General features: G+C 70.1%; 59 protein-coding genes (1 of these 59 running past the window's edge). 37 read left to right on the top strand and 22 right to left on the bottom strand.

From position 1 onward, the window contains the following. Window positions 1–427, top strand: partial view of a DUF488 domain-containing protein gene (locus MET9862_RS12775; protein WP_142583335.1) — the 3' portion only. It extends 17 nt beyond the left edge of the window; the window shows 427 of its 444 coding nt (coding positions 18–444); its start codon lies off the left edge, out of view; the stop codon is at window positions 425–427. 78 nt (window positions 428–505) lie between these two features. On the opposite strand, the gene MET9862_RS12770 is transcribed toward MET9862_RS12775, so the two are convergent. The 5 genes from MET9862_RS12770 to MET9862_RS12750 form a co-directional block, all read right to left on the bottom strand. After that, on the bottom strand, window positions 506–955 hold the full coding sequence (locus tag MET9862_RS12770) for a DUF6894 family protein (RefSeq protein WP_142583334.1): 450 nt from the start codon (window positions 953–955) through the stop codon (window positions 506–508). Between the two features lie 104 nt (window positions 956–1,059). Then, window positions 1,060–1,284, bottom strand: coding sequence for a hypothetical protein (locus MET9862_RS12765; RefSeq protein ID WP_244612696.1), 225 nt, complete (start codon window positions 1,282–1,284; stop codon window positions 1,060–1,062). 134 nt (window positions 1,285–1,418) lie between these two features. After that, window positions 1,419–1,628, bottom strand: coding sequence for a hypothetical protein (locus MET9862_RS12760; RefSeq protein ID WP_142583333.1), 210 nt, complete (start codon window positions 1,626–1,628; stop codon window positions 1,419–1,421). Window positions 1,629–1,639: 11 nt separating this feature from the next. Next, entirely contained in the window at window positions 1,640–2,284 is a 645-nt protein-coding gene (locus MET9862_RS12755; RefSeq protein WP_438616612.1) for an acyl-homoserine-lactone synthase, read from the bottom strand. Between the two features lie 147 nt (window positions 2,285–2,431). Then, window positions 2,432–3,163 carry an autoinducer binding domain-containing protein gene (locus MET9862_RS12750; protein ID WP_142583332.1) on the bottom strand — a complete coding sequence of 244 codons (732 nt, stop codon included), beginning with the start codon at window positions 3,161–3,163 and terminating at the stop codon, window positions 2,432–2,434. 130 nt (window positions 3,164–3,293) lie between these two features. Here MET9862_RS12750 and MET9862_RS12745 point away from each other — a divergent pair, with 130 nt between their 5' ends. The 3 genes from MET9862_RS12745 (at window position 3,294) to MET9862_RS29340 (ending at window position 4,573) form a co-directional block, all read left to right on the top strand. Next, window positions 3,294–3,560: a hypothetical protein gene (locus MET9862_RS12745; RefSeq protein WP_142583331.1), complete on the top strand. Its 267-nt coding sequence runs from the start codon at window positions 3,294–3,296 to the stop codon at window positions 3,558–3,560. Between the two features lie 111 nt (window positions 3,561–3,671). Further along, window positions 3,672–3,914: a DUF6894 family protein gene (locus MET9862_RS12740; protein ID WP_142583330.1), complete on the top strand. Its 243-nt coding sequence runs from the start codon at window positions 3,672–3,674 to the stop codon at window positions 3,912–3,914. Between the two features lie 200 nt (window positions 3,915–4,114). After that, window positions 4,115–4,573: a hypothetical protein gene (locus MET9862_RS29340; RefSeq protein ID WP_185156851.1), complete on the top strand. Its 459-nt coding sequence runs from the start codon at window positions 4,115–4,117 to the stop codon at window positions 4,571–4,573. Between the two features lie 5 nt (window positions 4,574–4,578). On the opposite strand, the gene MET9862_RS12730 is transcribed toward MET9862_RS29340, so the two are convergent. The 4 genes from MET9862_RS12730 to MET9862_RS12715 form a co-directional block, all read right to left on the bottom strand. Then, entirely contained in the window at window positions 4,579–4,839 is a 261-nt protein-coding gene (locus MET9862_RS12730; RefSeq protein ID WP_142583328.1) for a DUF6894 family protein, read from the bottom strand. A gap of 635 nt (window positions 4,840–5,474) precedes the next feature. Beyond that, entirely contained in the window at window positions 5,475–5,834 is a 360-nt protein-coding gene (locus MET9862_RS12725) for a hypothetical protein (protein WP_142583327.1), read from the bottom strand. A 200-nt stretch (window positions 5,835–6,034) separates the two neighbouring features. Next, window positions 6,035–7,168: a DUF2336 domain-containing protein gene (locus MET9862_RS12720; protein WP_142583326.1), complete on the bottom strand. Its 1,134-nt coding sequence runs from the start codon at window positions 7,166–7,168 to the stop codon at window positions 6,035–6,037. Next, window positions 7,165–7,971 (bottom strand): response regulator, encoded by an 807-nt coding sequence (locus MET9862_RS12715; protein WP_142583325.1) that lies wholly within the window; start codon window positions 7,969–7,971, stop codon window positions 7,165–7,167. Before MET9862_RS12715 ends, MET9862_RS12720 begins: the two co-directional genes overlap by 4 nt. A 292-nt stretch (window positions 7,972–8,263) precedes the next feature. On the opposite strand from MET9862_RS12715, the gene MET9862_RS12710 reads away from it, so the two are divergent. From MET9862_RS12710 to MET9862_RS12680, 7 genes are all read left to right on the top strand, one after another. After that, window positions 8,264–9,817: an ABC transporter substrate-binding protein gene (locus MET9862_RS12710; RefSeq protein WP_142583338.1), complete on the top strand. Its 1,554-nt coding sequence runs from the start codon at window positions 8,264–8,266 to the stop codon at window positions 9,815–9,817. Window positions 9,818–9,827: 10 nt separating this feature from the next. After that, a complete protein-coding gene (locus MET9862_RS12705) occupies window positions 9,828–10,808 on the top strand; it encodes an ABC transporter permease (protein ID WP_142583324.1) in 981 nt (326 codons plus the stop codon). An 8-nt stretch (window positions 10,809–10,816) separates the two neighbouring features. Further along, complete coding sequence (locus MET9862_RS12700) at window positions 10,817–11,770, top strand: ABC transporter permease (protein WP_244612695.1); 954 nt, start codon at window positions 10,817–10,819, stop codon at window positions 11,768–11,770. Next, window positions 11,767–12,747, top strand: coding sequence for an ABC transporter ATP-binding protein (locus tag MET9862_RS12695; RefSeq protein WP_142583322.1), 981 nt, complete (start codon window positions 11,767–11,769; stop codon window positions 12,745–12,747). Before MET9862_RS12700 ends, MET9862_RS12695 begins: the two co-directional genes overlap by 4 nt. Next, complete coding sequence (locus MET9862_RS12690) at window positions 12,744–13,760, top strand: ABC transporter ATP-binding protein (protein WP_142583321.1); 1,017 nt, start codon at window positions 12,744–12,746, stop codon at window positions 13,758–13,760. Before MET9862_RS12695 ends, MET9862_RS12690 begins: the two co-directional genes overlap by 4 nt. Window positions 13,761–14,110: 350 nt before the next feature. Further along, on the top strand, window positions 14,111–14,320 hold the full coding sequence (locus MET9862_RS12685) for a hypothetical protein (protein WP_142583320.1): 210 nt from the start codon (window positions 14,111–14,113) through the stop codon (window positions 14,318–14,320). A 101-nt stretch (window positions 14,321–14,421) separates the two neighbouring features. Then, window positions 14,422–14,952, top strand: a complete 531-nt coding sequence (locus tag MET9862_RS12680) for a GNAT family N-acetyltransferase (RefSeq protein ID WP_142583319.1) — start codon at window positions 14,422–14,424, stop codon at window positions 14,950–14,952. Between the two features lie 8 nt (window positions 14,953–14,960). Here the strand turns inward: MET9862_RS12680 and MET9862_RS12675 are convergent, their stop codons facing one another. After that, window positions 14,961–15,872: a bestrophin family protein gene (locus MET9862_RS12675; RefSeq protein WP_142583318.1), complete on the bottom strand. Its 912-nt coding sequence runs from the start codon at window positions 15,870–15,872 to the stop codon at window positions 14,961–14,963. Between the two features lie 227 nt (window positions 15,873–16,099). Between MET9862_RS12675 and MET9862_RS12670 the strand changes: the two genes are divergently transcribed. Further along, window positions 16,100–16,762, top strand: a complete 663-nt coding sequence (locus MET9862_RS12670; RefSeq protein ID WP_142583317.1) for a DUF2147 domain-containing protein — start codon at window positions 16,100–16,102, stop codon at window positions 16,760–16,762. 74 nt (window positions 16,763–16,836) lie between these two features. Here MET9862_RS12670 and MET9862_RS12665 read toward each other — a convergent pair whose 3' ends face one another. Next, window positions 16,837–18,054, bottom strand: coding sequence for a serine hydrolase domain-containing protein (locus tag MET9862_RS12665; protein ID WP_142583316.1), 1,218 nt, complete (start codon window positions 18,052–18,054; stop codon window positions 16,837–16,839). A gap of 158 nt (window positions 18,055–18,212) precedes the next feature. On the opposite strand from MET9862_RS12665, the gene otsB reads away from it, so the two are divergent. Both otsB and MET9862_RS12655 read left to right on the top strand, forming a co-directional pair. Then, window positions 18,213–18,956, top strand: coding sequence for a trehalose-phosphatase (gene otsB, locus MET9862_RS12660; protein ID WP_142583315.1), 744 nt, complete (start codon window positions 18,213–18,215; stop codon window positions 18,954–18,956). Between the two features lie 90 nt (window positions 18,957–19,046). Continuing rightward, window positions 19,047–20,081 (top strand): glucokinase, encoded by a 1,035-nt coding sequence (locus MET9862_RS12655; RefSeq protein WP_142583314.1) that lies wholly within the window; start codon window positions 19,047–19,049, stop codon window positions 20,079–20,081. On the opposite strand, the gene MET9862_RS12650 is transcribed toward MET9862_RS12655, so the two are convergent. The 3 genes from MET9862_RS12650 to MET9862_RS12640 are packed head-to-tail and all read right to left on the bottom strand — an operon-like array spanning window position 20,071 to window position 23,131. Then, window positions 20,071–21,849, bottom strand: coding sequence for a TadE/TadG family type IV pilus assembly protein (locus tag MET9862_RS12650; RefSeq protein WP_142583313.1), 1,779 nt, complete (start codon window positions 21,847–21,849; stop codon window positions 20,071–20,073). The genes MET9862_RS12655 and MET9862_RS12650 overlap by 11 nt on opposite strands. Then, window positions 21,843–22,523 carry a TadE/TadG family type IV pilus assembly protein gene (locus MET9862_RS12645; protein ID WP_244612694.1) on the bottom strand — a complete coding sequence of 227 codons (681 nt, stop codon included), beginning with the start codon at window positions 22,521–22,523 and terminating at the stop codon, window positions 21,843–21,845. The genes MET9862_RS12650 and MET9862_RS12645 overlap by 7 nt, the downstream gene beginning before the upstream one ends. Further along, entirely contained in the window at window positions 22,511–23,131 is a 621-nt protein-coding gene (locus MET9862_RS12640) for a TadE/TadG family type IV pilus assembly protein (protein WP_142583312.1), read from the bottom strand. The genes MET9862_RS12645 and MET9862_RS12640 overlap by 13 nt, the downstream gene beginning before the upstream one ends. 381 nt (window positions 23,132–23,512) lie before the next feature. Between MET9862_RS12640 and MET9862_RS12635 the strand changes: the two genes are divergently transcribed. Continuing rightward, window positions 23,513–24,988, top strand: a complete 1,476-nt coding sequence (locus MET9862_RS12635; RefSeq protein WP_142583311.1) for an amidase — start codon at window positions 23,513–23,515, stop codon at window positions 24,986–24,988. 287 nt (window positions 24,989–25,275) lie between these two features. Beyond that, complete coding sequence (locus MET9862_RS12630; protein ID WP_142583310.1) at window positions 25,276–27,051, top strand: acetolactate synthase 3 large subunit; 1,776 nt, start codon at window positions 25,276–25,278, stop codon at window positions 27,049–27,051. Between the two features lie 16 nt (window positions 27,052–27,067). On the opposite strand, the gene MET9862_RS12625 is transcribed toward MET9862_RS12630, so the two are convergent. Then, complete coding sequence (locus MET9862_RS12625; RefSeq protein ID WP_185156849.1) at window positions 27,068–28,012, bottom strand: methyltransferase domain-containing protein; 945 nt, start codon at window positions 28,010–28,012, stop codon at window positions 27,068–27,070. Between the two features lie 130 nt (window positions 28,013–28,142). Here MET9862_RS12625 and ilvN point away from each other — a divergent pair, with 130 nt between their 5' ends. The 5 genes from ilvN to MET9862_RS12600 all read left to right on the top strand — a co-directional run bounded on the left by ilvN (window position 28,143) and on the right by MET9862_RS12600 (window position 31,987). After that, window positions 28,143–28,685 (top strand): acetolactate synthase small subunit, encoded by a 543-nt coding sequence (gene ilvN, locus MET9862_RS12620; protein ID WP_142583308.1) that lies wholly within the window; start codon window positions 28,143–28,145, stop codon window positions 28,683–28,685. Window positions 28,686–28,729: 44 nt separating this feature from the next. Beyond that, on the top strand, window positions 28,730–29,374 hold the full coding sequence (locus MET9862_RS12615) for a glutathione S-transferase family protein (protein WP_142583307.1): 645 nt from the start codon (window positions 28,730–28,732) through the stop codon (window positions 29,372–29,374). 110 nt (window positions 29,375–29,484) lie between these two features. Then, window positions 29,485–30,126 (top strand): TetR/AcrR family transcriptional regulator, encoded by a 642-nt coding sequence (locus MET9862_RS12610; protein WP_142583306.1) that lies wholly within the window; start codon window positions 29,485–29,487, stop codon window positions 30,124–30,126. A 36-nt stretch (window positions 30,127–30,162) separates the two neighbouring features. Next, entirely contained in the window at window positions 30,163–31,182 is a 1,020-nt protein-coding gene (gene ilvC / locus MET9862_RS12605; RefSeq protein WP_142583305.1) for a ketol-acid reductoisomerase, read from the top strand. A gap of 151 nt (window positions 31,183–31,333) precedes the next feature. After that, on the top strand, window positions 31,334–31,987 hold the full coding sequence (locus tag MET9862_RS12600) for a pyridoxamine 5'-phosphate oxidase family protein (RefSeq protein WP_142583304.1): 654 nt from the start codon (window positions 31,334–31,336) through the stop codon (window positions 31,985–31,987). A gap of 127 nt (window positions 31,988–32,114) precedes the next feature. Here the strand turns inward: MET9862_RS12600 and MET9862_RS12595 are convergent, their stop codons facing one another. Both MET9862_RS12595 and MET9862_RS12590 read right to left on the bottom strand, forming a co-directional pair. Next, on the bottom strand, window positions 32,115–33,164 hold the full coding sequence (locus MET9862_RS12595; RefSeq protein WP_142583303.1) for a ketopantoate reductase family protein: 1,050 nt from the start codon (window positions 33,162–33,164) through the stop codon (window positions 32,115–32,117). Window positions 33,165–33,413: 249 nt separating this feature from the next. Continuing rightward, window positions 33,414–34,799, bottom strand: a complete 1,386-nt coding sequence (locus MET9862_RS12590; protein WP_142583302.1) for a leucyl aminopeptidase family protein — start codon at window positions 34,797–34,799, stop codon at window positions 33,414–33,416. Between the two features lie 104 nt (window positions 34,800–34,903). On the opposite strand from MET9862_RS12590, the gene MET9862_RS12585 reads away from it, so the two are divergent. After that, window positions 34,904–35,731: a tetratricopeptide repeat protein gene (locus MET9862_RS12585; protein WP_142583301.1), complete on the top strand. Its 828-nt coding sequence runs from the start codon at window positions 34,904–34,906 to the stop codon at window positions 35,729–35,731. A gap of 4 nt (window positions 35,732–35,735) precedes the next feature. Here the strand turns inward: MET9862_RS12585 and MET9862_RS12580 are convergent, their stop codons facing one another. Then, window positions 35,736–36,473, bottom strand: coding sequence for an RNA methyltransferase (locus MET9862_RS12580; RefSeq protein WP_142583300.1), 738 nt, complete (start codon window positions 36,471–36,473; stop codon window positions 35,736–35,738). A gap of 123 nt (window positions 36,474–36,596) precedes the next feature. Here MET9862_RS12580 and MET9862_RS12575 point away from each other — a divergent pair, with 123 nt between their 5' ends. Beyond that, window positions 36,597–37,013, top strand: coding sequence for an EVE domain-containing protein (locus MET9862_RS12575; RefSeq protein WP_142583299.1), 417 nt, complete (start codon window positions 36,597–36,599; stop codon window positions 37,011–37,013). A 120-nt stretch (window positions 37,014–37,133) separates the two neighbouring features. Here MET9862_RS12575 and MET9862_RS12570 read toward each other — a convergent pair whose 3' ends face one another. Beyond that, the gene (locus tag MET9862_RS12570) at window positions 37,134–38,669 is read right to left on the bottom strand and encodes a sensor histidine kinase (protein ID WP_142583298.1); all 1,536 of its coding nucleotides are present in this window, start codon (window positions 38,667–38,669) and stop codon (window positions 37,134–37,136) included. Window positions 38,670–38,883: 214 nt separating this feature from the next. Here MET9862_RS12570 and MET9862_RS12565 point away from each other — a divergent pair, with 214 nt between their 5' ends. The 5 genes from MET9862_RS12565 (at window position 38,884) to MET9862_RS12545 (ending at window position 43,526) form a co-directional block, all read left to right on the top strand. After that, window positions 38,884–39,339 carry a (2Fe-2S)-binding protein gene (locus MET9862_RS12565; protein WP_142583297.1) on the top strand — a complete coding sequence of 152 codons (456 nt, stop codon included), beginning with the start codon at window positions 38,884–38,886 and terminating at the stop codon, window positions 39,337–39,339. 28 nt (window positions 39,340–39,367) lie between these two features. Next, window positions 39,368–41,572: a xanthine dehydrogenase family protein molybdopterin-binding subunit gene (locus MET9862_RS12560; protein ID WP_142583296.1), complete on the top strand. Its 2,205-nt coding sequence runs from the start codon at window positions 39,368–39,370 to the stop codon at window positions 41,570–41,572. Between the two features lie 155 nt (window positions 41,573–41,727). Then, window positions 41,728–42,357 (top strand): uracil-DNA glycosylase family protein, encoded by a 630-nt coding sequence (locus tag MET9862_RS12555; protein ID WP_142583295.1) that lies wholly within the window; start codon window positions 41,728–41,730, stop codon window positions 42,355–42,357. 123 nt (window positions 42,358–42,480) lie between these two features. Then, entirely contained in the window at window positions 42,481–43,179 is a 699-nt protein-coding gene (gene pyrF / locus MET9862_RS12550) for an orotidine-5'-phosphate decarboxylase (RefSeq protein ID WP_142583294.1), read from the top strand. Beyond that, window positions 43,179–43,526 carry a DUF1330 domain-containing protein gene (locus MET9862_RS12545; RefSeq protein ID WP_142583293.1) on the top strand — a complete coding sequence of 116 codons (348 nt, stop codon included), beginning with the start codon at window positions 43,179–43,181 and terminating at the stop codon, window positions 43,524–43,526. Before pyrF ends, MET9862_RS12545 begins: the two co-directional genes overlap by 1 nt. A 131-nt stretch (window positions 43,527–43,657) precedes the next feature. Here MET9862_RS12545 and MET9862_RS12540 read toward each other — a convergent pair whose 3' ends face one another. Next, complete coding sequence (locus tag MET9862_RS12540; RefSeq protein WP_142583292.1) at window positions 43,658–44,299, bottom strand: TetR/AcrR family transcriptional regulator; 642 nt, start codon at window positions 44,297–44,299, stop codon at window positions 43,658–43,660. A 234-nt stretch (window positions 44,300–44,533) separates the two neighbouring features. Between MET9862_RS12540 and MET9862_RS12535 the strand changes: the two genes are divergently transcribed. Together MET9862_RS12535 and MET9862_RS12530 are read left to right on the top strand one after the other, a co-directional pair. Then, window positions 44,534–45,304, top strand: coding sequence for an SDR family NAD(P)-dependent oxidoreductase (locus tag MET9862_RS12535; protein ID WP_142583291.1), 771 nt, complete (start codon window positions 44,534–44,536; stop codon window positions 45,302–45,304). A gap of 194 nt (window positions 45,305–45,498) precedes the next feature. Then, window positions 45,499–47,253 (top strand): methyl-accepting chemotaxis protein, encoded by a 1,755-nt coding sequence (locus tag MET9862_RS12530; protein WP_185156848.1) that lies wholly within the window; start codon window positions 45,499–45,501, stop codon window positions 47,251–47,253. Between the two features lie 9 nt (window positions 47,254–47,262). Here the strand turns inward: MET9862_RS12530 and MET9862_RS12525 are convergent, their stop codons facing one another. Continuing rightward, on the bottom strand, window positions 47,263–47,460 hold the full coding sequence (locus MET9862_RS12525; protein WP_142583289.1) for a hypothetical protein: 198 nt from the start codon (window positions 47,458–47,460) through the stop codon (window positions 47,263–47,265). Window positions 47,461–47,805: 345 nt separating this feature from the next. On the opposite strand from MET9862_RS12525, the gene MET9862_RS12520 reads away from it, so the two are divergent. The 6 genes from MET9862_RS12520 to MET9862_RS12495 all read left to right on the top strand — a co-directional run bounded on the left by MET9862_RS12520 (window position 47,806) and on the right by MET9862_RS12495 (window position 52,045). Continuing rightward, entirely contained in the window at window positions 47,806–48,483 is a 678-nt protein-coding gene (locus MET9862_RS12520; protein ID WP_142583288.1) for a 50S ribosomal protein L25/general stress protein Ctc, read from the top strand. A 100-nt stretch (window positions 48,484–48,583) separates the two neighbouring features. Beyond that, on the top strand, window positions 48,584–49,216 hold the full coding sequence (gene pth / locus MET9862_RS12515) for an aminoacyl-tRNA hydrolase (protein WP_142583287.1): 633 nt from the start codon (window positions 48,584–48,586) through the stop codon (window positions 49,214–49,216). A 51-nt stretch (window positions 49,217–49,267) separates the two neighbouring features. Beyond that, window positions 49,268–49,498 (top strand): hypothetical protein, encoded by a 231-nt coding sequence (locus MET9862_RS12510; protein ID WP_142583286.1) that lies wholly within the window; start codon window positions 49,268–49,270, stop codon window positions 49,496–49,498. After that, window positions 49,491–49,937 carry a PIN domain-containing protein gene (locus tag MET9862_RS12505; protein ID WP_185156847.1) on the top strand — a complete coding sequence of 149 codons (447 nt, stop codon included), beginning with the start codon at window positions 49,491–49,493 and terminating at the stop codon, window positions 49,935–49,937. Before MET9862_RS12510 ends, MET9862_RS12505 begins: the two co-directional genes overlap by 8 nt. 13 nt (window positions 49,938–49,950) lie before the next feature. Beyond that, window positions 49,951–51,048, top strand: a complete 1,098-nt coding sequence (gene ychF / locus MET9862_RS12500) for a redox-regulated ATPase YchF (protein WP_142583284.1) — start codon at window positions 49,951–49,953, stop codon at window positions 51,046–51,048. A gap of 7 nt (window positions 51,049–51,055) precedes the next feature. Beyond that, window positions 51,056–52,045, top strand: a complete 990-nt coding sequence (locus tag MET9862_RS12495; protein WP_142583283.1) for a MaoC family dehydratase — start codon at window positions 51,056–51,058, stop codon at window positions 52,043–52,045. Window positions 52,046–52,064: 19 nt separating this feature from the next. Here MET9862_RS12495 and mtnA read toward each other — a convergent pair whose 3' ends face one another. Continuing rightward, window positions 52,065–53,162 (bottom strand): S-methyl-5-thioribose-1-phosphate isomerase, encoded by a 1,098-nt coding sequence (gene mtnA, locus MET9862_RS12490; RefSeq protein WP_142583282.1) that lies wholly within the window; start codon window positions 53,160–53,162, stop codon window positions 52,065–52,067. 155 nt (window positions 53,163–53,317) lie between these two features. On the opposite strand from mtnA, the gene MET9862_RS12485 reads away from it, so the two are divergent. After that, a partial coding sequence (locus MET9862_RS12485) for a DNA translocase FtsK 4TM domain-containing protein (protein ID WP_185156846.1) occupies window positions 53,318–54,326 on the top strand: 1,009 nt, incomplete at its 3' end.

Here is a 54,326-nt window from a genome sequence, read left to right as displayed (position 1 = left end):
CACCATAGGCTACGAAGGGCTGGAATCGCGGCAGCTCACCGACGCGCTCAAGGATGCGGGCGTGGGGCTGCTCGCCGACGTCCGGGCGGTGGCGAACTCGCGCAAGCGGGGTTTCTCGAAGGGGGCGCTGAAGGCCGGGATCGAGGAGGCGGGTCTCGCCTACGCGCATCTGCGCGCGCTCGGAACACCCAAGGCCGGGCGCGAGGCGGCGCGCGGCCACGACGCCGCGCTGATGCGCCGGATCTACTGCGAGGCGGTGCTCGACACCGCCGACGGGGGCCTCGCCCTCGACGAACTCGCCGCCCTGGCGGAGGCCGCACCGACCTGCCTGCTCTGCTTCGAGCGCGATCCGGAGCGCTGCCATCGGCGCGTGCTCGCCGAGCGCCTGGCGGCGCGCGGCTTCACCACGGTGGATCTGTTCGGCTGAATCAGGGCCTTGAGCCGGAAGGCGCCAGGGCTCCGCCCCGGCACCCCGCCAAAGGGATGATCCCTTTGGAAACCCGGATCAGGCGTTCGGCTCGAAGCCGAGGCGGAAGCGGGCGTTGGGCTCGCGGCGCCGCAGCAGGGCGACGAGCCGGGCCACGCCCACGAGGAGGTCGGCGGATTGCGCGAGGATCTCGGCCCGGAGCGGCGCCAGGGCGGCGCGCAGGCGCGCGAGGCGGGCCCGCGGCCGGACCGCCTCGGCCCGGCGCAGCGGCTGCGCCTCGGCGTCCGGCGGAGCGACGGGCACGTAGAGCGCCTCGAAGAAGGAGAGGTCGAAGAGCGGCGCCCCGCCCTCCACGGTCACCGCCAGCTCGGCGTTGAGCAGGCGCTGCTCGCTGCCATGCGCGGCCACGAGCCGGCGGACGACGACGCGCGCGAGGTCGCGGGCCTCGGCCTCGTCCTCGACCCACTGGCCCGTGCGCTCGGGGAGGTAGGTCTCGTCGAGGCGGATGTTGAAGAAGACGCGGATCATGATCAGGCACTCCCTGTTCATGCCGGCGGGACGGACGACCGCTCCCGCCCTGCGGAGAGGATGCGCGGCGCCGGTGCGCCGCTGCGTTCACTGGATGCGCGCTCTCAGGCGGCGCGCGGCGCGGACAGGTCGGCCTCGGCGGGTTCGGGGCTGGCCTCGGGCGCGCGGGGGTGGAAGGCATCGGCGAGCAGGGTCAGGCGGCGGCCCATGTCGCGCACCTCGTTGAGGGCGATGGACTTCTGCCCTTCCTTCACCGCCCGGGTGATGTCGCTGATCTGCGACGTGGCGATGCGCTTCAGCTCGGCGGCGAGCTGGTCCTTGGTCATCATCGGCTCGGGTTCCGGCTGTCCTGTCGGAACTCACCCTCGCGCGTTCACCGTTACCAGACGGTTTAAGGGCGGCACCCCGTCGCGGGGGTACCGCCCTAAAGCCTTGACGACGCTCTCTGTTTTTTCGGCGCTCGTCAGTCCGCGTGCCCGCCGCGCTCCGCGAGCTGGTCGGCGACGCGGCGCAGGAGATCCTCCAGCAACGCGCGCATCTCCGGCGATCCCTCGCGCGCGACGATCCTGTGCGCCTCGATGCAGATCTCGGCGAGGCGCTGCAGCCCGCGCTCGGCCTCCTCCGCATCCGTGACGGAGAGCAGCGTGCCCGACCAGGGACGTGGCGTACCCATGGCGCTCCCCCTCAGCTCGCGAGGCGGCGGCGGGCGGCGGGACGGGCGGTCAGCACGCTGGCCGCGTCGCCCCGGGTCTCACGCAGGCGCTTGAGGGTGCGGTGATCGAAGGCGGCACTCACGGCGACCGTGTCCTCGCCGGAGATCGGCTGCGGCAGGCCGAGCGGCGTCACGCGGAAATGCAGCTGCACGAGGCGCAGCAGCCAGAGCGGGTTCATCTCGATGACGATGGCTTCCACCCCCGATTCGAGTCCCCATTCCACGATCCCCGTCAGCAGGGCGCTCCCCACCGGGCTGAGGATGCGCCCGCGGTCGCGGTGGTTCCGGTCGACGGCGTAGCGGGTCCATTCCCAGACACGGGGACTGCAGGGTGGCTCGACCTCGCAGAGATCCGGCAGCACCGCGGTCAGCAGGTAGGGCCGGGTGGTGGGCAGCATGCGCTGGTAGCCGACCACCCGGCCCTCGTGCAGGGCCAGCATGTGCAGGGCGTGGTCGTCATCGAAGGTATCGATCTCACGACCATCCGGCCGGGCGAGATCCGTCCAGCGCTTTTCCTCGACGAAGACCTGATGGCGCAAACGATAGGCCTGTTCCATGGCTTCTGAATACTGCGCAGCATTCTCCGGGGTGACGATATGGATCACAGCGATCTCCATCTGATGGATGATCGCCAGTATCGGCAACCTCACGGATAGGGCACAGTCCGCGATCGCGTACCATGCGTGAGATTGAATGCCTGCCGCAAAACGGATTTTACCGCTTGCGCGCCGCGCCTCAGGCCAATCGAACGCGCTTTCGAAACCTCAGGTTATCAGGCCGCGCCGCATGGCCTCGGCGACCGCATGGGCACGGCTGGCAGCTCCGAGCTTGCGATGGACGGAGCGCAGATGCTTCTCCGCCCCGTGCTCTGAGATCGCCATCATCTCGCCGATCTCCCACTCGGACTTGCCGGCCGCGGCCCATTGCAGGGCCTCGCGTTCCCGCGGCGTCAGCTCGACCGGACTGCGCACCGGTCCCTCGCTCAGCAACACGGAGCGGCCGAAGGCGTAGGCGGCCACGAGCTGAAGCATGCCGCGCAGTTCGGGCGAGAGGTCGAGGCGTTCGGCCCCGAAGCTGAACCCGGCCACCCGTCCGTCGAGGGTGACGAGCGGCACCGTGAACCCCTGGCGCAGGCGGAAGCTGCTCGCCTCATTCATCACGCGCGTCGCCGCCGGGTCGCGGCGGTAGAGCGGCTCGATCTCGGACCACAGGAACGGCGTCGGGTCCGTGGTGAGACGGCGGATCGTCGGGTCACGCTCCAGATGACCCGCCTTGAAGTAGTGCTCGGTCCAGCCCCGCGGCGTCGAGTCGATCAGCACGTGGGCGGCCTGGCGGACGCGGGGCGTGCCAGGCATCGGGATCACACCCGCAAAGGTGCTCTCGACACCGAGGCGCGCCACGGCCTGCAACAGGCAGGCGTTCAGCGCTTCGGCGGTGGGCGCCCGATCGAAGGAGCGGAACAGGTCGTAGGTCAGGTCGACGAGTCGAGGCAGCATGCAGGCGCCGAATACGGAGAGGACACGCCCCGCGTTTCACACTATTCTCATTGCGCACGACTCTAGATTGGGCCGGCTTGGCCTGCAACGGCGTAAGCCGCCCCGCGTGGCGTTCGGAGGAGTTTTACAGGTGGAAGACGGCCCGGACTTCGACCTCGATCTCGGGCAGACCCTCCCGCGGACAGCCGATCTTCTGGGACGGATCGCCGCAATCCTGAGGCTCGAACTGTCGTACTTTCTCGGGGATCCGGACAACCCGGCTCCGCAGCCCGTATCACCACCGACCGACGAGCTTCGCGAGCTGCTGCGCCTGTTCCATGCAATCGAGGACGCGGATACCCGGCGCGCGGCCATCAACCTCGTCCGTCTTCTTCAGGCGCGCGATGGCGAGGCCTGATCGACGAACTGGCGCGACGAATCTGCGCAGACCAAGCGTCAGACCTTCTGTACCGTCGGCGAGCACCCATATAACGTGGGATAATTTCCCACGATCACGTGATTCGGACGGATGCCGCGCTATTTCATCGACCTGCACGACGGCGCGACCTTTGTGCGCGACACAGTCGGCTTCGATCTGACCAACGAGGCGGAGGCGCGCGAGCGGCTCGTGCGGATCATGACCAAGATCGCGCAGGGCCTCACGCCCGCCCCGGATCGGCAGGATTTCCTGGCCGTGGTCCGAGACGACACACGGCAGGTCATCCTGCGCGCGCATCTCTCCCTCGACATCGAGCGTGTCGCGGTGCCCTGAGCTACCAGCAGACGCGCGGCAGGCGCCGCTTCCAGCGCTCGCCGAGGCGGAGATCTTCGCCCTCTCGTCGCGAGCGGCGCGATGCCCGCTCTGCCGTCTCGGGCTGAGACGGCAGAGCGGGCTGGACGCTGGCGACGGGCGTCGCCGGCGGAACCTCGATCACGGCAGCCGGCTTCACCTTGGCGGAGCGGGATGGCGCCTTGGGTGCGGCCTCGGCCTTTGGCGCGGCTTGGCGCACCGCGACGCGCCGAACCCGCGGCAAGGGTGCCTCGGCCGACTCGACAGCCACGGGCTCCGGCTCGGCGACCGGCGGCGGAACCAAGCTCGGCAAGATCCGCCGCGGCTCCGGCCGCTCGGCCCCGGAGGCCGGGGCCGCCTCGAACAAGCGAGCCGCCGACCGCTCGGACTTGTTCTCAAGAAGCGCGGCGCGAACGGGAAGAAAGGCGGGTGCTTGGCGCCCGCGGGCCTTGGTCTCGACGGTGAACGACCGCCGCACGCGATTGCGTGACATCGTCGGGTCAGATCTCTCGATTGGAAAGACGCGCGTGCGCGCTGCAAACGACATGGAACGCAACGGACAGAATGTCGAGGACTTCTTGACAGATCATCTACAAAAAAGTGGTTTCGATGCCGAGGAGCGGCTTTTTTCGCGCCCGTGATCGCGTCAATGCAAGGTCGTGTCCTTCCGAGGCGGCAGCGTCACGGCCTCGGAGAAGGGGAACTCAAGCACGATCTCACCCGCCTCGTCGGTCACGATGAGGCACGCGCTCATCAGCCGCGCCTGACTCGCCCGGTCGCGGGCCATGACGGATCGAGCGGTAGCGCGCGCCTTTTCCCAGGCTGCGTCGGCATCGGGCAGCTCGATGCCTTCTGGATCGGTCACCCGGTCCTGTCCGATCTCGGTGTGGAAAAAGTAGCGCGGCATGCTCGTCACCCTGCGGCTCTGAAGCCCAGATGTGGTGACAGCGCCGGCAGGGTGCGAGGCGGCAGGGTCCTAGGTCTCGCGCGCCCTCCGCGCGCTCTGAGGATCGCTCGACCACTCGGGGGGATGCGGGCAGGGACCGCAGGCGTCTGCGCGCCGAGCTACCGTTTGGGGCTGGGAGCCGGTCATGCCGGCCGCGATCTCGGCTTGGTCTTCGCGACCGCCTCGCACCCGCGAAGGCAATCTGCCGCATGGCACCGGGTCAGGCCTCGATCGATTGACCTCCTGCCACGGCCTGATCGTCCGAGGCAGGAGGTCCGCGCCATGTCTCTGGCCCTCATCGTCATGCTGTCCGGTGCATTGGGCGCCATTCTGATCACCCTGGCTGCTCGCCCCGCCGCAGACCGCTTTCTGCACTGGTGAGGCCGCGCGGATCCGCCGCCCTGCAACCTTGCCGCATCCACCGGGTTGGACCGTCGACCCGTCAGAGGATTTCACCATGGAAGCAGCGGTGATGATCGCCGGCGCCGTGGGCGCCGCGATGACCCTGGTTTACCTGATGCCCGGGCTCGATTCGTATTTCGATTGGGAATGATCGCAGTGGCGCCGTTCCGGGCGCCCTCGGCTGCAGACCGGTCTCAGGCCGGACCGGTGTGCGGGATCTGATGGAGGGACGCGAGGGCACGCGCGGCGGCCACCTCAAGGTCGCGGACCTCGCGGTCGGGTGCCTCCGACCGGTCGTGCTCCATCAGCCGGCGGCTCGCGCCGGAAAGATCGGTAAAGCCGAGCATGCCGGCCATGGCGACGAGCCCATGCGCCTCCCGGGCCAGCCGTTCGCCATCCGCCGGAACCGTCCGGACCAGAGCGAGACCGGCCCGGAGATGGGCTTCGAACAGGCCGAGAGCCTCACCGGTCCGTACGGGCCCGAGCAAATCGACAACTTCGCCGTAGACCGACCGATCCCAGACCGGATCCGTTCCGTCAGTTTCTTCCGGCATGACCGCCTTCCGCCTTCCCGGCGTCGAATCGAGCCGCTCGAACACGTGGCGGCTTCGTTCGGGACGACATGCACGCAGGGGATGCTTAACGGACCGTTAAACAGTCGAAGGAGGGGGCTGGAAAACCAGCCCCCTCGCCTTCGCGTGCCACAACAGGGGAACACGGCCGGCTCCGACTTCCGTCACGGCAACGCGGAGGCTCATTCGGGAAGCGATGCGAGGTAGGCGGTCCGGCCCTGCAGCGCCATCCCGTAGCGGACGAGCCTGCGCGCCGAACCGGGCCCAAGATCCGTCATCAGGCGATGTGCGGCCACGAGGATGTCGAGGGGGATCGCATCGCGGAAGCGGGCGTTCAGCAAGGCCTTGAGGGTCGACCAGGGATAGTCAAGGCCGCGCAGGATGACGGAGAGTGCGGCGACGTCCTCGGCATCGTAGGCGGCGACGAGCGGGGCGATCTCCAGTTCTGCCCCCTGGGCGAGGGCGGCGAGCACATCCTCGATGCGCCGCAGCTCGAGCCACCGCTCCAGGCGCGCGGGCGCGGCGGCGGCTGCGAGAAGATCTGCCGCATCCGCCATCGACGCATCGAACCGGGCGCGCCGAGCGTCCTGAACGGGCATGGCGAGAAGGGCGGCGATCCGAGCGGGCAGGGCACCCGCGACGTCGGGCTCAAGATCGGTATCGCCCGCGAGCGCCGTCTCGGCCCGCCTGAGCGCGAGCTTGGCAAGGTCCGCACGGTACGAACCGGGCAGATCGCTGCGCGCGCCCAGACGCACCGCGACCTCTTCCGACACGGCGGCGTGGCGCATCAGAAGCGGCAGGTTTCCTGGCGCCACCATCGCGGACGGATTGGCGAGCAGCGCAGCGGCGACGCCGGCATCCCCGAGTCGGATGAGGACGTCGCAGAGCGGAGCGCCGAGACCGGTGCGCCGGGCGATCGCCGCCCGGTGCAGGTCGCCGCAGGCGGTGGCGACGGTCTGGAACCAGCCGTCGTCGAAGCTGCGGCTCTGCGTGAGCACCGGCCCTGCGACGTCGATCGAGCCATCCTGCGCCAGAAGACCCGCGGTCCGCGGCGGCGCCCGCCGCAGCTCGGAGACCCTGATCGCGAAGGCGCGGCGGGCCGGCTCGTCCGCTTGGGATAAGAGCCCGGTGAGGAGGAGGTCGTAGTCAGGCTTGTCCGCGGCAGGCAGCCGCGACCAGCGTTTGGTCAGCAGGTCGGCCGAGCGGCGCACGAGCTGCGACTGTCGGGTCCGGTCACCGCTCTCGATCGCGGCCTGGATGTCGCTGACCAGCGAGTCGATGTGCGGCTCTCGCTCGGCGAGACGCATCGGCCTCATGCGCCGAGGGCCTGTGTGCCGGCCGCCTCGGCCTGCAGCGCCTTGACGAGATAGGGATGCCACAACCCGAAGGCGTCGTGAATCGTCCGGTCGATGTCGGCAAAGGTGAAGGGCTTTCGCAGGTAGCCGCAGGCGCCGAACGTATCGAGCTGTCGGGCCGGCACGGCAGCGGCCGAAAGGCCCATGAGCAGGATCTTCGCCTGCCTGTGGCGATCGCTGACCTGGCAGGCGACCTCGAGCGCCGGCATATCGGGCAGATCGGCCTCGATCAGGGCCACGTCGAAGCTGCCGAGCCGGGCGGCGCGTAGAGCCACGCTGCCGCGCTCGGCATCGACGATCTCGAACGTGAAGTGGCTGTCGCGCAGGAGCCTCCGGATCAGCGTCCGGACCGCCGCGCGGGGCTCGACGACGAGGAGGCGTAGTTCCCGGCGGATCACGTTGCTCGCTGCGAGAACGCGAGCGACATGGCGCTCGTTCAGCGGCTTCAGGAGAACGTCGTAGGCACCCACCAGACGCGCGACCGCGGGCCAGCGCGGAGCGAGCACGTCGGACAGCAGGACAATCATGGCGCCGCGCCCGCGCCGCTCGCGCCAGGCAGCGAGGGAGGTAACGTCTGTCCCAGGCAGGGTCACATCGACGAAGACGAGATCGACGGCCTCTTTCTCAAGGGCTGCAGCGAGTTCCCGCCCATTGCAGGCCTCGACGATCTGCACGTTCAGGTTGCTCGCGGCGATCGCTTCGACCAGATCGAGCCGTGCTTCCTCGTCGGAATCAGCGATCAGGACAGTCAAACCGGCCTTCATGGCCAAAAATTCCCGCGGTGAAATTGCTCGATCGGTCGACGATTACTGGGCCAGGCTTAATGCGGCGTAACCCGCCCTTGCGGCCGGGTAACCAAAAGAGCGAATTCCGTCCACGCGGAGGACAGGGGAGGAGGCGGACGAACCGCGGGGCGGCCTGTTGCATGAACGCTCCGCCTGCTGGCACAACTCCCGCATCCGGGCGCCGGCCCCGATCGGGGGCGCCAGCACGATGCAGAGGCGGTGTGACGCTGTGACGAGTTCCCTGAAGAATGCCCTGCTCGCCCTCGGCCTGATGGTCGGCCTCGGCGCCGCTCCGGCCGAGGCACAGAATGTCTTCCGCTTCGCCTTTCAGGGCGACATCAAGTCCCTCGATCCCTACTCGCTGAAGGAAAGCTTCACGATCGGGATGCACGGCGCCGTCTACGAGTCGCTGATCACCCGCGACAAGAACCTGAAATACGCGCCCCAGCTCGCGGAATCCTGGGAGACGCCCGAGCCCACCCGCTGGCGCTTCCATCTGCGCAAGGGCGTCAAGTTCCACGACGGCTCACCCTTCACCGCCGACGACGTGATCTTCTCGGCCAATCGCGTGCGGGCGCCGGGCTCGAACTTTCAGACCAACGTGCCCAGCGACGCCGAGTTCGTGAAGGTCGACGACTACACCGTCGACATGAAGCTCAAGACCCCGAATCCGATCGCGATTGCTCAGTTCTCGACCTGGTATATCATGTCGAAGGCTTGGGCGGAGAAGAACAACGCCGTCCAGCCCTCGCCGCCGACCGCGACCTCGCCGAGCTATGCCGCGCTCCACGAGAACGGCACCGGTCCCTTCGTCATCGCCGAGCACCAACCCGGCGTGCGCACGGTGTTCAAGAAATTCCCCGGCTACTGGGACAAGGTCGAGTCGAACATCGACGAGGCGGTCTTCACCACCATCGGCAACTCGGCGACGCGGGTGGCCGCGCTCCTCTCCGGCGAGGTCGACTGGATCGATCCGGTGCCCCTGCAGGACCAGCCGCGCGTGGAATCGAGCGGCAACGCCGTCGTCATGGCCGGCCCCGAGCTGCGCACGATCTTCCTCGGGATGGATCAGAGCCGCGACGAGTTGAAGGATTCGAGCGTCAAGGGCAAGAACCCGTTCAAGGACAAGCGCGTGCGCGAGGCCTTCTACCTCGCCATCGACGAGGACACGATCGCCAAGCGCGTGATGCGCGGCCAGGCGACGCCGTCGGCGATCCTGATCGCGCCCTCGCTCTACGACCGCTCGGGCGAGATCAAGCGCCCCGCCTACGACCCGAAAAAGGCCAAGGCGCTGCTGACGGAAGCGGGCTACCCGGACGGCTTCACGCTCACCATGGATTGCCCGAACGACCGCTACGTCAACGACGAGGCGATCTGCCAGGCGGTGGTCTCCATGCTCGCCCGCGTCGGCGTGAAGGTGAACCTCAACGCCCAGCCCAAGGCCAAGTACTTCGCCAAGGTCCTGGCGCCGGGCTACGACACCTCGTTCTACCTGGTCGGCTGGACGCCCTCCTCGCAGGACAGTCACAACATCCTCTACGAGATCGCCGGCTGCCGGAACGATCCCAAGTCGGGCCGCGGCGGCTGGAATCTCGGCAATTACTGCAACCCGAAGATCGACGAGATCGCCGACAAGGTGGAGCAGGAGACCGATGCCAAGACGCGCGACGCCTTGATCAAGGAGGGCTTCGACACCATCCAGGCGGATTGGGGCTACATCCCGCTCCACCAGCAGGCGCTCGCCTGGGGCGTTTCGAAGAAGGTCACGCTGGTGCAGCGGCCCGACAACATGCTGATGCTCTACTGGGTGTCGAAGCAGCCCTGAGGCGAGACGCGTGCTCGCGTTCCTGATCCGGCGGCTCGCCCAGGCCGCCGTGGTGCTGGCGGTGGTCGGGCTCATCGCCTTCGCGATGTTCCGGTTCGCGGGCGACCCCGTGAACCAGATCGTGGGGCCCGACACCCCGGTCTCCGAGCGGGCCGAGATTCGCAAGAGCCTCGGCCTCGACGATCCCGTGCTGCTGCAGTTCGGCCGCTACGCCGGCAACGTCCTGCGCGGCGATTTCGGCATCTCCTACCAATTCCGGCAGCCGGTGACGACGCTGCTGGCCGAGCGCATGCCGGCGACGCTGGAATTGGCCTTCTGCGCCACGCTGTTTGCGCTCTCGGTCGGCATCCTGATGGGCGTCTACTGCGCGCTCAGGCGGGAAACGTTCCTCGCCAAGCTGTTCCAGGCGATTTCCCTCGTCGGCGTCTCCCTGCCGACCTTCCTGATCGGCATCCTGCTGATCTTCCTGTTCTCGGTGACCCTCGGCTGGCTGCCGTCCTACGGGCGCGGCGATACCGTACGGATCGGGGGCTGGACCACGGGCTTCCTCACCGTCTCGGGGCTGAAGGCCCTGATCCTGCCCTCGATCACCCTCGGCCTGTTCCAGATGACGCTGATCATGCGCCTCGTCCGCGCCGAGATGCTGGAGGTGCTGCGCACCGACTACATCCGCTTCGCCCGCGCCCGGGGCCTGACCACCCGGGCGATCCATTTCGGCCATGCCCTGAAGAACACCCTCGTGCCCGTCATCACCATCGCCGGGCTCCAGCTCGGCTCGGTCATCGCCTTCTCGATCATCACCGAGACGGTGTTCCAGTGGCCGGGCATGGGCCTCCTGTTCGTCCAGGCGGTGCAGAACGTCGATATCCCGATCATGTCCGCCTACCTGCTGCTCGTCGCGGCGATCTTCGTAACCATCAACCTCGTGGTTGACTTGCTCTACACCGTCGTCGACCCGCGGCTGCGCACCAGCGTGGGGCGCACGGCATGAGCGCGCGGATGGACGATGCCGCCGAGGCGCCGGACGCGCCGAGAGCCACCCCGTCGCGGCTGGCGCGCTTCCTCGGCTCGGATCTCTGGCTGAACTTCCGCCGCTCGAAGCTCGCGATAGGCGCCTTCGCGGTGACCTTGCTGATGTTCGGCCTCGCCTTCGCCGCGCCCTGGATCTCGCCGCAGAACCCCTACGATCCAGCCCAGCTCGAGCTGCTCAACTCGAACCTGCCGCCGCTCTGGAATCCGGACGGGCAATCGCCCTTCCTGCTCGGCACCGATGACCAGGGCCGCGACGTGCTCTCGGCAGTCCTTTATGGGCTGCGCCTCTCGCTGATCGTCGGGATGCTCGGGGTCGTGGTCTCGGGCTTCCTCGGCATCGGGCTCGGCCTGGTGGCCGGCTATTTCGGCGGCGCGCTCGATACCGTGATCATGCGGGTCGCCGACGTGCAGCTCACCTTCCCGGCGATCCTGATCGCCCTCGTGGTCGACGGCGTCGCCAAGGCCTCCTTCGGGAGCGCGCTCGACACCAACGCCACGATCCTTCTCATCGTGGTCTCGATCGGGCTCTCGTTCTGGGTGCAGTATGCCCGCACCGTGCGCTCCTCCGTGATGGTCGAGCGCAGCAAGGACTACGTGCAGGCCGCCCGCCTCATCGGTCTCTCCTCGCCGGTCATCATGGTCCGCCACGTCCTGCCCAACGTGACCGGCCCGGTCTTCGTCATCGCGACCATCAACCTCGCGCTGGCCATCATCACCGAGGCGACCCTGTCCTTCCTGGGCACCGGCCTGCCCGAGACCATGCCCTCGCTCGGGACGCTCATCCGCACCGGCAACCGCTTCCTGTTCTCAGGAGAGTGGTGGGTGGTGGCCTTCCCCGGGATCGCGCTGGCCGGGCTGGTGCTGGCGATCAACCTGCTCGGCGACTGGCTGCGCGACGCGCTGAACCCCAAGCTGCAATGACAGAGACCGTTCTTTCCGTACGCGACCTGCGCGTCGCCTTCGAGACGCGCCGCGGCACGCTCACCGCCATCGACGGGGTCTCGCTGGAGATCGGCCGCGGCGAGATCCTCGGCGTCGTCGGCGAATCCGGGGCCGGCAAGTCGGTGACCGGCTCGGCCGTGATCGGGCTGATCGACCCGCCCGGCCGCATCGCCGGCGGCGAGATCCGGCTCGGATCGGAGCGCATCGACGACCTGCCGCCCGAGAAGATGCGTCGCATCCGGGGCCGCCGCATCGGCATGATCTTCCAGGATCCGCTCACCTCCCTCGACCCGCTCTACCGGGTCGGCGAGCAGATCGTGGAGACGATCCGCACCCATACCGACCTCTCGGCAAAGACCGCGCGGGCGCGCGCCATCGACCTCCTCACCGAGGTCGGCATCCCCGCGCCCGAACGGCGCATCGACGGCTACCCGCACGAATTCTCCGGCGGCATGCGCCAGCGTGTGGTGATCGCGCTGGCGCTCGCGGCCGAACCGGAGCTGATCATCGCCGATGAGCCGACGACGGCGCTCGACGTCTCGGTCCAGGCCCAGGTGATCACCCTGCTGAAGCGCCTCTGCCGCGAGCACGGCACCGCCGTGATGCTGGTGACCCACGACATGGGCGTGATCGCCGAGGCCGCCGACCGGGTGGCGGTGATGTATTCCGGCCGGATCGCCGAGATCGGCCCCGTCGCCGAGGTGGTGCGCGCCCCGCGCCACCCCTACGCGCGCGGCCTGATGGGCGCGATCCCGACGCTCTCCGACACCGCCGAGCGCCTGACCCAGATCCCGGGCTCCATGCCGCGGCTCACCGCGATCCCGCCGGGCTGCGCCTTCCATCCGCGTTGCCCGAACGTGTTCGGACGCTGCCGGGTCGAGCGGCCTGAGCCGATCCTTGTCGGCGGGACCCGCGTAGCCTGCCACCTCTACGACGCCCGCGGAGAGGCCGCATGAGAGCCGCCCGGACGAGTGCCGCCCCGGCGGGCGCCTATGTCGAGGTCGAGGACCTCCGCCGCGTCTTCGACGTGTCGAAACCCTGGCTCAACCGGTTGATCGAGCGCGAGCCCCGCCAGAGCCTGAAAGCGGTGGACGGGGTCGGCTTCGCGATCCCGCGCGGCGAGACCTTCGCGCTGGTGGGAGAATCGGGCTCGGGCAAGTCGACCGTGGCGCGGATGGTCGTCGGCTTGCTGCCGCCCTCCGCGGGCGAGGTCCGGATCTCCGGCGTCTCGATGACCGATCCGCGCCAGGAGGCGGCCCGCCGGCGCCTGCGCGCCCGGATCCAGATGATCTTCCAGGATCCCTACGCCTCGATGAACCCGCGCTGGCGGGTGGGCTCGATCATCGCGGAGCCGATCCGCGCCTTCAACCTGATCCAGGGGGAGGGGGCGATCCGCGCCCGCGTCGGCGAGTTGCTGCGCCTCGTCGGCCTGCACCCGGACGATGCCCGCAAGTACCCGCACGAGTTCTCCGGCGGCCAGCGCCAGCGCATCGCCATCGCGAGGGCGCTCGCGAGCCAGGCGGAGTTCCTCGTCGGCGACGAGCCGACCTCGGCGCTCGACGTCTCGGTCCAGGCCCAGATCCTCAACCTGATGCGCGACCTGCAGGACCGGTTCGGGCTCACCTACCTGTTCATCAGCCACAACCTCGCCGTGGTGCGGCACATGGCGACGCGGATCGGGGTGATGTATCTCGGCCGCCTCGTGGAAGTGGGCCCGAAGGCCGGCATCTTCGCGAGCCCCCGCCATCCCTATACGCGCATGCTGCTCGATGCGGTGCCGGACCTCGCCCATATCGGCCGCGCCCGCACCCCGGTCTCGGGCGAGATCCCGAATCCGATCGACCCGCCGCCAGGCTGCACCTTCAACCCCCGCTGCCCGCACGCGAACGACCGCTGCCGCAGCGAGGTGCCTGCCCTGCTCGACGGCGTCGCCTGCCACGCCGTGGAGGAGGGGCGCCTGCCAAGCTGAAGGCATGAAAAAGGGCCGCCCGCGAAGGCGGCCCGAGTCTTGGGAGGAAACGCACAGAGCGTACGGCACGCGGGGTGCCGCACCGGGTGAACCGGGCGGCCCGACCTCTGTTCCCCGAAAGTTTGGCGTCGACGATTCTGGATCCTTACCCCGCCGGATCCCTCCGCCGGCGACAGGCGGCCCGCGCCGCCAGGGCGCGTGACGATGCACTTTCCCGTCGACCGATCGCAACCGATCGCGGGTAGCCGCGTTGACGGCACATTGGAGTTCTTCTAATTAAGAACTGCGCGCTGCCGGCTCGGATGGTTCGGGGACGGCGGGACAACGATCAGCCTCAAGGAGAGTTCGAGATGGCCGGTACCACCAGCGCTGCCTGCGAGAGCTGCCGCTTCTTCGACGATCACAAGCTCAACGGCGCCACCGCTGCGGGCGACGAGGGCCTCTGCCGCTTCAACCCGCCGGTGAGCCAGCCGGCCCCCGAGTCGAAGGGCCTCTGGCCGGTCGTCGCCTCGAAGGATTGGTGCGGCCACTTCACGGCCGAGATGACCGCGGCCGAGTAAGCGGTCCTGCGAGACCAGATGCGAAAGGGCCGGCGCGGACGCGCCGGCCCTTTTTCGTGCGGCCGATTGCGTGGCCGTGGCGGCGCGGCGAGACTGAGCGGATGAGCCTCATCCTGCGCCCGGCCTCCGCCGCCGATGCCTCCGCCATCGCTCGGATCTACGCGCATGCCGTGCTGCATGGGACCGCGACCTTCGAGACGCTGCCGCCCTCGGAGGATGAGATGCGGGGGCGCCTCGCCGAGTTGCAGGCCGCGGGCCTGCCCTGGCTGGCGGCCGAGGGGCCGGACGGCCTTCTCGGCTACGCCTATGCCGGGCTGTACCGGATGCGGGCCGCCTACCGCTCGACGCTCGAGACCTCGATCTACGTGGCGCCCGAAGCGCAGGGACGGGGGGTCGGCGGGGCGCTGCTCGAAGCCCTCATCGCGGCCTGCGCGCGGCTCGACGCGCGCCAGCTCGTCGCGGTGATCGCGCATCCGGGCTCCGAGGCCTCGGTCGCGCTCCATGCCCGGTTCGGCTTCGTCCAGGCCGGCCGCCTCACGGCTGTGGGCTTCAAGCACGGGCGCTGGCTCGACACGCTGCTGATGCAGCGCGATCTCGGCCAGGGCGCGACCTCCGAGCCGACGCGGATTTGAACCCGTCCTCAGCGCAGCAGGTAGTCCTTGGGCTCCACCGGCTCCGGCAGCGGCTCGCCGAGGGCGTCGCAGACGATGCGCTCGACCACGCGCAGCATCGCATCGAGGGGCAGGTCGTTCGGCTCCAGGCCGAAGGGTTCCTCCAGCTCGTCGCCGAGCGCGTCGAGGCCGAAGAAGGTGTAGGCGACGAGCGCCACCGCCGGGGGCGTCGCCCAGCCGAGAGAGCCGGACAGGCCGATCGGCAGGAACAGGCAGTAGAGCCAGGCGGTGCGGTAGAGGAGCAGCGTGTAGGCGAAGGGGAGGGGCGTCGCCTGGATGCGCTCGCAGGTGGTGTGGATCGCCGAGAGATCGGCGATCTTGCGCTCCAGCAGGGCAAAGGTCACGTCGCTGAGCCGGCCGGCGCGCATCGCCTCGGCGAGATCCACCGTCAGGGCGGCGAGCACGCCGTCGGTGGGGCTGAAGGCCCGCGGTGTCTCGCCCGGCGGCTGCCACGGCGCGATCGCCGCCGCCTCGTCGCCGCCGCGCAGACGGGCATGCAGGCCGTTGGCGAAGCCTGCAACCCGGCGCAGGGATCGCCGGCGCAGGGTGGCATCCGCTTCGTCCGGCAGCAGGGCGCCGAGGGTGCGGGCAAGGCCGCGCGCTTCGACGACGAGGGCACCCCAGGCCTTGCGGCCCTCCCACCAGCGCTCGTAACAGGAATTGTTGCGAAAGCTCAGGAAGATCGACAGCGCGAGGCCGATGAGGGTGAAGGGCCCGATCCCCGCCGTGACCGGGAAGGCCTCCGGCCAGCGCTGCTCGGCGACCACGACGAGGCAGGCGAAGGCCGCGAGCCCCGTCACCGTCGGCGCCACCTGCGGCAGGATCGAGCCGCGCAGGGTGAACAGGATCGCGAGGAGATTCGGGCGGGGACGGACGATCATGCGGGCGGGGTGCGGCGGCTTGGGCGCACCGCCATAGCGGAAGGCGCCCGCTCCGTCAGGCTCACGATGCTGTGGCCGTCATGATGCGGTCAATATCGGAGAAGATTGCGGGGCCGAGAGGCAGCCGGAGCGCCGGGAGCGCCGGATGGCCCTGCACATTGCTGACGGGCGGCCGGCCAGAGGCCGCCTCGGAGCCGGGTGCGAGCCCGGCGCATGGGAGTGAAGGCATGACGTTTCGACTGATCGCGGCCGGTGCGCGGGTACGGTCCGTTGCCGCCCGCATGGCCCTGCCGCTGGTCGCCCTCGCGGGGTTTGCCGGCGCAGCGCAGGCGGCGACGCCGACCGATCCGAGCGGCACCTACCTGACCGAGGACGGGCGCGCCCGCATCCGTCTGGAGAAGTGCGGCCCCGCCGAGAAGAACCTCTGCGGCTACGTGGTCTGGCTGAAGGTTCCCCTCAACGACAAGAACCAGCCCCGGGTCGACTTCAAGAACCCGGATCCGAAGAAGCAGACCCGGCCCTCCCTCGGCCACCAGCTCATCCTCGGCCTCAAGCCGAACGCCGATGCCCGCTACGAGGGCAAGATCTACAATTCCGAGGACGGCAAGTCCTACGACGTGACGATCTGGACCGAGGAGCCGGGCGAGCTGACCGTGCGCGGCTGCCTGATCGCCTTCCTCTGCAAGTCGCAGACCTGGAACAAGGTCACGGACGTGCTGCCCGGCCAGCTCACCGCCGCCACGAACACCCCCGGCGGTCCGCGCTCGGATCCGGAATGGCTGCCGCAGAAGCCTGCCGCCACCGGCTCGGCCGGCCCGGCTGCCGCCGCAGCGCCGAAGCCCGCTCCCGCTCCGGCAAAGCCCGCCGCGCCGAAGCCCGCGGCCCAGTAAGGGAACCAAGACTGTGCCGGGGCTCTGCCCCGGCGCCCTGCCGAAGGGACACCTCCTTCGGGATGCCGCGACGCTCAGTCCACCAGCGCGGCGTAGGTCATCACCCGCAGCTCCTTGCGAATCGGCAGGGCCGAGGAGGGGATGAGCTGCGTCAGCAGCACCACTGAGAGATCCTCGGCGGGGTCGATCCAGAAGGCGGTCGAGGCGAGGCCGCCCCACGCAACCTCGCCGGGCGTCCCGATGATCTGGGCGCGCGCCGGATCCAGCATCACTGAGAAACCGAGGCCGAAGCCGATCCCGTCGTAGGAGGTCTCGGCGAAGCGCGGCGTGCCCATGGCGGCGAGGTCCCCGCGCAGATGGTTGGCGAGCATCAGCGCAACCGTCTTGCGCCCGAGGAGGCGCACCCCGTCGAGGACGCCCCCGTTCAGGATGAAGCGGCAGAAGCGCTGATAGTCGCGGGCCGTCGAGACGAGACCGCCGCCGCCCGACGCGATGGCGGGCGGACGCGCGAAGGCGGTCTCGGCCGAATCGTCGTAGAGCTTCAGCCGGCGCTCGGCGTCGTAGACGTAGCAGGCGGCGAAGCGGTCGAGGTTCTCGGGCCGAACGTGGAAATCGGTATCCACCATGCCCAGCGGCCGGATCACCCGCTCGCGGAGATAGTCGGCGAAGTCCATGCCGGAGACCGCCTCGACGAGGCGTCCGAGCACGTCGGTGGCCACACTGTAGTTCCAGGCCGTACCCGGCTGCGCCAGGAGCGGCAGGGAGGCCACCGTGCGCGTCACCTCGGCCAACGTCGCGTCGGGCCGGAGGTAATCCGCGCCCTTGAGCCGGTAGAGCGCGTCGACGAGCGTCGCTTCCATGAAGCCGTAGGTGAGCCCCGCCGTATGGGTGAGGAGGTCGCGCCATGTGATGGCCCGACGCGCCGGCTCGGTCTCGATCTTCGCCCGGTTGCCGCCGGTCGCCACCCGCATCTCGGCGAAGTCCGGCAGGAAGCGCGCGATCGGATCGTCGAGCTGGAAGCGGCCCTCCTCGTAGAGCTGCATGACCGCCACCGAGGTGAGCGGCTTCGTCATCGAGTAGATTCGCGTCACGGTCTCGGGCGTGAAGGGCTTGGCCCGCGCGAGGTCTGCGAGGCCGTGGGCGCGGGAGAAGGCCGTGCGTCCGCGCCGCGCAACCGTCACCGAGAGGCCGGCGAGCCGCCCCGTCTCCACGAGCCGGCGCATCCAGCCGTCGATGCGCTCCAGCCGCTCGGGGCAGAAACCCGAGGCCGCCGCGTCCGCGTGATCCTGCATCCCGTCCATCCCCGTAGCGTGACCCGCTCTATAGCGGAGGCGCGCCGCCTCGCCGAGGGCGGTTTGCCGGGTTCGGGCGCGCGTGCTAGCCCGGATCGATCCCGGGCGCGAACCCTGTTCGGAACGAGCATCGGGCCCTTCTGCCCGGAGTGCGCGCGGTGAGCATCGCCCTGTTCCTCGATTTCGACGGCACCCTCGTCGAGATCGCGCCGCGGCCGGACGCGGTGCAGGTCGATCCCGACCTCGTGCCGACGCTGGAGCGCCTGCGCAGCCGGCTCGGCGGAGCGCTCGCCATCGTCACGGGGCGGCCCGTCGGCGTCATCGACGATTTCCTGGCGCCCGCCCGGTTCGATGTCGCCGGCCTGCACGGGGTCGAGCGGCGCGTGGACGGAGCGCTCGCCGGGGGGCGCCCGGAGGACCATCCGGACCTGCGCGCCGAGGTGCCCCGGCTCCAGCACCGCGTCGCCGATCTCGACGCCGTGCTGATCGAGGACAAGGGCGCCTCGGTCGCCGTGCATTGGCGCCTCGCGAGCGCGGAGGACGCCGCGCGGGCCGAGGAGGCCGTGAAGGCCTCCGCCGCCGCGCTCGGGCAGGCCTATCGTCTTCAACTCGGCAAGGCGGTCGGCGAGATCGTGCCGGCCTCGGCGACCAAGGGCCATGCCATCCGCGGCTTCCTGGAGGCCGCGCCCTATGCCGGCCTGCGTCCCGTCTTCCTCGGCGACGACCGCACCGACGAGATCGCCTTCGCCAGCGTGAACGCCGATGGCGGCGTCTCGGTCCGGGTGGGGCCAGGCGAGACGGCCGCGCCCCGCCGCCTCGCGGACCCGGAGGCCGTGCGCGCCCTTCTGCGCGCCTGGGCGGACGGCGCGCCGATCGAGCCCGACGCGCTGCCGCCGGCCTGACCGGCGGACCGGTCCGAGCAACCGGCTCGGCCTTGACGGGAGCCCCGGCGGCACCAGACCCTCCCCATCGATGAAGGAGAGCGCGCCCGCATGTTCGAATTCCCGGTTCTCGTCGGCGATATCGGCGGCACCAATGCCCGCTTCGCCCTGGTGATGGAGCGGGGTGCGCAGCCCCGACCCCTGTCGCACGAGCCGACCGGCGGCCATCCCGACCCGTCGAGCGCGATCCGGACGGCACTGGCCAAGGGGTTGGAGGCCATCGGCGCGCCGCCGCCCCGCTCGGCGGTGCTCGCCATCGCGGGACGGGTCGACGGCCCGGAGATCCAGCTCACCAACGCGCCCTGGCTGGTCTCTCCGAAGCGGATCGCCGCCGATTTCGGCCTCGTCAGCGCGGTCGTGGTGAACGACTACGTGCCGGTGGCGGCCGGCGCCGCCGGGATCCGCCCGACCGACCTGACCCCGGTCGGGCCGCGTCTCGATCCCCCGCCCGAGCCGCCGGCGGGCGCCCGCGTGGTGCTCGGGCCTGGCACCGGCTTCGGGGCGGCGGCCCTCATCCCCTACGGCGACCATTGCGCCATCGTCTCGACGGAGGCCGGCCACACCGATCTCGGTCCGGTCGGCCGCGACGAGGAGAGGATCTGGCGCGTGCTCGAGCGCTCGGAGGGGCGCATCACCGTCGAGACCATGCTGTCCGGACCCGGGCTGGCGCGCTTGCACGCGGCCCTGCGCCACCTCCGCACAGGTGAGGAGGCCGAGCGGATCGACCCGGCCGCGGTCACGGAAGCGGGTCTGAACGCCAGCGACCCGCACGCGGCCGAGGCGCTCGCGCTGTTCGGCCGCCTGCTCGGCCGGGTCTGCGGCAACCTCGCGCTGACCTTCCTGGCGACCGGCGGCGTCTATATCGGCGGCGGCATCGCCCCGCGGATCCTGAAGGTGCTGCAGGAGGGCGATTTCCGGGCCGCCTTCGAGGACAAGGATCCCTTCGCCGCCATGATGAAGGCGATCCCGACGAGCGTGATCACCGTGGAGGATCCGGCCTTCAACGGCCTCGCGGCGCTCGCCGGCGAGGGCGAGCGCTTCGTCTACCACGCCTCCGCCTGGCGGGCGGAGGGCGCTACTGGGTGAGCCGGAGCGTGCCGATGCTCGCGGCGATCTGGTTGAAGGCGTTGATCAGCCCGCTCGAATCGTTGGCCACGAAGAACTGGTTCGCGGCGGAGGCGCAGGCGCTGAGCAGGCTCAGCCCCTGCTGGTCGATCGGATCGTTCTGGATGCTGAACCCGATCGTGTAGATCGAGATGCCGGCAGCCTTCGCGTTGGTGCAGCCCTGCAGGGTGAGCGCGTCGAGGGCGGCGCGGGCGTTCGTCCCGTTGGAGACGTTCTGGTTGGTCGTCGGCAGGCGCGAGTTCGGGTCCGAGCCGTCGGCCGAATTCTTGAGGTAGCCCATCGCGAAGTATTGCGACTTGTTGGGGTTGCTCTGGCTCGAATCGAGCACGGGCCAAGAATTCTCACCGTCGGTCATCAGGATGATGATCTTGTTGACGGTGTTGGCGCTCGAACTGCTGCTGCTGCCGTAGGCCGAGGGCGGGGTGCTGTTCGGGTCGCTCGCGAAGACGCTGACCGGCGACAGGGTCCGCCAGCCCCACATGAAGCCTTCGTGGATATTCGTCGAGCCAAGCGGCGCCATGCTGGTGATCAGGGATTTGAGCGTGGTGACGCCGGTGGCCGTGCTGGTCGTGGTGAGCGTGAGGAGGGGCTTCGTCGTACAGCCGTAATTCGGGCCGTTCGGCACGCTGGTGCCGCTCCCCGCATAAGGGCTCGCGTCGCGGGGTGAGACATACTTGCAGGCACGGCTCTCGAGATTGGCGTAGGTGTCGGACTTCGCGGCGCAGCCGCCCGCGGTGTGATAATCGTCGATGTAGCTGTTGTAGGACGCGATCCGGTTCGAATAATCGTACCAGAACGCGTAGGCGGTGCCGTCCCCGGCCTCGTCCGGCGCAAAGAGCGGCACGTAGTAGGAATCCGGATTCGTGGCCACGGGGGCCATGTCCTGCACGTTGAGCGGGTAGGGCAGGGTCTCGAAACAGCCGGCCCAATCCCAGCCGGAATAGGCGAGCTTGAGCTTGTTGAAGATGCCGAAGCGGTTGGTGAAGCCCGCCGCCGTGGCGCCGGAGACGTTCGTCCAGTGGTAGCGCGACTTGGCCGCGAGATCGACGAAGGCGGCGGACGCGTACTTCGCGGGCGGCAGCGCGACCGCACCCGCGAACGGCACGATCGAGATCCGCGTCCCCGTCGCGAAGGAATCGCTCTTGGAGACGTAATCGACGAAGTTCGACGCGGCCGTCTTCAGGGCCTGCATCTTCGTTTGCGTGCCGTCCGAGATGTCCATCGAGCCGGTATTGTCGAGGACGAGGGCGATCTCGAACGTCTTCGGCAGGGGCGTCGCGCAGCGGGCGACCGCGTGCGGGCGGATCACGTTGACGCCCGTGAACTTGCCGACCAGGGCCACCGAGGGAATGTGCGTGGTCAGCGTGATCTGGCGCGGGTTCGTGGTGACGGCGAGGGGATCCACCGTGACCGTCGCGCCCATGTAGCCGGTCATCATGGCGACGGCCTGCGTCTGCAGCGCAGCCGTGGTGGTCGCGCTGGGGGTCTGGCACAGGGCGAGCGCCGTCGCGTCGGTGGCCGCCTGCAGCTTGGTCTCGAGCCGGGTCGCCATGCCGTAGTCGATCGCCGCGCCGGTGAGGCCCAGGATCGGCAGGAGCAGGAAGGCGAACAGGATCACCACGTTGCCGGACCGCGCGCCGCCGAAGCCGGCCCAGGCGGTGCGAACGCGGCGCGCGCCGAGGCGGAGCCGGCCGTGGACCGCCGCGCGGCGGAGGAGGGAGCTCAGCATGGCTTGGCGTTCTTCGCGTCGGGATCCGGCAGGATCACCTCGGTGTAGATGTTGGGCGCGACTTTCGCGCCGCCGCGGGTCGGCCAGGGAAAGCTGGCCTTCAGGGTGACCGTGCCGGCGGTGCTGCCGAAGATCTTGACGAGGGCGCTGCCGATCATCGGCCGGTAGGCCATGCTGACCTCGGTGAGCACGTAGCGCATGCCCGCCGTCTGGAAGCCGGCCGGTACGGTGAGGTCGTTCGGCAGGCCGACCGTGCGCTTCACCGCGTTCGCGTTGGCGACGCTAGAGCAGACCTTCGGGATGAGCGTGGCACCGGTCAGGGTCACGCCCATGGCGCTCACCACGATCTTCACCGTGCTAGCGTCGAGAGGCCGCATCACCGCCGTCGACGAGGCGAGGATGTCGCTCACCAAAGTCGTGCTGATCGGGTTCTGCGTGTCCCCCTGCGCGGTCATGTCCGACACCGTGCGCGCGAGCAGCGTCAGCTTGCGCCACGTGTCGATGGCGTGCGCGTATTCCGACAGCCCGACGAGGATCGTGAGCAGGATCGGCAGCACGATCGCGAACTCGACCGCCGCGATGCCGCCCTGGGCCGCGCGGAAGCGGCGAGCGGCGAGGATCGCCCGCATCCGGCCGGCGCCCGGCCGCGCCCGGCGCGCCATCAGGTGCCGCATGCCGAGGCTCCGCCGCCGGTCTCGTAGGGTTCCGTGCGGAACACCGCCGTGGACATCAGAAGATGGCTGCCGGAGCCGAAGGTCCGGAAATTCACGCTGAGCAGACCGAGGAAGGTCGGGAACTCCACGGCCGCGGTCACGGTTACGATCGTGCCCGGCTTCGGGCAGGTGTAGTTGCTGCCGAAGCTCGTGTTCCAGGTGCCGGTCTGCGGATTGAAGGGCGTGCCCGCGCTCGAGCCGGAGAAGCTGTCCGAGGTCGTGACGTCGATCTTCAGGTCGGCGCATTTGAACAGGGTCAGGATCCGTGCGCCGCTGGGACCGCAGATCTGGTCCCGCAGGGCGGTCTGCACGTTCGGCGGATTGGTCTGCGCCGCGCGTGCGAGCTGGAACTGACCGGTCAGCAGGCCGCGCACGCCGTTCTGCAGGGTCCGGTCGAAATTCTGCGTGGCCCAGATCAGGAAGGCGATCTGGATGATCGCGGCGCTGAGCCCGAGGAAGGGCACCGCCACGAGGGCGAATTCGACCGCGGCAGCCCCGTCGCGGTCGGACAGGAAGGCGGTGCCCGCGGAATGCCAGCGGCGCGGGCGTCTCGCGACTGACGGGCCCATGGGCTGCCTCACGACGATACAGCCCCGTGTCTAGGCGCCGCCGTCTTAAAAATTCGTAGGATCGATCTCAGACACGGCCCCTCGACCACACAGCAGGGAGGGCGACGGGATCCGAAAACGCCAAGCTGAATCCGGATCCGCGGCGATCCCCTGCCGGTCGCGCTTCGCTGCTGAGCGGCTGCCTCAGCGAGCGGATGCCGGGATTCGTCTTGTCCGGGCGGGCGGGATAGCCACGGACGGATAGGAGGCCCGCCTGCGGGCGCGCGGCGTATGCCTCTTTGTTGCGGCGCGGCCTTCCGCTAAGCTCCGCCGGCCCCCATCACATGCGCACCGGGCTGCCGGCTTCCCTTCCGACACGGTGCGCCAGCGCCGCGAGCCCCCATGCCCCTGCCGGAACCGGACGCCGTCACGACTCTCGGCGCGGTCGCACTCTCGGGCCTGATCCACCGGCGCGAACTCTCCTGTACCGAGGTGATGGGCGCCTATCTCGACCGGATCGCCGTGGCGAACCCGGCCGTGAACGCGATCGTGGCCCTGCAGCCGCGCGAGACGCTGATGGCGCAGGCCGCCCAGCGCGACGCCGAACTCGCCCGCGGGGAGAGCCGCGGCCCGCTCCACGGCTTCCCGCTGGCGGTGAAGGATCTCGACCCCGTCCGTGGCCTGCCCTTCACGCAAGGCTCGCCGATCTTCCGCGACCGCGTGGCCCAGACCGACTCGATCATGGTCGAGCGGCTGCGGGCGAGCGGCGCGGTTTTCATCGGCAAGACCAACACCCCGGAATTCGGCCTCGGCTCGCACAGCTTCAACCCGGTCTACGGCGCCACCGGCAATGCCTACGACCCGGCGCGCAGCGCCGGCGGCTCCAGCGGCGGGGCCGCGGTGGCGGTGGCCCTCCGGATGCAGCCCGTGGCCGACGGCAGCGACCATGCCGGCTCGCTGCGCAACCCGCCCGCCTTCAACAACCTGTTCGGCCTGCGCACCAGCTACGGCCGCATCCCCACCGAGGCCGCCGACCAGTTCAGCCCAGGCCTCTCGGTGGCCGGCGCCATCGGCCGCTCGCCCGCCGATATCGGCCTGATGCTCTCGGTCCAGGCCGGCTACGATCCGCGCGTGCCCTATTCCAACCGCCAGGATCCGGCCGTCTTCGCCGCGCCGCTGGAGCGGGATTTCCGCGGCACCCGCATCGCCTGGCTCGGCGACCTGAACGGGCATCTGCCCTTCGAGCCCGGCGTGCTGGAGCTCGGTCGCGCCGCCCTCGCGACCTTCACCGAGATCGGCTGCAGCGTGGAGGAGGCCTGCCCCCGCTTCGACTTCGAGGCCCTGTGGCGGGACTGGCTGGTGCTGAGGGCCTGGATGACGGCCTCCAGCCTGCGGCCGCTCTACGACGATCCGGCCAGGCGCGCCCTGCTGAAGCCGGAGGCCGCCTGGGAGGTGGAGCGCGGCCTTGCATTGAGCGCAGATCAGGTCACCGCGGCGCAGGAGGGCCGCACCCGCTGGTACCGCACCCTGCTCGCCTTCATGGAGGACCACCCCTTCCTCGTCGCGCCGAGCGCGCAGGTCTTCCCGTTCCCGATCGGCTGGCGCTACCCCGAGACGGTCGGCGGACGGAAGATGGACACCTATCACCGCTGGATGGAGACGGTGATCCCGGTGACCATGTCGGGCCTGCCGAGCCTGTCGGTCCCGGCCGGCTTCGGGGCCGCGGGCCTGCCCACGGGCGTGCAGATCGTGGCCGGCAACCACGACGAACGCGCCTGCCTTGAACTCGGCGCCGCCTACGACGCGGCGAGCGGCTGGGTCCGGCGCCATCCGCCGCGGCCCGGCGCGACATCCGAGCCCGGCACGACGTTTTCGTGACCAGCCGGTCATCAAGGCGTTGACCGGTCGTCCGCACTCCGCTATCACGCCGGCCACTTTCAGGCAGGTCCCGCGCGGTGCGGGCCGCCTTCGAGACGGTTCCGGATCACGCGTCGATGCGCACGGCCCTTATTGTAACGGAAGCGCCACTGACGGGGCGGCCCTAGTCGGGGTCGCGATCCGGCCGGTGGCGCATGCGGGGTCCCGATCGGGGCCCTTTTTTGTTGCCTGCGCCCGGCCACCACTGAACTCAACCGACGCGAGACGCGAGAACGAGGAGGAAGACGATGGGCGGCGAGGTCATGACCGGGGCCGAGATGGTCATCCGGGCTTTCCAGGATCAGGGTGTCGATACGCTGTTCGGCTATCCGGGCGGCGCGGTGCTGCCGATCTACGACGCGCTCTTCCACCAGAACGCGGTCAAGCACATCCTCGTGCGCCACGAGCAGGGCGCCGTCCACGCGGCCGAGGGCTACGCCCGCTCGTCCGGCAAGGTCGGCTGCGTCCTCGTCACCTCGGGTCCCGGCGCCACCAACATCGTCACCGGCCTGACCGACGCGATGCTGGACTCGATCCCGCTCGTCTGCATCACCGGCCAGGTCCCGACGCACCTGATCGGCACCGATGCCTTCCAGGAATGCGATACAGTCGGCATCACCCGCCACTGCACCAAGCACAACTATCTGGTGAAATCGATCGAGGACCTGCCGCGCATCCTGCACGAGGCGTTCTACGTCGCGAAGAATGGCCGGCCGGGCCCGGTCGTCATCGACCTGCCGAAGGACGTGCAGTTCGCCACCGGCCTCTATGAGAAGCCGTCCTCCGCGCGGCACAAGACCTACAAGCCGGCCGTCGAGGGCGATCCGGAGCGGATCCGCGCGGCCGTCGAGCTGATGGCCACGGCCCGCCGGCCGGTCTTCTACACCGGCGGCGGCGTCATCAATTCGGGTCCCGAGGCCTCGCGCCTGCTGCGCGCTCTGGTCGAGGAGACGGGCTTCCCGGTCACCTCGACGCTGATGGGTCTCGGCGCCTATCCGGCCTCCAGCGACAAGTTCCTCGGCATGCTCGGCATGCACGGGACCTACGAGGCCAACCTCGCGATGCACGAGTGCGACGTGATGATCTGCGTCGGCGCCCGCTTCGACGACCGCATCACCGGCCGCCTCGATGCCTTCTCGCCCTATTCGAAGAAGATCCACATCGACGTCGACGCCTCCTCGATCAACAAGGTCGTCAAGGCCGATATCGGCATCGTCGGCGATTGCGCCTCGGTGCTGGAGGACATGCTGGCGGGCTGGCGTGCCCTGAAGTCCCGGCCGGACGCGGCCACCCTGGAGCCGTGGTTCGCCAAGATCGCGACCTGGCGCGCGCGCGAATGCCTCGCCTACTGGCCGTCGGGGACGATCATCAAGCCGCAATACGCGGTGCAGCGTCTCTACGAGGCGTGCAAGGGCCGCGAGACCTACGTCACCACCGAGGTCGGCCAGCACCAGATGTGGGCGGCCCAGTACTTCAAGTTCGACGAGCCGAACCGCTGGATGACCTCCGGCGGCCTCGGCACCATGGGCTACGGCCTGCCCGCCGCCATCGGCACGCAGCTCGCCCATCCGGACGGGCTCGTCATCGACATCGCGGGCGAAGCCTCGATCCTGATGAACATGCAGGAGCTCTCGACGGCGGTTCAGTACCGGCTGCCGGTGAAGATCTTCATCCTGAACAACGAGTACATGGGCATGGTGCGCCAGTGGCAGGAGCTGCTGCACGGCTCGCGCTACTCGCAGAGCTACTCGGAGAGCCTGCCGGACTTCGTGAAGCTGGCCGAGGCCTACGGCGCCAAGGGCATCCGCTGCGACAAGCCGGCCGAGCTCGACGGGGCGATCGCCGAGATGCTGGCCTATGACGGGCCGGTGATCTTCGACTGCATCGTCGACAAGACCGAGAACTGCTTCCCGATGATCCCGTCGGGCAAGGCCCACAACGAGATGCTGCTGTCCGACTACCTCGGCGAGACCGGGGTCGAGCTCGGCGAGGTCATCTCGGACGAGGGCAAGATGCTGGTCTGACCGGCTGGGCGGGGGCTCAGCCGTGCCGTCCCGCCCCGGGCCCGCGGATGCTGCCGGTGCGCAGCATCCGGAAGCCCAGGCGCAGGGCCGCGGCGAGGCGCCGTCCCGCGCCGCGCACGGGCCCCTCGGGCAGTTCGTGGTGCGCGGCGTCGAGGCGCGGCGTCGCCGCGGCCCGCGCGGCGGGGTCCAGGCCCTCGCGCTTGCGCAGGGTGACGTAGAATTCGAGCGCGTTGCGCGGGGTCGGAACGATCTCGGCGATCTCGAAGGGGATCAGCCCGAGGGCGATCAGGTCGCGGAACACGGCGAGGAAGCTGACCGGCGTGTAGACCGTGCAATGCACGTCGAAATAGTAGCCGTGCTCGGCGACGCCCCGGGCATGGGTCAGGGCGCTGGCGAGCTGGCCGTCGAACATCGGCTCCGGCGTCCGGCCGCGGCCGGACCATACGGCGGGGACGTCGACGGCGGCGGCCCGCGCCACGTGCTCGAAGACCTGGGCGGGGGAGCCGACCGTCGCCCGGGTCAGGTGGGCGGCGACGAGGTCCCCGGTGGTCGAGGGGGTGCGGTAGAAGTCGAAGGTGAAGCGCTTGTCGGGCACCACGAGGAAGAGCACGCCGCCGTCGCGCAGGATCCCGGCGATCTCGGCGAGCCAGCCGACCGGGTCGGCGATGTGCTCCAGGACGTGGCTCGCCACGACGTAGTCGACCGGCGCGCGGGGGCCCAGGGCCTCGGGGAGGGACTGGTTCTCGAGGACGAGGTCCACCTCCACGATGGGACTCGCCTCGGCGCCGACCACCGTGTCGTGCTCCGCGTATTTGCGGCGCAGGTCCTCGGTGGAGCGGTGGTCGGCGTAGAGGATCTCGCCGTCCTCGCGCCGGATCAGCGGCTTGTTCAGGGGGCCCAGCTCGACGCCGATGCGTCCGCGCGGGGTCACGGCATGGAGGGCACGCTGTCGGGGATTCATGGGCGGCGCCGATATCACGCGGCCCCAGGACGGTCCAGGCGAGCGGCCGGGACCGGGACACGGTAGGGATCTGAGGACAGCCGGCCCGGGACAGGGCCGCGACGGTTGAGAGCGGGAGACGATCGAGGCCATGAACGCGATGAACACCCACTACCCCGAGCCGGTCCGGGTCGAGGCGGTCAACCGGCACACCCTGGCGGTGATCGTGGACAACGAGCCGGGTGTGCTCGCCCGAATCTCGGGGATGTTCTCGGGACGCGGGTACAACATCGAGAGCCTAACCGTCTCGGAGACCGAGGAGGCGCGCCATCTCTCGCGCATCACCATCGTGACGACGGGCACGAACGCCGTGATCGAACAGATCAAGGCGCAGCTCGACCGGCTCGTGCCCGTGCATCGGGTCGTGGATCTTACGCTCCAGGGCAACGCCATCGAGCGCGAGATCTGTCTCGTGAAGGTGGCCGGCCAGGGCGAGCACCGCAGCGAAGCTCTGCGGCTCGCCGCGGCCTTCGGCGCCAAGTCGATCGACGCGACGCTCAACTCCTTCGTCTTCGAGCTGACGGGCACCACCGAGGAAATCGACCGCTTCGTGCGCCTGATGTCGGTGATCGGCCTCGTCGAGATCTGCCGCACCGGCATCGCGGCCATGGGCCGAGGCGCCCAGCCGCTGTAGGTCGGATCGACACGCCGCTCGCGCTGATGCCAGGAGGAGCCGCCATGGCGACACCAACCCTCTACTATGCCCCCGGAGCCTGCTCGCTGGCCTCGCACATCGCCCTGGAGGAGACGGGCGCGCCCTACGAGACGGCGCGCCTGAACCTCCAGGCCGGTGATCAGCGCTCGGGTGCCTATCTCGCCGTGAACGAGCGCGGCCGGGTGCCGGCGCTCGTCACCGGCGACTGGGTGCTCACCGAGAACAGCGCCATCCTGCGCCACGTCGCCCGCGCCTATCCGGATGCGGGGCTGTGGCCGCAGGATCTGCGCGATCAGGCGGTGGCGGACGAGTGGCTGTGCTGGCTCTCCACCAGCCACCACCCGACCTATGCCCATATCCGCAGGCCCGAGCGCTACACGGCCGAGGAGAGTGCCTTCCCCGAGATCCAGGCCAAAGGGCTCGATACCTTCGGCGACCTCTGCACCATGACCGAGGTCCGTCTCTCGAACGGCGGCTGGGCGGTCGGCGGCCGTTACAGCGTCGTCGATCCCTACCTGCTGCTGTTCTGGACCTGGGGCCGGGGTCCGGCCTGCCGGTTCGACATGGCCGCGCGCTTCCCCGCCTGGACGGAGCATGCGCGCGCCATGGCCGAGCGACCGGCCGTGCAGGCGGTCTTCGCCCGCGAGGGACTCGACCTGCCGCGCTGATCGCCGTGCAACGGTCCGAGCCATCCCGCTCGGACCCCGGGGGCCCTTGCCGCCTATGCCGAATCGCTTTATCGGCACGTACCGTACGGTACGGTACTGATCGCGGGACGATGCCACCGAACTCCGCAGCCCAGCAGGACACAGCTTCCGAAGCGCCCTCGCTCCGCCAACAGGCGGTGCTGGACGCCGTGCTGGCGCTGATGGTCGAGGAGGGCGATCAGCTCACCATGGACGCGGTGGCGCGCCGGGCGAGCTGCTCGAAGGAATCGCTCTACAAGTGGTTCGGCGATCGCGACGGCCTGCTCACCGCGACGGTGCAGTGGCAGGCCTCGCGGGTCCATGCCGGCCGCTACGCGGTGCAGCCCCTCGACGTCGCGACGCTCCGCGAGAGCCTGCGGGACTTCGCGGCGACCTGGCTGGAGGTGATCGCGAGCAGCACCTCGGTCGCCCTCAACCGTATCGCCATCGGCCATGCCGCCTCGGGCAAGAGCAATCTCGGCGGCATCGTCCTGGCGAATGGCCGCTTTGCGATCGGTGAGCGGGTGAAGCCTGTTCTCGAGGCCGGCCGCGCGGCGGGGATCCTCGATTTCGAGGACGGCGAAACGGCTTTCCGGACCTTCTTCGGTCTGGTCGGCCGCGACATCCAGATCCGGCTCCTGCTCGGCGACCGGCTCGACCTCGACACGGCCGAGATCCGGCGCGACGCCGGCCGCGCCGTCGACCAGTTCCTGGCCCTGTACGGCCGGGATTGAAACCACGAACACCAACGACGAGAAAGGACGATTCCCATGCGTGTCTATTACGATCGCGACGCCGACCTGAACCTGATCAAGGGCAAGAAGGTCGTCATCGTCGGCTTCGGCAGCCAGGGCCATGCCCACGCGCTCAACCTGCGCGATTCCGGCGTGAAGGACATCGTCATCGCCCTGCGCGAGGGCTCCGCCACCGCCAAGAAGGCTGAGGGCCAGGGCTTCAAGGTGATGAACGTCGCCGACGCCGCCAAGTGGGGCGACGTGGTGATGATGCTCACCCCCGACGAGCTGCAGGGCGACATCTACAGGGAGTCGCTCGAGAAGAACATGAAGGAGGGCGCCGCGCTCCTGTTTGCGCACGGCCTCAACGTGCACTTCAACCTGATCGAGCCGCGCAAGGACCTCGACGTGCTGATGGTCGCCCCGAAGGGCCCCGGCCACACCGTGCGCGGCGAGTACCTGAAGGGCGGCGGCGTGCCGACCCTGATCGCCATCGCGCAGGACGCCTCGGGCAACGCCCATGACCTCGGCCTGTCCTACGCCTCGGCCAATGGCGGCGGCCGCGCCGGCATCATCGAGACCACCTTCAAGGAGGAGTGCGAGACCGACCTGTTCGGCGAGCAGGCCGTGCTCTGCGGCGGTCTCGTCGAGCTGATCAAGGCCGGCTTCGAGACGCTGGTCGAGGCCGGCTACGCCCCCGAGATGGCCTATTTCGAGTGCCTGCACGAGGTGAAGCTGATCGTCGACCTCATCTACGAGGGCGGCATCGCCAACATGAACTACTCGATCTCGAACACCGCCGAGTACGGCGAGTACGTCACCGGCCCGCGCATCGTCACGCCCGAGACCAAGGCCGAGATGAAGCGCGTCCTCAACGACATCCAGTCGGGCATCTTCACCCGCAACTGGATGCTGGAGAACAAGGTCGGCCAGACCTCGTTCAAGGCCACCCGCGCCAAGCTCGCCGCCCACCCGATCGAGGAGGTCGGCGCCAAGCTCCGCGGCATGATGCCGTGGATCTCGGAGAAGGCCCTGGTCGACAAGACCAAGAACTGATCCCTCGGGAGTGGCAGGCCGGGCTTCGCCCGGCCTGCGCCGAAGCGACGAGGCCGGTTCCGCCAGGCGGGACCGGCCTTTCTCATGGGGCGAGCTTGGCTTAGAACCGCGCCCAAGGGCCCATGGAACGAGGCTCCCGGAGGACACGCTGATGGGATCGCTCTACTCGGACGCGCACCGCGCGCTCCAGGAAGAATTCGGTACGGTCAAGCTCGCGAACCGTCTGGACACCGATTGGGTGCACGAGACGATCCAGCCGGACGAGGCCGCCTTCATCGGCAGCCGCGACATGTTCTTCCTCTCCACCGTCGATCCGGACGGGATGCCGACCGTGTCCTACAAGGGCGGCGGCACCGGCTTCGTGAAGGTGGTGGACGAGACGACCCTCGTCTTCCCCGGCTTCGACGGCAACGGCATGTTCTACTCGATGGGCAATATCGAGGGTCAGGCCAAGGTCGGCCTGCTCTTCATCGATTTCGAGACCCCGCACCGGATCCGGGTCCAGGGTCTGGCCAGCCTCCTGCGCGACGATCCGCTGATGGCCGAATACACCGAGGCCAAGTATCTCGTTCGCGTCGCCGTGACGAAGATCTGGATCAACTGCCCGCGCTACATCCACAAGTACAACAAGGTGGAGCAGAACAAGTATGTCCCGCGGGAAGGCCGCGAGACGCCACTCGCCGCCTGGAAGCGCCTCGATCTCGCCGGCGACGTGATCAGCGACGCGGACAAGGCCCGTGTCGCCAAGGAAGGCCGCCTGGAGGTGTCCGAGTATGAGGCGCTCGTCGCCCGCGGCGAGGCATAGAGCCGCTCTCTGTCACCGAACCGGCAACCACGTCAGCGGAGAGCGCTCTGAGGCCAAGGGGCGCGATCCGCTCGCGCCCCAGGATGGGCGACGGGGCGCGAAAACCCGCGCCCCGCGCGATGCGGGCTCAGCCCTCGATGATGCGCTCGTCGAGCTTGCGGTCCACGGTCTCGACGGTGCGGTCGATCTCGGCATCCGGCTCGCCGAGCTGGTGCGAGATCAGCTTCACCAGAAGGTCGACGCGCTCGATGAAGGGCGCCCCGTTCGCCACCGCGCGCGCCGCCGAGGACGGCTTGAGCAGGCTCTCGGCCGCCTTGGCATACTTCTCGAACGGGACCTGATCCTTCGGATCGGCGCCGAGCTTCCGGGCGAGCGCATCGACATGGTCGTAGATGGCGCGGGATTGCGCCAGGTCGGTGTGCACGGCGTCGCGGATCGAGCGCGGCTCGGTCGGCGTGATGCAGCGGTAATTGCCGGTCAGCAGCATCGACCACTTCGCGAGCGGCACGAACAGCGAATCGAACACCTTCAGCTTCACCGGCACGTCCTGTCCGTCCAGGCGCACGGCGTCGATATCGGCCTCGAGCTCCCGCAGAAGGCGGTTATGCGCCTCGTCCGCGAAGGTCGCCGCCTTGAAGTTCGTCGGCAGGCCGACATGGAGCACGTTCGCGCCCTCCTCCGGCGGCCGGAAGGCCTGCGGGTCGGGCGAGCAGAGCGAGACCAGCCCGGGCTCGAAACGGTCCCAGACGCCCGCATTGGTGTAGGCGTCCTCGAGATTCATCGCGGCGAGCGCCGGGATCCGCTTGAGATAGGGCAGGGGCGGCATGTTCATGATCGAGAGGCTGGGCAGCTTCGCCTCGGCGATCTTGATCATCAGCATGCGGATCGTGTGGTTGGTGTATTGCGGCTCCTGCATGGCGAGGCCGACGAGGTCGTAGCGGGAGACGTCCACATCCTCCGGCGGCATCGCGTCGAGCTTGCCCGGCAGGTCGCGCGAATGGATCGCCCGGTGCTCGGGCTCGTCGCGCAGCTTGATCCGGACTTCCGTGCCCTCGCGGTTGATCAGGTCCGCGGTCTTCTTCCGGCAGACCAGCGTCACGTTGTGACCGGCCATCAGAAGTTTCGTCCCGAGCAGGGAGCCGTAGGAGGCGCCCAGGATCAGGATGTTGCGTGCCATGCTGTCTCTCCCTTGATCGGTCTTGATCTTGTTATCGATCGCCGCCGCGCCGCGCGTTCGCGTGGCCCGCACGCATCGCCGGCGAGGTCGCCCCGTCAGGGCGCGGCCGTTCCCGCGCAAGCGGTTACAGCCTCGCCATGATGTATACCAAACACCCCTTAGCTTGGTTTGAGCCGCACCTGAAGAGCGCCCGAGCCGTCGGCGATCGCGGCGGGCGGAAAAATCAGCGGCCCGGCCCGGGCGCGCCGGTCAGGCCGGCGCGTAGCGCGCCTTGAGAAGGGCGTAGGCGAGGCGCGCGGTCTGGACCTCGCCACCCTCCGGTCGGCCCGGCTTGGTCGAGGGATTCCAGCCGTAGAGGTCGAAATGCGCGTGGGCCTTCGTCTTGGGGGCGAAGCGGCGCAGGAACAGGGCCGCGGTGATCGCGCCCGCGAAGGGACCGCCGGAGACGTTGTTGAGATCGGCGATCTTCGAATCGAGCAGGCTCGCGTAGGGCGCATGCAGCGGCATGCGCCAGACCGGATCGATCGCCGCCGCGCCCGAGGCGGCGATCTCCGCGGCGAGCCCCTCGTCCTCGGTGAAGACCGCCGGAAGGTCGGGTCCGAGCGCCACGCGGGCGGCGCCCGTCAGCGTCGCGAAATCGAGGATCAGGTCCGGCCCCTCGGCATCGGCGAGCGCCAGCGCATCGGCAAGGATCAGGCGGCCCTCGGCATCGGTGTTGCCGATCTCGACGGTGAGCCCGGCCCGGCTCCGGACCACGTCACCGGGCCGGAAGGCGTCGCCTGAGACGGAGTTCTCGACGGCTGGGATCAGCAGGCGCAGGCGGATCGGCAGCTCTGCGCCCATCACCATGTCGGCGGCGGCGAGCGCCGCGGCGGCCCCGCCCATGTCCTTCTTCATCAGGAGCATGGCGGCGGAGGGCTTGATGTCGAGCCCGCCCGTGTCGAAGGCGACGCCCTTGCCGACGAGGGTGATCCGCGGCGCGCCCGCGCGGCCCCAGGTCAGGTCGATCAGCCGTGGAGGCCGGGTCGCGCCGGCGCCGACCGCGTGGACGAGCGGGAACTCGGCCGCCAGGGACTCGCCCGCAGTCACCGTTACCGCGGCGCCGTGCCGCTCGGCCACCGCGCGCACGGCCGCCTCGATCTCGGCCGGGCCGAGGTCGTTGGCCGGCGTGTTGACGAGGTCGCGCCCCCTCGCCACAGCTGAGGCGATCTGCGCGATCTCGGCCGCATCGACGTCCTCCGGGGCCACCAGGCGGGCGGCCTCCGAGGCGGGCGCGCGGTAGCGGCGGAAGGCGTAGGCGCCGAGCGCCCAGGCCAGCGCCGCCTCGGCCGGCACCGGCGCGCCTTCGATCCGGTAGACGCCCGGCGGCAGCAGGCCCGGCAGCTTGCCGGCAAGCAGCCGGTCATAGGCGGGAGCGTCGGTCTCACCGAGGCCGAACAGGATGCGGGCGAGCTGGCCCTCCGCACCCGGCAGCAGGGCGAGCCGGCCGGCCTTCGGCGCGAAGCCGGTAGCCGCCGCGAAGGCGCGCTGCGCCGGATCCAATCCCGCCTCGACCTCAGGCCACCCGGCGGCGGTGACCAGAGTCACGGGGATCGCAACGGTGCCGGGAGCGAGGAAGACGTCTGAGTCGGGCATGTGCGGGGTGCTTAACCGGTGATTAGGGTTAACGCTCTACCACCGTGCCGACGAGGCCGTGAAGCGTCCGGTCCGTTGCGGTCCATTGCGTGCGGGAGCGTTCCATGATGACGGCCCATCGGCCTGCCCGGATGCGCGGCCTGCTCGCGGGCGCGATCGTCGCCCTCGGGATGGCCGGCTGCCAGTCGCGCGGGCCCGAGACCACCGGGTCGATCGGCAGCGCGGGCCCCGCGATCGAGCGGCAGCAGGTCGACAGCCTCGCCGCCCGCTACGCCGAGAACCCGAACGACCTCGCGACCGCCATGCGCTACGCCCAGGCGCTCCGCGCCAGCGACCAGAAGACTCAGGCGACGGCAGTGCTGCAGCAGGCGGCCCTACGCAACCCGCGCAACCAGGCGGTGCTCGGCGCCTACGGCAAGTCCCTCGTCGAAGTCGGCCGCTTCCAGGAGGCGCAGGAGGTGCTGCAGAACGCGCACACGCCCTCGCAGCCGGACTGGCGCATCCTCTCGGCCCAGGGCTCGGCCGCCGACCAGATGGGCGAGCACGCCCGGGCACAAGGTTTCTACGAGGCCGCCCTCAAGATCCGGCCGAACGAGCCGTCGATCCTGTCCAATCTCGGCCTGTCCTACATGCTCGCACGGCAGCTCGATCCGGCCGAAGCCGTGCTGCGCCGCGCCGCCGAGCAGCCGGGGGCCGACGCGCGGGTGCGGGCCAACCTCGCCATGGCTTTGGGGCTGAAGGGCCGCTTCCCCGAAGCCGAGGCGGTCCTGCGCAGGGACATGAGCCCCGCCGAGGCCGAGGCGAACATCGCCTCGCTGCGCGCCCTCGTGGCCCAGCCCAACCGCTGGAAGGCGATCGAGGCCGCAGACAAGGCCATCGCGAAACCGGGCAAGGCGGCGGGCGCGCCCCTGTCGCCGCCCCCACGGGGCTGAGCCCTCAGCGCGCGCGGGTCAGGGCCCGCAGCGCGCCGCGGACGGTGCGCACATCCTGCTCGGTCATCGCCATGCGGTGGAGCATGTCGCGCATGTTGCGGGCGATGATCTCGCGCTTCTCGGGCGGATAGAACCCGGCGCCGTCGAGCGCCGCCTCCAGGCTTCCGAACAGCGAGATCAGCGCCTCGCGAGTCGCTGGCGGGGAGAGCATCTCGCCGGAGAAGGGGATCGTGGCCCGACCGCTGGCGCGGCGCCATTCGTAGGCGACGAGCAGCACGCTCTGGGCGAGGTTGAGAGAGGGGAAGTCCGGCGAGACCGGGAAGGTGACGATGGCATCCGCCAGCGAGACCTCGTCGTTCGACAGGCCGACCCGCTCGCGCCCGAACATCACGCCGACCCGTTGCCCTGTGCGGGCCACGACCTGTGCCATCGCCTCGTCGGGTGCCAGCACGCGCTTCATCTGGCCGCGCTCGCGGGCGGTGGTGGCGAGCACGCAGTTCAGGTCGGCGATGGCCTCGGGGACGCTGGCATAGATCGTCGCCGCATCGAGCACGTGCGTGGCGCCAGACGCCGCCTCGCGCACGCCCTTCTTCGGCCAGCCGTTCTTCGGATTGACGAGACGGAGTTCGGACAGGCCGAAATTCGCCATGGCGCGGGCCGTCATGCCGATATTCTCGGCGAGCTGCGGCTCGACCAGGATGACGGCGGGGGCAATTCCGGGCGGGATCTCGAGGGTCTTCATGATGCCTCCCGTACTGCACCGGACCGCGCGCCCCAAGCGCCCTCGCATCGGGGATGCAATGGCAGGCGCGGCGGCCTATGGAGGGCCGGGCTCGGCCGTATCCGCCGGGCATCGGGGACCGACATGGCGCGCTGGCTCTTCAAATCCGAACCCTCGACCTGGTCGTGGGACCAGCAGGTCGCGGCGGGCGCGGAGGGCACGTTCTGGAACGGCGTGCGCAACCACCTCGCCAAGCAGCAGATGATGGCGATGCAGGTCGGCGAGCAGGGCTTCTTCTACCACTCGAACGAGGGCAAGGCCGTCGTCGGCATCGTCGAGGTCATCAAGCCCTATTATCCCGACCACACCGACGCGAGCGGACGCTTCGGCATGGTGGATGTGCGCGCCGTCGAGGCCCTGCGCACGCCTGTGACCCTCGACGCGATCAAGGCCGAGTCGGCGCTCAAGGACATGGTCCTCGTCAACAACTCGCGCCTCTCGGTGCAGCCGGTGAGCGAGGCCGAATGGACGCTGATCCGCCGGATGGGCGGCCTCGGCTGATCCGGGGATCTCGAACGGACGAATCCCCTCGGCGGGATGTCGGGGCGAAGCCGTGACCTGCATGCCCCAGGGCTCCGCCCTGGACCCGTGAGAGGGATGATCCCTCTCGACACCCGGATGTCAGGCCGCGCGGCGGGTGCGCGCCGGCCGCGCGACCGGCTCCTCGGGCGCCACGGAGACGGCCGGGAGCGTGTCCATCACGCGGGTCGCAGGCAGCGTCACGATCACCTCGGTGCCTTCGCGGGGCTTCGACTTGAGGGTGAAGTTGCCGCTGTGGAGGTCGACGAGCCCCTTCACGATGGGCAGGCCGAGGCCGGAGCCCTGCTCGGCATCCTTGATCGCCATCGAGCCGCGTCCGAAGGACGACATCACCGTGCCGATCTCCTCCTCGGGGATGCCGGGACCGTTGTCCTTCACCGCGACATACTGCCCGCCCGAACTCGTCCAGCCGACCTTGATGGTGATTTCGCCCCCCTGCGGCGTGAACTTCACCGCATTCGAGAGGATGTTCAGCACGATCTGGCGGATGGCGCGCTCGTCCGCCCAGATCCGCGGCAGCGAATCGTCCACGAAGTCGCGGAAGGTCTGATTCTTGGCCTTGGCGCGCAGGCCCATCATGTGCCGGCACTCCTCGACCACATGGGCGAGTTGCACCGCCTCCTCGTTCAGCTCGTAGCGGCCGGCCTCGATGCGCGAGAGGTCGAGGATCTCGTTGATCAGATTGAGGAGGTGCATCCCGCTGTCGTGGATGTCGGTCGAGTATTCCCGGTAGCTCGGGGCCGCATGGGCGCCGAAGACCTCGTTCTTCATCACCTCGGAGAAGCCGAGAATGGCGTTGAGCGGCGTGCGCAGCTCGTGGCTCATCGTGGCGAGGAAGCGGGATTTCGCGAGGTTCGCCTCCTCGGCCCGTCGCCGCGCCTCGTCGGAATTGGCCTTGGCCTGCTCCAATTCACCGAAGATCGCGTCTTTCTCGGCCCGCGATTCGAGGGCTCCCACCGTCGAGGTGTAGAGGCGCCGGGCGAGGCCGAGGAAGAAGACCTGCGCGCCGCAGGCCATCGCCACGATGAGGACCGCGTCCATCTCCCGCGAGAAGGCCAGCAGCGAGAGCGCCGCGAGCATGAGGGGCGCGAGCGCCGCCACCGCCGCGGCGGGCACGGTCGCCGCGATCATGGTGGCGACCGCCGAGGCGATGACGAGCCCGAACAGGCAGAAGGTCCAGCCGCCGGTGGTGCCGAGCCAGACCATGGCCGACCACACCACACCCTGCAGCGCCTCGCCGACGACGAAGCGGGTGCGCCAGCGCGGCAGTGCGATGGTTTCCGGATCCGCCCTGAGGAAGCGCAGGCTCAGACCTGAATTCAGCGCGATCAGCGCGAAGACGCCGAGAACCCAGAGGCTGGGCACCAGCGGCGGCAGCCAGAAGCTTGCCGCGGCCGCGAGCGCCACCGCGAAGAGTGCGAGCGGGAGACCGGCGCCCGTCCGGTACTGGGCGTAGAGGCGCAGCAGCTCGTAGTCGAAGGCGCGCTCCAGGCCGGTATTCGAGGTCAGCCGCTCGCGGGCGGAGCGCATCTCCCGGGCGATCTCGCGCCGCCGCGCCACCTCCTCCGTCGAGGGACCGCGCCTGCGCTGCACCATCTCGACGGTCAGGTCGGACATCGAACTCTTGGGTCAACGCACGCTGGGAGAGAGGGCCGCTGCGACGGCGGGACTCCTCCGTCAGAATGGGTCCGATATGTTAAGATCGGCCTGCTGAGACGCGTCGCATTTTGGTGAATGCGCACACCGTGGCGTGCCTGGCGGTGTGCGGCAGCGCACGCCGCCGGGCCTGAGACGCAGTTAACGGCTCGACGGTCGGGGCAGGGAGAAGCCGATGTTCAAGCTCACCGTCAACGGCACCACCCACGAGGTCGACGCCGACCCCGACATGCCCCTGCTCTGGGTGCTGCGCGACCGCCTCGACAAGACCGGCACCAAGTACGGCTGCGGCATCGCCCAGTGCGGCGCCTGCACGGTGCATCTCGACGGCCAGCCCGTGCGCTCCTGCCAGACCCGGATCGGCGACGTGGGCACGGGGGCGATCACCACCATCGAGGGCGTCTCGGGCCGTGTGGCCGAGGCCGTGCAGGGCGCGTGGCGCAAGCTCGACGTGGTGCAGTGCGGCTACTGCCAGTCCGGCCAGATCATGTCGGCGATCGGCCTGCTCTCCACCAACCCGAAGCCCAGCGACGCCGACATCGACGGCGCCCTGGACGGCAACATCTGCCGCTGCGGCACCTACCAGCGCATCCGCGCGGCGATCCACGAAGCCGCGCGCTCCCTCGCCTGATCCCGAACGTCCTGACCGGAGCATTGCCATGCTGAAGATCCGTCAGCCGACGCCCTCGCCGCGCGCCTCCCGCCGCGCCTTCCTCACCGGCTCGGCCGCCGCGGCCGGTGCCCTGGTGATCGGCTTCCGCCTCGACCTGCGCGGCGCCCGCGCTGAGGGGGCGCCCGCCCTGTCCGCCGTCAAGGCGAACCCGAACGCCTTCGTGCGCATCGCCGCCGACGACACCGTGACGGTGATGATCAAGCATCTCGACATGGGCCAGGGCAACACGACGGGCCTCGCCACGATCCTCGCCGACGAACTCGACGCCGACTGGTCGAAGGTCCGCACCGAGTTCGCGCCGGCGGATGCCGCCCTCTACAACAACCTGCTGATGGGCCCGATCCAGGGCACCGGCGGCTCGACGGCCATTGCCAATTCCTGGATGCAGCTGCGCAAGGCGGGCGCCGCCGCCCGCGAGATGCTGGTGGCCGCCGCCGCCCTGGACTGGAAGGTCCAGGCCTCGCAGATCACCGTCGAGAGCGGCGTGGTGCGCCATGCCGGCTCGGGCCGCGAGGCCCGCTTCGGCGAGCTCGCGGCCGCCGCCGCCGCCATGCCGGTGCCGCAGGAGCCGCGGCTCAAGGATCCGAGCCAGTGGCGGCTCATCGGCCAGAAGGCACTGCGCCTCGATTCGGTGGCCAAGACCAACGGCAGCGCAATCTATTCCCTCGACATCCGCCGCCCGAACCAAGTGACGGCGGTGGTTGCCCACCCGCCGCGCTTCGGCGCCACGGTGAAGGGCTTCGACGACAAGGCCGCGCGGCAGGTCGCGGGCGTGATCGACGTGGTCGCGATCCCGACGGGCGTCGCGGTGATCGCCCGCGACACCTGGGCTGCGATGAAGGGCCGCGAGGCGCTGAAGGTCACCTGGGACGAGAGCCTCGCCGAGACGCGCTCGTCCGACGTCATCCTCGCCGAGTACCGCGAGACGGCCAAGCGCCCCGGCATCGTCGCCTCGCAGCGCGGCGATGCCGAGGCCGGCATCAAGGGCGCCGCGAAGGTGCTGGAGGCGGAGTTCAGCTTCCCCTACCTCGCCCACGCGGCGATGGAGCCTCTCAACGCCACGATCGAGCGGGCGGCGGATGGCAGCTACGACATCTATGCGGGCCTCCAGTTCCAGACGATCGAGCAGGCCACCGCCGCCGCGATCCTGGGCACCACCCCCGACAAGGTCCGGCTGCACACCCTGTGGGCCGGCGGCTCCTTCGGGCGGCGCGCCACGCCCTCGGCCGACTACATCGCGGAGGCCGCCGCCATCCTGAAGGCGTGGGGCGCCAAGGCCCCCGTGCACCTCGTCTGGACCCGCGAGGACGACATGGCGGGCGGCTATTACCGGCCGACCGTCTATCACAAGATCCGCGCCGGCCTCGACGCCAAGGGATCGGTGACGGGCTGGCAGCACGTGATGGTCGGCAAGTCGATCATGATCGGCTCGCCCTTCGAGGCGATGCTGGTGAAGAACGGCGTCGACGGCACCACCGTCGAAGGTGCCTCGGACACGCCCTACGCGCTGCCCGCCTACCGGTTCGAGGTGCACAACGCCCGCGAAGGCGTGCCGGTGCTGTGGTGGCGCTCGGTCGGCCACACCCACACCGCCCAGGCTATGGAGGTCTTCGTCGACGAACTGGCCCATGCGGCGCAGGTCGATCCCGTCGCCTACCGCCTCGCCCTGCTCACCAACGCGCCGCGCCTCTCCGCAGCCCTCAAGCTCGCCGCCGAGAAGGCGGGCTGGGGCAAGGCGGCGCCCGAGAAGGGCCGGGCCATGGGCGTCGCGGCCCACGAATCCTTCGGCTCCTACGTGGCGATGGTGGCCGACGTGACCGCGGGTTCGGGCAGCCTGAAGGTGAACCGGATTGTCGCCGCGGTCGATGTCGGCATCGCGGTCAACCCGGACATCGTGCGTGCCCAGGTCGAGGGCGCGGTCGGCTTCGCGCTCTCCTCGGTCCTGCGCAACCGCGTGACGCTGAAGGACGGCGTGGTTCAAGAGACCAATTTCGACGCCTACGAGCCGACCCGGCTCACCGAGATGCCGGTGGTCGAGGTCCATATCGTGCCGAGCCAGGCGGCCCCGACGGGCATCGGCGAGCCGGGCGTACCGGTCCTGGCGCCCGCGATCTCGAACGCGGTCTTCGCCGCGACCGGCCAGCGCCTGCGTGCGCTGCCCCTCGACCTCTCGGGCCTGAAGGGCGTGTGACATTGCGCACAGCGCATGGCTCTGAGCCGGCTTAGATCACGGCTCAGCCTCCCAAGGCTTTCGAGACCCAAACGACTTCCCCACGGCGCGGCCCACGGCCGCGCCGTTTCTTTTGGGCTGGCTCGCGGTTCCGGGACCTCCCATCTCCCGCAGCCATGACCGCGATCTTGCACGAGACCTTCGAAGACACGGCCGCGCGCCTCCGGGCCTGCCGCATCTGCCGCGACAGCCCGCTCTACGGACCGCCCCTGCCGCACGAGCCGCGACCGATCGTGCAGGGCTCGTCCACGGCCCGCCTGTGCATCGCAAGCCAAGCCCCCGGCACCCGCGCCCACCGCTCCGGCAAGCCGTTCTCGGACCCGTCCGGGGTGCGCCTGCGCGCTTGGCTCGGCCTCGACGAGGCAGCCTTCTACGACGGCGCGCGCGTCGCCATCGTGCCGATGGGCTCGTGCTTCCCCGGCCTCGACGCGAAGGGCGGCGACCGGCCGCCGCGGCGGGAATGCGCCGAGCGCTGGCGCAAGGACCTGTTCGCCGGCCTGCCCGCGCTGGAGCTGATTCTCGTGATCGGCCAATACGCGCAGGGCTGGCATCTCGGCCGGCTCGACGGCGGACTGACCGGCACGGTGCGCAACTGGCGCGCGATCCTGGGCGAGACGCGGCGCCCGCGGATCCTGCCCCTGCCGCACCCCTCTTGGCGCAACAACGGCTGGCTGAAGCGCGAGCCCTGGTTCGAGGCCGAGCTGCTGCCCGTGCTCAGGGCCGAGGTGGCGCGGGTGCTGGCCTGAACGGTCCGACCCAAGGATCCACTCCAAGGATACGGCCGACGATACGGCCGACGATCCGGCCGACGATCCGGCATTGACTGGAACGGCGCTCCGCGCGATCCCTCCGCCGCCTCCGGAGCCCGCATGACACCCATCACAGACCCGCGCGACCGCCTGATCGTCGCCCTCGACCTGGCCGATGTGGACGCGGCCCGGGCGCTCGTCGACCGGATCGGCGACGCGGCGACCTTCTACAAGATCGGCTACCAGCTCGGGTACAATGGCGGCCTCGCCTTCGCCCGCGAGCTGGCGAAGCGCGGCCTCAAGACATTCCTCGACCTGAAGCTCCACGACATCGGCAACACGGTGGAGGAGGGCGTTCGGGCGGTGAGCGACCTCGGCGCCAGCTTCCTCACGGTCCACGCCTATCCCCAGACCATGCGCGCGGCGGTCCGCGGGCGAAGCGGCAACCTCAAGGTCCTGGCGGTCACCGTGCTGACCTCCTATGACGACGCGGACGCGGCCGAGGCCGGCTACGCGCTGCCCGTCAGCGCACTCGTCGCCAAGCGCGCGGGGCAGGCCCGCGACATCGGCATCGACGGCATCGTCTGCAGCGCGCTTGAGGCGGGTCCGGTGCGGACGGCGATCGGACCGGAGCGGCTGATCGTGACCCCCGGCATCCGCCCGGCCGGCGCCGAGCTCGGCGACCAGAAGCGGGTGCTGACGCCGGGTCAGGCGCGCGCGGCCGGGATCGACCACGTGGTCGTCGGCCGCCCGATCACCGGTGCCGCCGACCCGCGGGCGGTGGCACGGGCAATCGTCGCAGAGATGGGAGAGGCGTGATGGCCAAGGGCTACTGGATCGTGCGGGTCGATGTGCTCGACCCCGAGGCCTACAAGGCCTACGCGGCGGCGAACGGCGCGGCGCTCGCCAAATACGGCGCCCGCTTCCTGGTGCGCGGCGGCGGCTTCGAGGCGGTGGCGGGTCAGGCCCGCGCCCGCAACGTCGTGCTCGAATTCCCGAGCTACGAGATCGCCCTCGAATGCTGGCACTCGGAACTCTACCAGGAGGCCCGCGCCAAGCAGAAGGGCGCCGTCGAGTCCGAGATCATCGTGATCGAGGGCTATGACGGCCCGCAGCCCTACATCTCCGAGCCGTCGCCGCCCGCCAACACGCCGGCGTCGGAATAGCCGAGCCCGGCTCCGGACACGCCTGGGATCCGCGACATGCGCCCCTTTCTCGACCCAGAGAGGAGCGCGCCGCATCCAGTGCCGACGCTCCCCGATCCGACCCCGCCTGTCACAGCGGGGTGGGCGGCGCCTCAGCCCCGCGCGGGCTCCCGGGCCGGGCGCAGGCTGCGCAGCAGGAAGTCCACCAACTCGACGAGGCTCGGCTCCAGTTCCGGGTGCGTCTGGCTCACGAGGAGCGGGTGCGTGTGGCGCGTGATCGCCGCCTGGATGCAGCGGGCTGCCACCGCCGGATCGGCCGCCTCGAACTCGCCGGTCCGCACGCCGTCGCGCACGATGCGCTCGAACACCGCGCCGATCCGGTCCACGTGCTGACGGCAGACCTCCCAGCTCTCGCCCATCGCCGCCTCGATCATCTCGTGGATGCGCGGATAGCCGGCCCAGCGCCCGGTTGTGTCGCGGTGCAGGGCTGCGACCGCCTCACGCAGGCGGGCCTCGGCCGTCCGTCCCGGCGCGTCGGCGATGCCGGCGATCAGCGCCTCGATCTCGCCCGTGACGCGCTCCACCACCGCCTCGTTGATCGCCTTCTTCGACTCGAAGAAGCGGTACACGTTGGCCGGGCTCATCTTCAGGGTCTTGGCGATGTCGGCGACCGTGGTCTTCTGGTAGCCGATCTCGCGGAACGAGCGCTCGGCCACCGCCAGGATGCGGCAGCGCGTGGTGGGTGCGCTTTCCTCGGCGGGGTCGGGAATCGCGGTCGGGTAGGCCGAAGACATCGTGCTCGAAGGTTGGCGGCGTCGCTCTTCTGTCATGCGACGCCGACGACGAATTTTGGTTCCTGATTAGGCATCGCACTCCCGGCCGTCAAAGCGGCTGGCGCACCCGGCAAGGCCGCGCTCGCACCTCTCTCCGACAGGCGCCGGCCCCGAGGCAATGCGCCGCCGTGCCGGAACCGGGCCGACCCGCGCCGATTGCCCAGGCGATTGCTCGATCCGCCAGCGGGGACATTGATGACGTTCAAGGACAAGCGGGCCCTGATCACCGGTGCCGATTCCGGCATCGGCCGGGCCGCCGCCATCCACCTCGCCCGCGCGGGCGCCGACGTGGTGATCGCCTATCACAACGACCGGGACGGCATCGCCGAGACGGCCCGCCATGTCGAAGCGGAGGGACGCCGAGCCGTGGTGGCGCAGGTCGATGTCGGCGATCCGGCCTCGGTGAAGGCCCTCTACGAGACGGCAGCCCGCGACCTCGGCCCCCTCGACATCCTCGTCGCCAATGCCGGCCAGGCGATGAGCGGCATGGCGGTCGCCGAGATGGAGGACGAGCGGCTGGAGACGATCCTGCGCGTCAACCTGATGGGCGCATTGTTCACGGCGCGTCCCTTCATCCGCATGCGCCGCGAGGCGGGCGGGCGTGGCAAGATCGTGTTCGTCTCCTCCGTGGCGCAGCACCTGCCGACGCCCGAGAGCGCCCCCTACGGCATGTCGAAGGCCGGTCTCGGCTCGCTCTGCCGCAGCCTGTCGCGGGAGCTCGCCGAGGACCGCATCAACGTCAACAACGTGGCGCCCGGCCTGATCGAGACGCCGATGACCTCCGACCGCTTCGAGGATCCGGGCAAGCTGGAGACGTCCCTGGAGCGCATCCCGTGGCACCGGGCCGGCCAGCCCGAGGACATCGCGCACGCGATCCTCTACCTCGCCTCTGACGAGGCCGACTACGTGACCGGCCACACGCTCGTAGTCGATGGCGGCCTGACCATGCAGTGGGGCGGTGCCTGAGAGCGGACGGCGCCGCACAGGGCCGTGACGGCAGGCGGCTCAGGCGTCAATCCAGTCCAGAGGCGTCGGCGTCCGCAGGTGTACGGCCGGCGTTACTCACCGATTCCGGCCGTAACGGACGTTCGACCGCTGTCGAGCTGCGTTCGGGCGCAACCGCAATTGTCCTTTAACGTCCCGCTGATCGAATGCGGCCCATGCTTCGATCCTATCTCCGCAGCCGTGCGACCGCGCAGCCCGCCGTAGCGGAGCCCGGTCCGCCGGCTGTCGGCGCTGCCGCATCCGAAGCCGTCACGGCCGAGACCGAGGGCGGCTCCGGCAGCGCGGCCGTCCTCGACGTGATCGAGACGGACGTGCTCGCCGCGATCGGCGCCGTCGGCGGCTCGATCGCCTCGGCGCGCGGCGAGGTCGGCGCCGTCCAAGTCGGGCTCGCGGAGATGCGGGCCCGGATGGAAGGCCTTGCGGGCGCCGCGCGCGAGGCCGCTTCCGCCAGCGCGGCTCTGTCCGAGCGGACCCAGGCCCTCTCCCAGACCTCCGGCCGGATCGCCGGGGCGATGCGGCAGGCCGAGGCCCATCTCGACCAAGCCGACAGCCGCGGCGGCGAGGCGCGGGCGCAGATCGAGGCCCTGGCCCTCGCCGGCTCCGAGATCGCGGGCATCATCGATGCCATCGCCGCGGTGGCGCGGCAGACCAACCTGCTGGCGCTCAACGCCACCATCGAGGCGGCCCGTGCCGGCGATGCCGGCCGCGGCTTCGCGGTGGTCGCCGCCGAGGTGAAGGCCCTGTCGGTGGAGACGGGGCGGGCGGCCGAGGAGGTGCGCGCGCGGGTCACGCGGCTGCGCGACGGCGCGGCGGCCTCCGCCACGGCGGTGACGGCCCTTGCCGAGGCGATCGATGCGGCACGACCTGCCTTCGGCACGGTCCAGGCGATCTCGGGCGAGCAGGCGGCCATCGTCGCGCATGTGGTCGGCGAAGCCGCGCGGACGGGCAGCCTCGTCGCGGATGTGGATGGCGCGGCCCAGGCCATTGCTGCGGCGGGGATCGCGCTGGAGGCGCGCGCCGTCGCCACCGAGGCCTCGGCGCGGGAGGCGGCCGACCAAGCCGCCGGCCTCGGACGCCGCTTCGTCGCGGTGATCCGGCAGAGCGAGATCGGCGATCGCCGCCGGCACGACCGTTACCCCGTCGAACTGGCCGTGCGCCTCGGCGACGGGCGCCGCAGCCGCAGCGTCGATCTCAGCGCGGGCGGCGTCCTGGTCGAGGCGCCAGAGGGTGCGGCCGTGGCCGCGGGCAGCGCCCTCGGCCTCGACATCGACGGCATCGGCCCGGTGCGGGCCCTCGTTCGAGCCGTGAGCCCGATGGGCCTCCACTGCGCTTTCGCAGACCTGACCGCCGCCGCACGCTCAGGCCTCGACGCGCGTCTCTCCGCCGTCCAGGCCGAGTATGCGCCCCTCGCGGAGAAGGCGCAGGGCCTCGCAGGGCGCATCTCCGGGCTGATGGAAGAGGCGCTCGCCGCCGGCCGGCTCACCGAGGCCGACCTGTTCGACACCGACTACCTGCCGCTGCCGGGCAGCGACCCGCGCCAGTTCATGACGCGGGCGGTCAAGCCCCTCGTCGGCATGCTGCAGGAGGTGCTGGACCGGGAACTCGCCCTCGACAACCGGATGCTGTTCTGCATCGTGGCCGACCGCAACGGCTTCGTGCCGGTGCATAACGGCGCGGTCTCGCAGGCGCAGAGGCCCGGTGACCCGGTCTGGAACGCGGCCAACGCGCGCAACCTGCGCATCTTCGACGACCGCACCGGGATCACGGCAGCGCGCTCGCAGCGTCCTGCGACCGTGCAGGTCTACCGTCGCGAGCTCGGCGACCGGGTCGTGATGGTGCGGGAAGTGGACGCGCCGATTCGCGCGGCCGGGCGCCACTGGGGCGCCTGCCGCACGGCCTACCGATTCTGAGCCGGTCGGTCAGGAGCCGAACTGCGAGCCGAGCTGCTCAAGATACTCGGCGAGGTCGAGCCCGCCGACGCGCTTCCCGTAATCGAAACGCTGACCCTGGCGGATGTCGATGCTGGCATTGCGGGTCGTCAGAGTGAACGGACGCACGCAAACCCAGGCACCGTCGCTCCGATGCTCGAAGTAACCGAGTATGTCGTGCTTGGCCATGGTCGTCCCCGGGTCTGGAATCGCGGGGTTAACGGCCGAGCCGAGACTTGGTTCACCTCTATTCGGACACCGCAACGCACCATACGGCCAAGCCGATGCTGGCATTCGGGAGGCGGGCCGTGGCCGGCGCACGGGGCAGACACCAGCCTCACCCGCCTTTGTCGCGCGCATGCCGGGGCGCGGCAGCCGGATCATCGGGTTGCCTTTTCGGGCTGCCGGGTGTAAGCGCGCCCCGCGCCCTTCAGACACCCTTGGAGGCACGGGCGCGCTGGGGAACGGTCGGGCCGTCCGCTTCGGGCGGCCTTTGTCGTTTTCTCCAGGCCATCATCAGAACAGGATCACGCCATGAGCGCAGTCAAGACGCTTGAGGCCGTGGCACGCGACCGGGTCGGCAAGGGGGCCGCCCGGGCCGTTCGTCGCCAGGGCAAGATTCCCGCCGTCGTCTACGGCGCCGGCCAGCCGCCGGTCTCCATCGCGGTCGACCTCATCCGCACCCGCACGCTGATCTATGCCGGCGGCTTCAAGACCACGGTGTTCGAGATCACCACCGGCGGCAAGAAGGTCCGCGCGATCCCGCGCGACTTCCAGCTCGACCCGGTCACCGGCGCGCCGCTGCACGTCGACTTCCTGCGCGTCGTCTCCGGCCAGACCGTCGTGGTCGAGGTGCCGGTGCACTTCGTGAACGAGGACAAGGCCCCCGGCATCAAGCAGAAGGGCGGCACCCTCAACATCGCGCTGCACACGCTGCCGATCGACGTGGCCCCCGACCAGATCCCCGACGCGATCGAGGTGGACCTGACCGGCCGCCAGATCGGCGACGTGATCCACGCGTCCGACCTGAAGCTGCCCGCCGGCACCTACACGGGCGAGGGCACGGATCCGGTCGCCAACATCGTGCCGCCGACCGTGCTCGGCGCCGAGGTCGAGGCCGAGGAGGCCGCGATCGCCGAGGCGCAGGCCGCCGAGTCCGCCGAGGAGAAGGCCGAGACCGAGACCGCCTCCGAGGAGAAGACCGAGGAGTAATCCGGAGCGGGACCGCCGCGTCCCCGTCCGCCCTCGCGATGCCCCGGCCCAAAGCCGGGGCATTTTCACGTGCGTTCAAGGCAGGCCAAAGGAGCACGGCATGCGGCTCATCGTCGGCCTCGGGAATCCGGGCCAGCGCTACGCGCGCAACCGGCACAATATCGGCTTCATGGGCGTCGACGAGATCGCCCGCGTGCACCGGGCGAGCCCGTTCCGCCGCCGCTTCCAGGGCGAGGCCGCCGAGGTGGTCCTCGGCACTGAGCGCGCCATCCTGCTGAAGCCGCAGACCTTCATGAACGAGTCCGGCCGCTCGGTCGCCGAGGCGCAGCGCTTCTACAAGATCGCCTTGGCCGACGTGATCGTCCTGCACGACGAGCTCGATCTGGCTCCGGCCAAGCTCCGGGTGAAGCTCGGCGGCGGCAATGCCGGACATAACGGCCTGCGCTCGATCACCGCGCAATGCGGCAACGACTACCGCCGCGTGCGGCTCGGCATCGGGCATCCGGGCGACAAGGCCCTCGTCCATGCCTACGTGCTCAATGATTTCGCCAAGGCCGAGGAGCCCTGGGTCGAGGATCTCTGCCGGGCGGTGGCCGACCACGCCGCGCTGCTGGCGGCGGGCGACGATCCGGGCTTCCAGAACAAGGTCCATCTCGCCATGGCCGGCCGCGGCTGGGACGCGGTGAAGACGCCGGCCGAGGCCGGCAAGGCCAAGGGCCGGGCCGAGACGTAAATTGACACGAAAACACGAGGACACGATATCGGAGGCGATCTGGAGGCGGCGATGAAGAACGTGACCGTGACCATGGACGAGGCGCTGCTGCAGCGCGCCCGCGTGGCGGCGGCGCGGGACGGCAAGAGCTTGTCGAAGTTCATCGCCGAGACGGTGGAGCAGCGGGTCGGCCGGCCGATGACCCAGCGCGAGGCTCTCGAGCGCTTCCTGGCCGGTCCCCTCATGAACCTGACCGATGAGAAGGGCCGAGCGCCAACGCGTGACCAGATCTATGATGACTGACCGGGTCTTCATCGACACCAATGTGCTCGTTTACGCACGCGACGGACGCAACGCAGACAAGCGACATCGTGCCAGAGGTTGGCTCGCCGCGATCACCGATTCATACAGCGCCCGCACCAACCTTCAGGTCCTGAACGAACTGACCCGTTGGATCCTCAGAAACGAGAGCTCCCGGCCACTGGGCGAGATTCAGGATGAGATCGCGGCGCTTCGAGGCTGGGGCGACAGGCCCCTCGACGGAGAAGAGCTGGATCTCGCTTGGGCAGTCCGAGACAAGCTCGGCTACCAATGGTTCGACTGCCTCCTCGTCGCCGCGGCCCACGTCCAGGGCTGCCGCTACTTTCTGACCGAGGACATGGCCCATGGCGCGAGCTTCCAGGGCGTGACCCTCATCAATCCGTTCCGGCTCTCGCCGGATGAGCTGTTTCTGCGGAACTGACCGGAACCGATCCATGGGCTTCAAATGCGGCATCGTCGGCCTGCCGAACGTCGGCAAGTCGACCCTCTTCAACGTGCTGACGCAGACCGCGGCGGCCCAGGCGGCGAACTACCCGTTCTGCACCATCGAGCCGAATGTCGGCGAGGTGGCGGTGCCGGATGCGCGGCTCGACGCGCTCGCGACGATCGCCACCTCGAAGGAGATCATCCCGACGCGGCTGACCTTCGTGGACATCGCCGGCCTCGTGCGCGGCGCCTCGAAGGGGGAGGGGCTCGGCAACCAGTTCCTCGCCAACATCCGTGAGGTCGATGCCATCGCCCACGTGGTGCGCTGCTTCGAGGACGGCGACGTCACCCATGTCGAGGGCAAGGTCGACCCGGCCGCCGACATCGAGACCATCGAGACCGAGCTGATGCTGGCCGACCTCGACAGCCTGGAGCGGCGCGCCCAGGCCCTGGAGAAGAAGGCCAAGGGCTCCGACAAGGAGGCCAAGGAGGCCCTCGACCTCGTCAACCGGGCGCTCCCGCTCCTGCGCGACGGCAAGCCGGCCCGCCTCGTCGAGCGGAAGCCCGAGGAGGAGCGCCTGTTCCAGCAGCTCGGCCTGATGACCGCCAAGCCCGTCCTCTACGTCTGCAACGTGGACGAGGGCGACGCCGACAAGGGCAACGCCCATTCCGATGCGGTGATGGCCCGCGCCAAGGCGGAGGGCGCCAAGGCCGTGGTGGTCTCGGCCAAGATCGAGAGCGAGATCGCGGTGATGCCGCCGGCCGACCAGGCCGAGTTCCTGGAGGCGGTGGGCCTGACCGAGCCCGGCCTCAACCGGGTGATCCGGGCGGGCTACGAGCTGCTCGGACTCATCACCTACTTCACGGTCGGCCCGAAGGAAGCCCGCGCCTGGACGATCACCGACGGCACTCGCGCGCCCGCGGCGGCCGGCGTGATCCATTCCGATTTCGAGAAGGGCTTCATCCGGGCCGAGACCATCGCCTATGCCGACTACGTCGCGCTGAAGGGCGAGACCGGCGCGCGGGATGCCGGCAAGCTGCGGCTGGAGGGCAAGGAGTACCGCGTGCAGGACGGCGACGTGCTGCACTTCCGCTTCGCCAACTGAGGCGCCGATGCCCGGCCCCTGCTTCGAGGACTTCAAGCCCGGCGACCGCTTCGTCAGTGCGGCGATCACCGTGAGCCGGGACGAGATCGTCGCCTTCGCGCGGGACTTCGACCCGCAGCCCTTCCACCTCGACGAGGCGGCGGCGGAGGCGACCTTCGTCGGTCGGCTGATCGCCTCCGGCTGGCAGACGGCCGCGCTCGGCATGCGGCTCCTGCAGGCCGGGGTGTTCCGCGGCGGCTCGTCGCTCGGCTCGCCCGGCATTGAGGAGTTGCGCTGGCTGAAGCCCGTCCTGCCTGGCGACAGCCTGATTCTGACGGCCACCGTCGAGGATTGCCGCGGCTCGGGCTCGAAGCCCGGTCTCGGCTTCGTGCGCTTCTCCGCGGAGATGGCGAATGGCGCGGGCGACGCGGTGATGAGCCAGAGCTTCACGGTGATGTTCCCGCGGCGCGGCCAGGAGCCTCCACCGCCCCGGCCGGTGACGCTCGCCACGCCGGCACCGCGGCCCGAGCCGGACGATTCCGAGATCCTGCCCTTCCTGGGCGAGGCCGAGATCGGCTGCGCGCGCGATCTCGGGACCTACACCTTCACGGCGGACGACATCGTCGCCTTCGCGCGCCTCTATGACGCGCAAGTCTTCCATCTCGACCCGGAGGCCGCCGCCCGCTCGCATTTCGGCGGGCTCTGCGCCTCGGGCTGGCACACGGCCGCCGTCTATATGAAGCGGCTGATGGCGACCCGCGCCCGCGACCTCGCCTACACCGCGGCGCGCGGCCCGGTGCCGATGTTCGGCTCCTCGCCGGGCTTCCGGAAGATGCGCTGGCTCAAGCCCGTCTATGCGGGCGACACCATCGGCTACCGCACCGTGCTCACCGACCGCCGCGCCTCGGCCTCGCGTCCGGGCTGGGGCCTCGCCTTCGCGCGCAACACCGGCACGAACCAGCACGGCGAGGAGGTGTTCCGGTTCGATTCGACGGTGTTCTGCCAGTGGGAGCCCTGAGGGGCCCTGTGCCCGGGCGTCACGCCGCCCGGCGCCGCTCCGGGTAGAGGCCGAGCAGGCCCTCGGGCGAGGCCTCGCACACGCCGCGCTCGGTGATGATGCCGGTGACGAGCCGGGCCGGGGTCACGTCGAAGGCAGGGTTGGCCACGGGGCTCCCCGGCGAGACCACCTCGACGGTGGCGAAGCCGCCATCCGCCAGGCGCCCGGTCAGATGCGTGACCTCACGCCCGTCGCGCTCCTCGATCGGAATCTCGGCGACGCCGTCCGACAGCGTCCAGTCGATCGTGGAGAAGGGGAGGGCCGCGTAGAACGGCACCCGGTTGTCCGAGGCCGCGAGCGCCTTGAGGTAGGTGCCGATCTTGTTGCAGACGTCACCCGAGGCCGTGGTGCGGTCCGAGCCGACGATGCAGACGTCGATGCCGCCGTGCTGCATCAGGTGGCCGCCAGCATTGTCGGCAATCACCGTGTGGGGCACGCCGTGCCCGTTCAGCTCGAAGGCGGTGAGCGCCGCACCCTGGTTCCGCGGCCGGGTCTCGTCCACATAGACGTGGAGATCGACGCCCATCTCGTGCGCCATGTAGATCGGCGCCAGCGCCGTGCCCCAGTCGACGGTGGCGAGCCAGCCGGCATTGCAATGGGTCAGCACGTTGATGCGCCGGCCCTTCGCCTGCGCGATCTCGGCGAGCAGCCGGCCGCCATGCTCGCCGATCGCCTTGCAGCTCGCCACATCCTCCTCGGCGATGCGGCCGGCCTCCGCGAAGGCGGCCGCGAAGCGCTCCGCGGCGGGGAGGGGGCGCAGCTGCGTGGCGACATGGTCGAGCGCCCAGCGCAGGTTGATCGCGGTGGGGCGGGGGGCCGCCAGCGCCTCGACGGCGTGGGCGAGCCCGGCATCGGAGGGGTCCTCCCGCAGGCCGAGCGCCAGACCATAGGCGGCGGTGACGCCGATCAGCGGGGCGCCGCGCACGATCATGGTGCGGATCGCCACCGCCGCGTCGTCGAGGCTCGCGAGGCGTCGCATCTCGAAGGCGAAGGGCAGGCGGGTCTGGTCGATCACCTGCACGGAGACGCCGTCGGCATCCGGCACGATGGTACGGTGGTGGCGGCCGTCGATCTTCATGCCCACCGCTCTGCCACACGGGGCCGCGGATTGCACGCGCGCGGCGGACGCGGCGGTTTTGCAGCTGCCGGTTGAGCCTTCCTCAACCTTAGCCCCCCGTTAACGGCTCGCCCGTAGCGTTTCCGGCAGAGTACCCCTCACGCGTCCGGTTCCGCATGCGCTCGCTCCGCCGCTCCGCGTCGCCCTTCGACACCGTCGTGGACACGGTGCGCCCGTTCCTGGCGCGCCGGCTGACGGAGTTCGGCGGCCTCGTCCTGTTCACCGGCGCCATCGCGCTCACCGTGGCGCTGGCGACGTGGTCGATCGACGACCCGAGTCTCAACCACGCCACCGACCACGGCGCCCACAACGTGCTCGGCCAGCCCGGCGCCGTGGTGTCGGACCTTGCCATGCAGATCCTCGGCCTCGGCTCGCTCGCCCTGGTCCTGCCGCCGGCCCTCTGGGGCGTGCGCCTGATGCGCGAGCGAGACCTGCCCCGCGGCGGCCTGCGCATCGCCCTCTGGATCATCGGCTTCTGCGCGGCGAGCGCGGTGGCGAGCGCCCTGCCGCCGACCACGCGCTGGCCGCTGCCGACCGGCCTCGGCGGCGTCGCCGGCGACGCGCTGCTCTCGCTCGCCCGCACCGTCGTGGGCGCCATCGCCGGGCCCGCCGCCGCCCTCGTCGGCTTCGCCTACGGCGCCGTGGCGATCCTCGCCATCACCGGGGCCTGCCGCGCCGGCCTCGACCACGCGGAGGACGAGGAGGCGGAGGAGACCGACCACACGCCCGTGGCGCGGCGGCCGACCTACCGCTCGGAGGAGCGGGACGCAGCCGGCGAGCCGGGCCTCGGCCTCGTCGGCCTCGGTGCCATCGCCCAGGCCGTCATGCGCGGGCGCGCGGCCCTCGGCGAGACCGTCGAGACCTGGAAGGCGCAGCGCTCCGGGGGCCTCGCCTATGCCGGCGCCTCGCCGACGCTCGCCGCCCGCCGGGCCTTCTCGGACGAGGACCTGCCCTGGGCCGAGCACCTGCCGGCGCAGGGCGGCAGGCCCGCCGCCCGTCGCGAGCCGGCCTTCGATTCGGAGACGCCCCGTCCCGCCCCGCGCGCGAAGCCGGCGCCGGCCTATGCCGAGGACGAGCCGGACGAGGAGGGTGAGGCCGAGGCCCCGCGCTCGCGCGTCGCGCCGC

This window comes from Methylobacterium symbioticum (assembly GCF_902141845.1).
GTDB classification, from domain to species: domain Bacteria; phylum Pseudomonadota; class Alphaproteobacteria; order Rhizobiales; family Beijerinckiaceae; genus Methylobacterium; species Methylobacterium symbioticum.
The sequence above is the reverse complement of the archived record's forward strand: the minus strand, read 5'-3'. Positions and strand labels throughout refer to the sequence as shown.

Coding starts and splice junctions, on each gene's coding strand:
- MET9862_RS12770 (WP_142583334.1), bottom strand. CDS start 955: ATGATCCGCGTCTTCTTCAACATCCGCCTCGACGAGACCTACCTCCCC.
- MET9862_RS12765 (WP_244612696.1), bottom strand. CDS start 1,284: ATGATGACCAAGGACCAGCTCGCCGCCGAGCTGAAGCGCATCGCCACG.
- MET9862_RS12760 (WP_142583333.1), bottom strand. CDS start 1,628: ATGGGTACGCCACGTCCCTGGTCGGGCACGCTGCTCTCCGTCACGGAT.
- MET9862_RS12755 (WP_438616612.1), bottom strand. CDS start 2,284: ATGGAGATCGCTGTGATCCATATCGTCACCCCGGAGAATGCTGCGCAG.
- MET9862_RS12750 (WP_142583332.1), bottom strand. CDS start 3,163: ATGCTGCCTCGACTCGTCGACCTGACCTACGACCTGTTCCGCTCCTTC.
- MET9862_RS12740 (WP_142583330.1), top strand. CDS start 3,672: ATGCCGCGCTATTTCATCGACCTGCACGACGGCGCGACCTTTGTGCGC.
- MET9862_RS12730 (WP_142583328.1), bottom strand. CDS start 4,839: ATGCCGCGCTACTTTTTCCACACCGAGATCGGACAGGACCGGGTGACC.
- MET9862_RS12725 (WP_142583327.1), bottom strand. CDS start 5,834: ATGCCGGAAGAAACTGACGGAACGGATCCGGTCTGGGATCGGTCGGTC.
- MET9862_RS12720 (WP_142583326.1), bottom strand. CDS start 7,168: ATGAGGCCGATGCGTCTCGCCGAGCGAGAGCCGCACATCGACTCGCTG.
- MET9862_RS12715 (WP_142583325.1), bottom strand. CDS start 7,971: ATGAAGGCCGGTTTGACTGTCCTGATCGCTGATTCCGACGAGGAAGCA.
- MET9862_RS12710 (WP_142583338.1), top strand. CDS start 8,264: ATGGTCGGCCTCGGCGCCGCTCCGGCCGAGGCACAGAATGTCTTCCGC.
- MET9862_RS12700 (WP_244612695.1), top strand. CDS start 10,817: ATGGACGATGCCGCCGAGGCGCCGGACGCGCCGAGAGCCACCCCGTCG.
- MET9862_RS12695 (WP_142583322.1), top strand. CDS start 11,767: ATGACAGAGACCGTTCTTTCCGTACGCGACCTGCGCGTCGCCTTCGAG.
- MET9862_RS12690 (WP_142583321.1), top strand. CDS start 12,744: ATGAGAGCCGCCCGGACGAGTGCCGCCCCGGCGGGCGCCTATGTCGAG.
- MET9862_RS12685 (WP_142583320.1), top strand. CDS start 14,111: ATGGCCGGTACCACCAGCGCTGCCTGCGAGAGCTGCCGCTTCTTCGAC.
- MET9862_RS12680 (WP_142583319.1), top strand. CDS start 14,422: ATGAGCCTCATCCTGCGCCCGGCCTCCGCCGCCGATGCCTCCGCCATC.
- MET9862_RS12675 (WP_142583318.1), bottom strand. CDS start 15,872: ATGATCGTCCGTCCCCGCCCGAATCTCCTCGCGATCCTGTTCACCCTG.
- MET9862_RS12670 (WP_142583317.1), top strand. CDS start 16,100: ATGACGTTTCGACTGATCGCGGCCGGTGCGCGGGTACGGTCCGTTGCC.
- MET9862_RS12665 (WP_142583316.1), bottom strand. CDS start 18,054: ATGCAGGATCACGCGGACGCGGCGGCCTCGGGTTTCTGCCCCGAGCGG.
- MET9862_RS12655 (WP_142583314.1), top strand. CDS start 19,047: ATGTTCGAATTCCCGGTTCTCGTCGGCGATATCGGCGGCACCAATGCC.
- MET9862_RS12650 (WP_142583313.1), bottom strand. CDS start 21,849: ATGCTGAGCTCCCTCCTCCGCCGCGCGGCGGTCCACGGCCGGCTCCGC.
- MET9862_RS12645 (WP_244612694.1), bottom strand. CDS start 22,523: ATGCGGCACCTGATGGCGCGCCGGGCGCGGCCGGGCGCCGGCCGGATG.
- MET9862_RS12640 (WP_142583312.1), bottom strand. CDS start 23,131: ATGGGCCCGTCAGTCGCGAGACGCCCGCGCCGCTGGCATTCCGCGGGC.
- MET9862_RS12635 (WP_142583311.1), top strand. CDS start 23,513: ATGCCCCTGCCGGAACCGGACGCCGTCACGACTCTCGGCGCGGTCGCA.
- MET9862_RS12630 (WP_142583310.1), top strand. CDS start 25,276: ATGGGCGGCGAGGTCATGACCGGGGCCGAGATGGTCATCCGGGCTTTC.
- MET9862_RS12625 (WP_185156849.1), bottom strand. CDS start 28,012: ATGAATCCCCGACAGCGTGCCCTCCATGCCGTGACCCCGCGCGGACGC.
- ilvN (WP_142583308.1), top strand. CDS start 28,143: ATGAACGCGATGAACACCCACTACCCCGAGCCGGTCCGGGTCGAGGCG.
- MET9862_RS12615 (WP_142583307.1), top strand. CDS start 28,730: ATGGCGACACCAACCCTCTACTATGCCCCCGGAGCCTGCTCGCTGGCC.
- MET9862_RS12610 (WP_142583306.1), top strand. CDS start 29,485: ATGCCACCGAACTCCGCAGCCCAGCAGGACACAGCTTCCGAAGCGCCC.
- ilvC (WP_142583305.1), top strand. CDS start 30,163: ATGCGTGTCTATTACGATCGCGACGCCGACCTGAACCTGATCAAGGGC.
- MET9862_RS12600 (WP_142583304.1), top strand. CDS start 31,334: ATGGGATCGCTCTACTCGGACGCGCACCGCGCGCTCCAGGAAGAATTC.
- MET9862_RS12595 (WP_142583303.1), bottom strand. CDS start 33,164: ATGGCACGCAACATCCTGATCCTGGGCGCCTCCTACGGCTCCCTGCTC.
- MET9862_RS12590 (WP_142583302.1), bottom strand. CDS start 34,799: ATGCCCGACTCAGACGTCTTCCTCGCTCCCGGCACCGTTGCGATCCCC.
- MET9862_RS12585 (WP_142583301.1), top strand. CDS start 34,904: ATGATGACGGCCCATCGGCCTGCCCGGATGCGCGGCCTGCTCGCGGGC.
- MET9862_RS12580 (WP_142583300.1), bottom strand. CDS start 36,473: ATGAAGACCCTCGAGATCCCGCCCGGAATTGCCCCCGCCGTCATCCTG.
- MET9862_RS12575 (WP_142583299.1), top strand. CDS start 36,597: ATGGCGCGCTGGCTCTTCAAATCCGAACCCTCGACCTGGTCGTGGGAC.
- MET9862_RS12570 (WP_142583298.1), bottom strand. CDS start 38,669: ATGTCCGACCTGACCGTCGAGATGGTGCAGCGCAGGCGCGGTCCCTCG.
- MET9862_RS12565 (WP_142583297.1), top strand. CDS start 38,884: ATGTTCAAGCTCACCGTCAACGGCACCACCCACGAGGTCGACGCCGAC.
- MET9862_RS12560 (WP_142583296.1), top strand. CDS start 39,368: ATGCTGAAGATCCGTCAGCCGACGCCCTCGCCGCGCGCCTCCCGCCGC.
- MET9862_RS12555 (WP_142583295.1), top strand. CDS start 41,728: ATGACCGCGATCTTGCACGAGACCTTCGAAGACACGGCCGCGCGCCTC.
- pyrF (WP_142583294.1), top strand. CDS start 42,481: ATGACACCCATCACAGACCCGCGCGACCGCCTGATCGTCGCCCTCGAC.
- MET9862_RS12545 (WP_142583293.1), top strand. CDS start 43,179: ATGGCCAAGGGCTACTGGATCGTGCGGGTCGATGTGCTCGACCCCGAG.
- MET9862_RS12540 (WP_142583292.1), bottom strand. CDS start 44,299: ATGTCTTCGGCCTACCCGACCGCGATTCCCGACCCCGCCGAGGAAAGC.
- MET9862_RS12535 (WP_142583291.1), top strand. CDS start 44,534: ATGACGTTCAAGGACAAGCGGGCCCTGATCACCGGTGCCGATTCCGGC.
- MET9862_RS12530 (WP_185156848.1), top strand. CDS start 45,499: ATGCTTCGATCCTATCTCCGCAGCCGTGCGACCGCGCAGCCCGCCGTA.
- MET9862_RS12525 (WP_142583289.1), bottom strand. CDS start 47,460: ATGGCCAAGCACGACATACTCGGTTACTTCGAGCATCGGAGCGACGGT.
- MET9862_RS12520 (WP_142583288.1), top strand. CDS start 47,806: ATGAGCGCAGTCAAGACGCTTGAGGCCGTGGCACGCGACCGGGTCGGC.
- pth (WP_142583287.1), top strand. CDS start 48,584: ATGCGGCTCATCGTCGGCCTCGGGAATCCGGGCCAGCGCTACGCGCGC.
- MET9862_RS12510 (WP_142583286.1), top strand. CDS start 49,268: ATGAAGAACGTGACCGTGACCATGGACGAGGCGCTGCTGCAGCGCGCC.
- MET9862_RS12505 (WP_185156847.1), top strand. CDS start 49,491: ATGACTGACCGGGTCTTCATCGACACCAATGTGCTCGTTTACGCACGC.
- ychF (WP_142583284.1), top strand. CDS start 49,951: ATGGGCTTCAAATGCGGCATCGTCGGCCTGCCGAACGTCGGCAAGTCG.
- MET9862_RS12495 (WP_142583283.1), top strand. CDS start 51,056: ATGCCCGGCCCCTGCTTCGAGGACTTCAAGCCCGGCGACCGCTTCGTC.
- mtnA (WP_142583282.1), bottom strand. CDS start 53,162: ATGAAGATCGACGGCCGCCACCACCGTACCATCGTGCCGGATGCCGAC.